This window comes from Arthrobacter sp. 35W, from assembly GCF_000482545.1.
Lineage (GTDB): Bacteria > Actinomycetota > Actinomycetes > Actinomycetales > Micrococcaceae > Specibacter.
The window spans coordinates 748,082-805,752 of the sequence record NZ_KI519454.1 but is presented as its reverse complement, the minus strand read 5'-3'; the positions used below and the strand labels follow the sequence as shown (position 1 = coordinate 805,752).

Below are 57,671 nucleotides of genomic sequence, written 5' to 3'. Positions count from 1 at the left end.
CACGGAATTTGGCGGGGAGGATGATTCGTCCCTTTTCATCAAGGCGCGGTGAATGAGTTCCAAGAAACATCCCCCACCATCCCTTGATTGAGAGGCTTGTAGAACCCCCGTCCACCATCTCCCTCTTATGCGCTCCACTTTACTCCACAATCCTCCACCGTCAACGACACGACGGGCGTGGTCCCGGCGTGTTGCCCCTGTATTTGCGGCCACAGCAGGCCTGTGCGGCGGTGGAGGGAAATGGTGGAACCGTGCGGCCAGGCGGCGCGGCGGCACGCTGTGGCGGACATATTGCTGGGAAATGGGTCCCGCCAACACAAAAAAGGACCCGCAATGCGGATCCTTTTTCTCAACAGGGGCGTCGCTCCACCTTTCAGTGGAGCTTTGTGGAGGGCTCGGGGCAGCGGTTGTGGCCGGACGTGGAACTGCCGGCCACACCATCCAGAGGCGGCCTAATGGTCCTTCCGGCGTTCCTCCCACCGTTCCTCAAGATTGCTCATGAAGGAGCTCTTCGATTTCTTGGCTCCCGGGCTCTTGCCCGAAGCGGCAAACCGGCGGCGCAGCGTGGCAAAGTAGACACCCGCCCCCATGACCAGGAATCCGGCCACACCGAGGGGGATCGACTGCAGTGCAACACCAAGCAGCAGGATGAGCATGCCGGCGATGGACGCCAGAACGCCCAGCACAATGTGCCGCGTGGAGAATGAACGCGCAGGATCGGCCCCCAGAGTGTTGGCAAACTTGGGATCTTCCTCATGCAGCTGCTGCTCGAGTGCGTCGAGCAGCCTCTGTTCGTGCTCCGAGAGGGGCATCACAACCTCCTTCTGGTCAGGCCTTGGGCGTCTCAATCTCCCAACGAGCGCCACCTGGCAATTGGTTCCCAACCGCCTTCCGTCTCCGCAGCCTATGGCCTGCGGACACTGGTGGAAAGCGGGCGAGGGTGCTGCCAGCTGGGGAGCTGTCGCAAGAAGAACTCCTTGCCTTAAGAATAGGCGTGATTTGGGATTACTGAAACCCGTTGTCCACACGGCGCGCCGGTGTTTTTGGCCCCATCCGGCCCGCACCGCGCCGGGATGTCACCGCTGGGGGATCTGGCGCCCCTTGGGACCTGGCAGCAGCCGCGCCGGACCGATCTTTGCCCCGCCGAACCGGGCTGCAACGGCGTCAGCCGCGGCATCGGCACCGCGCCAATTCTCATCCCGCCTGTCGAAGCTCAGCTGAAGGGCCGTCTCCTGCACCGGCTCAAGGCCCTCCACCCTCAGCCCGATCAGCCGCACACTCATCGGGCGCTCACCCAGGGCGCCGAGCAGGCCCACGGCTGCGGCATAGACCAGGGCGGCGCTGTCCACCGGCGTGCCGAGCGTCCGCGAGCGGTTGATCATGCTGAAATCCGCGTACCGCACCTTCAACGCCACAGTCCGGGCCACCAGCCCGCCCTCGCGAAGCCGTGCGGCCGTCCGGTGCGCCAGGCGCAGCAGTTCGCGGGTGAGGAGATCGTCGTCGTTGGTGTCCACGGCAAAGGTCTCCTCCGCCCCGATGCTCTTCTCGACGCGGACGGGGGTGACGGGCCGGTGGTCGATGCCCCACGCCAGCTGGTGGACGTGGGCGCCGGTTGCCCCCAGGGCGCGGCGCAGCACCGGCTGGGGCGTGGCCGCCACATCCGCCACGGTGTGGATGCCCAGCCGGGCCAGGGCTGCCACCGTCTTCTCCCCCACACCCCACAGCGCCTGGACGGGAAGGGTGTGCAGGTAGGCCACCGTCTCCTCGGGGCGGATCAGCAGCATGCCGTCCGGTTTGCAGCGTGTGGAGGCGATCTTCGCCACAAACTTGCTGGCCGCAATCCCCACCGAGGCCGTGATGCCCAGCTCGGACGCAACCCGGGAGCGGATCAAGGCGCCGATCTCCTCGGGCGCGCCCAGCCGCCGCACGGCACCGGCAACGTCAAGAAAGGCCTCGTCCACGCTGAGCGGCTCGACAAGATCGGTGATGGAGTTGAAGATTCCCATCAACTGGCCGGACACCTCGTAGTAGAGCCGGTGGCGCGGCTCGATGACGACGGCCCGCGGGCACAGCCGCATGGCGGTGGACATGGGCATCGCCGAGCGCACGCCCATCGCCCTGGCCTCGTAGGAGGCCGAGAGCACCACGGAGCGGCCGGCCGGGAATCCGACAATCACCGGCCTGCCCACCAGATGCCGGGCCTCGCGCAGCTCCACGGAGACAAAGAAGGCATCCATGTCCACATGCAGGATGTGGCTGCCTTGATCCCGTATGCGTTCCACCGTTCCATCCTAGTGAGGGGCACCGACAGCGGCCGCCGGATCCGGGCCCCGCGTCCCCGGTGGCCTGCCCGGTGGCCCGTTGTGCCCGGCTGGGTAAACTGGGAGGCAATGAGCACCCGCCCAGGAAGCAGAGGAAAAGCCATGCCGAGCGCAGCGCGCACCCACCATCGACCCTTCGCCGCCACAGCCGCGGCCGCCGGCACCGCCCTGGCCGCCGTCGTCCTTCTGGGAGGTTGCGGCACCGGCTCCCCCACGCCCGGGCCGGAAACCACCACCGCCTCCGCGCAGGCATCCGGCTCGCCGAGCGCCTCGGCCACCGCGACGTCCACCAGCACCGCCACCGGAACCGTCGGTGCACTCGTGGCCGGCTTCCCCACCACGCTGCTGCCCCTCATGCCCGGCGCCACGCTGAAGAGCACCATCTTCGACGCGACGGGCGCCAAGGCCACCGCCTCGATGGTGGCCGCCACCACGGCAACGCAGGAGGGGGTTCTGGCCTTCTACACCAAGGCCCTGGGCGACCAAGGGTTCACGCCGCTGCCCGGCGACGCCGTCGGCTCCATCGCCTCCAAGGACTTCACCCGGGCCAATGGCACCGAGCTGGTCAGCCTGTCGATGGTGCCCGAGAACGGCACCGTCACGTTCACGCTGAGCGCCAATGTGCTTCCGGCGTCGCTGAAGTGAGCGGCGGAACCCTGAGCCGGGAGAATACGCACGACGGCGCGCTGGCCACCGAGCAGCAGACGTACGTCCAGTCAGTGGCGGACGCCCTGAATGACTTCCTCGATTCGAAGTCGGCACTGCTCGCGGAGGTCTCCGCCGACACCCTGGTGCTGCTCGATTCGATCCGCGCACTGGTGACAGGCGGCAAGCGCCTGCGCGCCCTGATGTGCTACTGGGGCTGGCGTGCCGCCGGCGGCGCGGCCGGTGCCGAACAGATTGTCACGGCCGGCGTCGCCCTTGAGCTGTTCCAGGCCGCTGCGCTGATCCACGACGACATCATCGACCGCTCGGACACCCGCCGCGGCGGGCCGAGCGTGCACCGGACGTACTCGCTGCTGCACGAACGCCAGGGCTGGGCCCTCGACGGCGAGCGTTTTGGCCATGCCGCGGCCATCCTCACCGGCGATTTGTGCCTGTCCTTCAGCGAAGAGGTGTTCACCCGGGTGGGGGCCGCCACGGCGGCGGGCACCCGCGCCCGGCACGTGTTCGATCTGATGCGCACCGAGGTCATGGCCGGGCAGTACCTGGACATCCTGGAGGAGGTGGCCGGCCCCAGCAAGCCGCGCTCCCACGCCGTGGCCCGCGCGGAATCCATCATCCGCTACAAGAGCGCCAAGTATTCCGCCGAGCACCCGCTGGTGCTGGGCGGCGCCCTGGCCGGTGCCGCCGCCCCGCTGCTGGAGGGCTACAGTGCGTTCGCACTGCCGCTGGGCGAGGCCTTCCAGCTGCGCGACGACGTACTGGGCGTCTTCGGCGATCCCGCGACCACGGGAAAGCCGGCAGGCGATGACCTGCGCGAGGGCAAGCGCACGGTGCTTGTCGGGTTGACCCTGACCCGGGCCGACCCCGCCGAGGCCGGGCGGGTCGATGCCCTGCTGGGCAGCCAGGAGCTGACGGCGGCCCAGATCGAAGACATCCGCTCCATCATGGTGGGCTCCGGGGCGTTGGCCGCCACGGAGGCGATGATCGAGGAGCTGAGTACGACGGCGTTTGCCGCACTCGCCGCCCTTCAGATCCCCACCGGGCCGGGCGCCGCACTGCAGGCTCTGGCCACTGGAGCCGTCCAGCGCAAGGCCTGACCCCATAGGCAAAGGACAGGCCCCGTTCACCATGAACGGGGCCTGTCCTTGCTTAATGCCTGCTTGAGCCGCTGCTACCAGCCCAGGGCCTGGGCGCGGCGGCGGATTTCGGTCTTGCGTCCCTCGCGCAGTGCATCGACGGGGCGGCCCGGCAGGGATTCGTCCGGCGTGAAGAGCCAGACGATGGCCTCCTCGGCGTCGTACCCTGCATCGACCAGGACGGCCACCGTGCCCTTGAGGCTGTCCAGGATGGCTCCATCCATAAAGAACTCCGCCGGCACGCAGCGGATCTGGCGTTCGCCCACGCGGGCGGCCAGCAGGGTGCCATCGTTTATGTAGCCGTGGACGCGGGTAATGGAGACACCCAGCAATTCACTGACGTCCGGGAGGGGCAACCATTCACTAACCATGTTTTCAACGTTACTCACGGACTAAGGTTCCCACACCACTCTGCCCGCTGCACGCGCGAGGTCGGAAACGGCGCGCCATTCGGGCCGCCGGGCCGTCGACATGGGTCAAATCGCAGACAAAAGGTTGTTGTCTGCCCCACAAATTCGTGTAAATTTTCAATAGTCACACTCGCATCATCATCACCTCAGGCATCATCAGCCCCGGACTTTTGAGGACATCCATATGACTTCCGACAATACAAACCGTCCGCGCCCAAAAACCACCATGCATCTTGCCGCCGCGGCAACTGCCGCCATTCCCGTGGTAATGCTGTCGTCGATGGCTCTGGCCCAACCAGCTGCAGCAGCCACACCGGCCGCACCGGTGAAGGCCTCCCCCACCGTGGCCGGCGCCGGCGCCGGCGCCGTCCCTGCCGCCTCCACGGCAACGATCCCCGCAGCCCAGGTGGCCGGCACCATCCCGACGGGCGTCGCCCCGGTCCAGGCCTCCGTGCCCGCCAGCTACACCGTTGAGGCCGGCGACACCGTCAGCGCCATCGCAGCCCGCTTCGGCCTGGACACCCGCACCGTGCTGGCCCTCAACGGCCTCGGCGAGTCCACGTTGATCCACCCCGGCCAGACCCTGTCCCTCGCCGGCACACCGGACGCGGCCGCACCGGCCGCCGCTGCTCCGTCGGCGCCGGCTGCCGGCTACGTCGTGCGCACGGGCGACACCATCAGCGCCATCGCCGCCGCGCACGGCCTCAACGTCAAGGACGTCCTGGCAGCCAACGGCCTGAGCGCGAGCTCCGTCATCCACCCCGGCCAGGAGATCGCCCTCGGCGGCGAGGTGGCCCCCGCATCGAGTGCCATCACTCCCATCACCCCGGAGGCAACGGCCCCGGTAGAGGGTCTGGTCCCCAGCACCTTCCTGCACTACACGTACCCGCAGGCCGTCGTGGCCGAGGCCAATGTCAACAAGGCAGCCCTGCTGGCCGCCCCGGTCCCCTCGCGTTCACAGATGCAGCAGCTCGTGGCTTCCACGGCAGCGCAGATGGGTGTCGACCCGGCACTGGCCCAGGCCTTCGCCCAACAGGAGTCCGGCTTCAACCACGCCTCCGTCTCCCCCGCCAACGCCATCGGCACCATGCAGGTCATCCCGCAGGCCGGCGAATGGGCCTCGGATCTGGTGGGCCGCCAGCTGAACCTGCTGGACCCCAATGACAACGTCACCGCCGGTGTCGCCATCATCCGCCAGCTGGTCCGCAATGCCCCGTCCATGGACGAGGCCATCGCCGGCTACTACCAGGGCGCCTACTCGGTGTCGGTGCACGGAATGTACCCCGACACCGAGGGCTACGTCGCCTCCGTGAAGGCCACGGCGGACACCTTCCGCTAGCCACAATGAGCGATGCAAGGGACCGGATGAGTGTTGGATCCGGTCCCTTTTCGTTTCACCGCCTAATATCGAAGGGTGCATGAACACCCCTCCGATCCCCTCGTGGGCTCAACAGTAGACACCCGCTACCTTGTCCTGTCCAAGGTGGCGCGCGGTGGCATGTCCACCGTCTACCTCGCCAAGGATCTGCGGCTGAACCGGAATGTGGCCCTCAAGGTGCTCCATCCGCACCTGGCCCTGGACGAGAATTTCGTGGCCCGGCTCCAGCGCGAGGCCCAGGCCGCAGCCCAGCTGTCGCACCCGCATGTGGTGAGCATGTTCGACCAGGCGTACAACGGCCAGCTGGCCTATCTGGTGATGGAGTTCGTTCCCGGACACACCCTGCGGGACGAGCTTGAGGCCCGCGGAGCCTTCACGCCCCGCGAGGCCCTGCGCTACCTGGACGCAATCGTGGAGGGCCTCGGCGCCGCCCACGCCGCCGGGCTGGTGCACCGCGACGTCAAGCCGGAGAACGTGCTGCTCTCCAACGACGGCCGGATCAAGATCGGCGACTTCGGCCTGGCCCGCGCCGTCACGACGACGACGAGCACTGCCACATTGATCGGCACCGTCGCCTACCTGTCCCCCGAATTGATGAACGGCCAGTATGCCGACGCCCGCTCGGACATCTACTCCGTGGGCATCATGCTGTACGAGATGTTGACGGGGCAGCAGCCCTTCCGCGGCGAAATGCCCATCCAGGTGGCCATGCAGCATGTCACGGGCACCATGCCGGTCCCCTCCGATGCGCTGCCGGGCCTCTCGCCCGATCTGGACGAGCTGGTGCGCTGCTGCACGGAAAAGCTCCCGGAGGACCGCCCGGCCGATGGCCACGCCCTGCTGGAGGATCTGCGCCACATGCGCGCCACGCTGGACGACGCCGCACTGGACTTTGTGCCGGCCGGCGCCAAGAACCGCGGCGACGGCGGCGTGGCCACCCTTCCCGGCCAGCGCACCGAGGCGCTGGGGCAGCGGACCGAGGCCCTGGGGACGCGCACGGAGGCCCTGGGTCGGATCAACGAGGCGCTGTCCTCCCCCACCGAATTTGTGGACCGCAGGGCGAACCACACCACCGTGATGCCGGCTGCCTCCCAGCTGTACATCCCTGAAGACTCCGAAACGGAGCCCGAGGTGGCGCACCACGGCAGCAAGCGCGAGGCACGCCGCCTGACAAAGGCCCAGGACAAGGCCCGGGCCAAGGCCGCAGCCGTGCCCACCAAAACGCTGGGCAAGGGCCATCCCCGCCGCCGCGGCGCCATCTGGCTGGCCATTGTGCTGGCGCTGGCCATTCTGGGCGCCAGTGCCGGCTGGTTCTTCGGCATGGGCCCCGGCGCCCTCGCGGCCGTGCCCGACGTGGGCAACAAAACCGTCGCCGAGGCACAGGCGGCACTGAGTGCACAGGGCTTCAGCGCCAGCATCAAGGACGTCTTCGATGAGGAGACGGCGCAGGGCCTGGTGGTGACGACCGAGCCGGGGCCAGCGACGGAGCAGCGTAGGTTTCAACCCGTAACGCTGCTGGTCTCCAAGGGCCCGGTCCTCTACCCCGTACCGACCATCACGGGCCAAAAGCTCGACGCCGCCACGGCCGCCCTTGCCGCGGGAAACATGGCGCTGGGCACCGTCACCGAGCAATTCGACGAGGCCATCGCGGCAGGCATCGTACTGGTGCAGAGCCCCGCCCCAGCGGCCCAAACGCGCAGCGGCACCCCCGTCAACGTCATCGTGTCCAAGGGCCCGACGCCGATCGCCGTTCCCACAGTGGTGGGCCAGACGAAGGACGCCGCGGCCAAGGCCCTCGCCGACGCGGGGCTGGCGGCAGCGTACGCCCCGGATGTCTTCGACAAGACCGTTCCGGCCGGCGTCGTGCTGGCCCAGGACCCGGCCACCGGAACCCTCACCAAGGGCGGCAAGGTCACCCTCACCGTCTCCAAGGGCCCCCGCATGGTCGCCGTCCCCAGCTTCATCGGCAAGCAGGTGGGTGCCGCCGAAGCCGAGCTGAAGGCCCTCGGCTTCGTCGTCGAAAAGAAGGAAATCCTCGGCGGCTTCTTCGGCACCGTCCGAGACCAAAGCCCCGTCAACAAAGAAGTCCCCGAAGGCAGCACCATCACCCTCACCGTCGTCTAGGTCCAGATTCCAGACAAGTGAAGGCCCCTCAGCCGAGAATCGGCGAGGGGCCTTCACTTGTCTAGGCCACGCTGCAGCGGCGCAGAGGGTGCCGGGAGCACGGCTCCTGCCTACCCAAGCCTCGCAAGCTCGGCTCGGGGCCCTCGGCAGTACCCTTTCGGGCGTCTGCGAGGGGCCCACGGCTGCGAGGGACCCGGTGCGAGCTTGCGAGCACTGGGAGCAGCCGGGGACGGGCGGGCACCTCTGTGCCGCGAAAGCGGGGCGTAGAGGACTAGCGCTTGGCGAGCGAGCCCGCCACGAGGAACGCCATCTCCAGCGACTGCATGTGGTTCAGGCGCGGATCGCAGACCGACTCGTAGCGGGTCAGGAACGCTTCCTGGTCCACCGGGTCAGCACCGCCCAGGCACTCGGCAACGTCGTCGCCCGTCATCTCCACGTGCAGACCACCCGGGAAGGTCCCCAGGCCCTGGTGCACCTCGAAGAAGCCGCGGACCTCGTCGATCACGTCGTCGAAGTTGCGGGTCTTGTAGCCGTTCGGGGACGTCACGGTGTTGCCGTGCATCGGGTCAGTCACCCACAGAACCTGGGCGCCGGAGGCTGTGACCTTCTCCACCAGCGGCGGCAGCTTCTCGCGGATGTTCTTCGCGCCCATGCGGGTGATGAACGTCAGGCGGCCGGGCTCGCGCTCCGGGTCCAGCTTGTCGATCAGGCGCAGGGCGTCGTCTCCGCTGGTGCCCGGGCCAAGCTTCACACCGATCGGGTTGCGGACGCGGGAGAGGTAGTCCACGTGGGCGCCGTCCAGCTCGCGGGTGCGCTCACCGATCCACAGGAAGTGGCCGGAGGTGTCGTAGGGCAGGCCGGTGCGGGAGTCGATGCGGGTCAGCGCCCGCTCGTAGTCCAGCAGCAGCGCCTCGTGGCTGGCGAAGAACTCCACGCGCTTGAGCGCCTCAAAGTCCGCACCGCAGGATTCCATGAACTTGATGGCCCGGTCGATGTCCTTGGCGAGGGACTCGTAGCGGGCGTGTGCCGGGTTGGACGTGAAGCCCTTGTTCCACAGGTGCACGGCGCGCAGATCGGCAAATCCACCGGTGGTGAACGCGCGGATCAGGTTCAGCGTCGAGGCGGAGGTGTGGTAGGCCTTCAGCATGCGCGAGGCATCGTGGGCGCGGGATTCCGGGGTGAACTCGTAGCCGTTGACGATGTCGCCGCGGAAGGCGGGCAGGGTCACGCCGTCGCGCGTCTCATCGTTGGAGGAGCGCGGCTTGGCGAACTGGCCGGCCATGCGGCCCATCTTGATGACGGGCATGGAGGCACCGTACGTCAGCACCACTGCCATCTGCAGGATGGTCTTCACACGCGCAGAGATCCTGTCCGCGGTGGCACCCTCAAAGGTCTCGGCGCAGTCGCCGCCCTGCAGCAGGAAGGCCTTGCCCTGTGCGGCCTGGGCAAGCCGGCTGCGCAGAATGTCGACCTCGCCGGCAAAGACCAGCGGAGGCAGAATGGAGAGCTCCTTGACGGAGGCCTCGTACACCTTGGGGTCCGACCAGGTGGGCTGCTGCGCGATGGGCAGCTGGCGCCAGTCGTCGAGACCGGGGTAGTTGGCGGCTCCGGGGTTGGAGGGGAAGGCTCCACTGGCAGGAATTTGCTGGGCGGAAGTTGATAGATCAGTCACCCCTCCAGCCTAGTTCCTGCTGGCCAATGCGGTGACGGCCGGGCCGTAATGGATTCCCCGGCCGCCGTCACATTAGCTTTGGACGCCGTCACCCTCTACGGCGTCGTCCTTCACCCGCTGGGCCAGCTGGTCGCCCTCGAGCAGGATCGCCTCCGGGGCGGCGGCCGCAGCCGCCGGATCGGCGTCTCCACCGGTCTGAGCGGGTGACTGGCCGGCAGCCTGCTGGGCAGCGGCGCCGCCGGCATGGCCATCGGCAACGGCAGCAGCCGTCTTGGGGTGGCCAATGACCGTCACGGTGCCGGGCTTGACGGCGGTGGGGCCCGGATCGATGCGGACGCCGGCGGTGGACTCGGCCGCCGGGGCGGCCTTCTTCGCGGCCAGCTTTTCCTTGACGGTGCTGGCGTAGGCGTCCACGTATTCCTGGCCCGAGAGCCGCATGAGTTCATACATGATCTCATCCGTCACGGAGCGCTGGACAAACCTGTCATCCTCCAAGCCCTTGTACCGGCTGAAGTCCATCGGTTCGCCAAAGATGATGCCCAGGCGGCGGATGTTGGGGATGCGGCGGCCGATCGGCTGGACCTTGTCGGTGCCGATCATGGCCACCGGGATCACCGGCACATTGGCCTTGAGCACCAGCTTGGCCACACCCACCTTGCCCCGGTAGAGGCGTCCGTCGGGGCTGCGCGTGCCCTCGGGGTAGATCCCCAGCAGCCCGCCGTTGCGCAGCACATCCAGACCGGAATCCAGCGAATTGGCCGAGGCCGCTCCCCCGGAACGGTCCATCGGCAGCTGGTTGGTCAGCCGGAAGAACATCGCCACCGCGCGGCCCTTGAGCCCCTTGCCGGTGAAGTATTCGCTCTTGGCCAAAAAGACCACCGGGCGGGGCACCATCAGGGGCATGAATATGGAATCGGAGAAGGACAAGTGGTTGCTCGCCAGCACGGCCGGGCCGTCCACCGGAACATTGTCCAGACCCTTGATCCAGGGCCGGAAGAGCAGTTTGAGAATCGGACCCAGGAAGATCTTCTTCATCACCCAATAGAACACGTGGAGTTTCCCTTCTGCGACCCGGACCCGCGCACGCAGGCCCTGATCCACACCGGCGGATCGGTTCCAGATTACTCTAGTGAGAAACGGGTCCATGAGCGGCACGATGGGCCGCTCGATCCAATGAACCTCAACGGAGGACCAATGACTTCAGCGCAGCCGTTTACCAGTGCAGGACATGGGGATCTTGCCAGGGTGGGTGTGGCCATTTCGCACGGCTTCACCTCCTCCCCGCAGAGCATGCGCGGATGGGCGGAGTATCTGGCCGCGGAGGGCTTTGCCGTCAACCTTCCCCTGTTGGCCGGGCATGGCACCCACTGGCAGGAGATGGCCCGCACGCCGTGGCAGCGCTGGTACTCCGACTTTGAGGCCGCCTACCTGGAGCTCGCGGACCGCTGCGACGTTGTCTTCACGGCGGGGCTCTCCATGGGCGGGGCGCTGGCCCTGCGCGTGGCCGAGCACCACCCGGTGGCCGGCGTCGCCGTCGTCAATCCCGGGCTGACGTTCTCGGACAAGCGCGCCAAGATCTCCGGCCTGCTCAAGTACGTGGTCAAGAGCGTCCCGGCCATTGGCGATGACATCAAGGCCCCGGGGGTGACGGAGGGCGCCTACGACCGCACACCCGTCGCCTCCGTCCACCAGCTCTCCAAGCTCTTTGCGGACACGGTGGAGGGCCTGCCCAAGGTCACGGCCCCCACGGTGGTGTTCCGCTCCACGGTGGACCGCGTGGTCCCGGATTCCAGCGTGGACGCCATCAAGTCGCGCATCGGCACGAAGGATTTGACGGTCGTGCCACTGCCCAACAGCTACCACGTGGCCACCATGGACAATGACGCGCCGAAGATCTTCGCCGAGTCAGCCGCATTCTTCAGGAAGCACGCCGGTGGTCAATCAGCCTGAACCAAACCAGTCCGATCCCTCCGCGGAGGGCAACGACGACGCCGTCTGGCGCGATCTTGTGGCCCGCCTCGAGGCCACCGACAGCGGGCTGGGGCCGGCCGAGGACGATGTGCTGCCCAGCCCCGCCCAGCCCGGCACGGCCGCTCTGGACGGCCATGACGCCGACGACGTGCCGGAGGCCTCCGCGCCGATGGTCCATGTGGAGGGCCAGCTGCCGCTCTTTGGCCCGCGCGACTACGAAGCGCAGGAGGACGACGGCGAATTCGTCCCGCCCGAACCGCCGCCCCTGGGCAGCGGCGAGCCGGCCGTGGTGCTGGCCTGGATCGGCGCCGCCGGCGGACCCATCGCCCTGCTGCTGACGGCCCTGCTGTGGCGCAGCGCCCCGCTGGTCGTGGTGGTGGGCATCATCGTGGCCTTTGTGGCCTGCGCGGGCTACCTGGTGTACCGGCTGCCCAGCCACCGCGAGGACGACGGCGATGACGGGGCCGTGGTCTAGCCCGGAACCGCCGGCTAGCGGCGCAGCCTGGAGAGGTCCGCGGCGCCGACCAGTCCGGCGTCGGGCCCCAGCAGCGCACCGCTGATGGCGGCCAGCGGCCGAAAGCCGCGGCCGGTCAGATTGCGGGCGTAGGCCTCGCGGGCCGGTCCGAGCAGCAGCTCGCCGGCGGCACCCAGTCCTCCACCGACCACAAACATGCCGGGATCCAGGGCGGCGGCAAGGTTGGCCATGCCCAGCCCCAGCCAGTGGCCCACATCGTGCACCAGATCGGCGCTGGCCGGATCCCCGGCCAGCGCCAGCTCCGTCACCAGTGCCCCGGTGATCGCGCCCGGATCGCCTCCCACAGCGGCCAGAAGCGCCTGCGCCACGGGCGAACCGGCACGGGCCAGTCCGCGCGCCTCGCGGCCCAGGGCGTTGCCCGAGGCGTACTGCTCCCAGCAGCCGCGGTTGCCGCACTCGCAGCGGTGCCCGCCCGGCACCACCACCTGGTGGCCGAATTCCCCAGCCAGGCCGAAGCTCCCGCGCTCCAGCACGCCGTCGTTCACCATGGAGCCGCCGATGCCCGTGCCCAATGTGAGGCAGACGAGGCGCTCCTGGCCCCGGCCGGCGCCGAAGCGCCACTCGGCCCAGCCGGCGGCGTCGGCGTCATTGGCCAGCACCACACGGCGGCGGAGCACGCGCTGGAGGTTGTCGCGCAGCGGTTCATTGCGCCAGGCCAGATGCGGGGAAAAGATCACTGTGCTTGAGGCGCGGTCCATCCAGCCTGCGGCGCCAATGCCCACGCTGGCCACATGGAACTCCCCGGCCAGCTCGCGCACCAGGGCGGCGATGGTCTCCTCCACCGCGCGGGGGTCCCGGCCGGGGGTGGGGCGGCGCAGCTGGGCCAGCACCTTCCCCTGGGGATCGACGACGCCGGCGGCCACCTTGGTGCCGCCGATGTCGATGCCGATTGCCAGTGCCGCCCGGGCCGTCCGCGCATGCGACCCCCTCCCCGAGGGGCGGGCGATGGCGCGCAGCCGCGGGCGCAGCCGGGCCCCCTGGAGTGCGCGGGCGGAGGGATCGGTGCTGTGGCGGGGCATTGGGCCAGTCTAACGAGCCGCCACCCACCCCCTGGTGTGGCGTGGCTCACTTGGAGGATCGGCCCCTCTCCGCCTAATGTTACTGACGAGTAATATAGCGGTGACGCCACCGGGCCCGGGCTCCGCTATAGAGTTAGGGCCAAGTCCTTATCGCCCCAGGTATCGAAGGAGCTATCGTGCGAGAATTTTCCGTTCCGGCCGCCGTTTCCAGTCCCCGGACCATGAACACCACCGACCTGGTGCTGCGCCAGTCCCGGAACCCGGCGAACCCCGCCCTCTTCTCCCGCCGCAACGAGGACAACGTCTGGGTGGACATCTCGGCCAAGGAATTCCACCAGGATGTCGCCGCCCTGGCCAAGGGTCTCATCGCCTCCGGCGTTGGCGTGGGGGACCGCGTGGGCATCATGGCCCGCACACGCTACGAATGGTCCCTGGTGGACTTCGCTATCTGGTTTGCCGGCGCCGTCTCCGTGCCGATCTACGAGACCTCCTCCCCCAGCCAGGTGGCCTGGAACCTGGGTGACTCAGGCGCCGTCGCGGCCTTTGGCGAAACCGGCTCCCACGAAAACGTGATCCGCCAGGCCGCCCACACGGAGGGCCTCACAGCCCTCGCCCACGTTTGGCAGCTCGAGGGCTCCGGTCTGGACGTGCTGCGCGAGGCAGGGCTGGGCGTTCCGGATGAGGAGCTGGAGTCCCGCCGCAGCAGCGCCGGTCTGGACGACGTCGCCACCATCATCTACACCTCCGGCACCACCGGCCGCCCCAAGGGCTGCGAACTGACCCACAGCAACTTTGTGGAGCTCTCCGACAACGCCCTGGCGGTGCTGGGCGATGTGGTCCAGCAGGGTTCGCAGACCATCATGTTCCTGCCGCTGGCCCACGTCTTTGCCCGCTACATCTCCGTGCTGGCCGTTGCCGCCGGCGCCAAGGTGGGGCACACCCCGGACATCAAGCACCTGCTGGAGGACCTGCAGAGCTTCAAGCCGACGTTCATCCTGGCCGTGCCGCGCGTGTTCGAGAAGGTCTACAACTCCGCCGCGCTCAAGGCCGAAGGCGAGGGCAAGGGCAAGATCTTCGCCGCCGCCGCAAGCACCGCCATCGCCTACTCCAAGGCCAAGCAGAACGGCTCCGTGCCGCTGGTGCTGAAGGCCAAGCACTTCCTCTTCGACAAGCTGGTCTACGTCAAGCTGCGCAACGCCATGGGCGGGAACATCCGCCACGCCGTCTCCGGCGGCGGGCCGCTGGGCGAGCGCCTGGGCCACTTCTTCCAGGGCATCGGACTGCAGATCCTGGAGGGCTACGGCCTGACGGAGACCACGGCACCGATCTCGGTCAACAGGCCGGACAAGATCCGGATCGGCACCGTGGGCACACCGCTGCCGGGCAATGCCGTGCGGATTGCCGACGACGGTGAGATCCTTGCCAAGGGTGTCTGCGTGATGCGTGGCTACTTCGGCCGCCCCGATCTGACCGAGGACACCTTTGTCGACGGGTGGTTCCGCACCGGCGACATCGGCCAGCTCGACAGCGACGGCTTCCTGAAGATCACCGGCCGCAAGAAGGAAATCATCGTCACGGCCAGCGGCAAGAACGTCGTCCCGGCCCTGCTGGAGGACCAGATCCGCGCCGATGCCCTGGTCTCCCAGTGCCTGGTGCTGGGCGATGCCCGCCCATTCATCGCTGCCCTGATCACCCTGGACGAGGAGGCGCTGCCCAAGTGGGCCGAACACCACGGGCTGTCCGCCTCCATCACCGTCGCCGAGGCAGCTACGCATCCCACCATCACCACGGCGGTGCAGCGGGTCATCGACAAGGCAAACCAGTCTGTCTCCCAGGCCGAGGCCATCAAGTCCTTCCGCATTGTGCCGATCGACTTCACGGAGGGCTCGGGCCATCTGACCCCCTCGATGAAGATCAAGCGCGCCCAGGTCCTGAAGGACTTTGACACGGTGGTCGAGGAGATCTACTCGGCCCGCCGGCCCGTCTAGGACTGCCGCCGGTCGGAGCACCGGCGCAAAAAAGCCCGGTCCGTCCCCTGCACAGGGACGGACCGGGCTTTCGTGTTGATGCCTGCCGCGGTGTCGCGACGGATCAGTCCGCGGTGAGTTCGCCAACCACCAGGGCGGCCAGCTCGACGGCGGCCAACCGGGTGGCCGGGCGCAGCTGGTCGAGCACGATGCGCGAGCCCTCGGCCAGGTGCTTGTCGTAGGGGATGCGCAGCACGTGGTTCACGCGGGAGCGGAAGTGCTCCTCGATGGCATCGATGTCCACCTGGGTTTCACCGCCGGCCATGTTGATGACCACGATCGCCCGGGCCACCAGGTCGTGGCGGCCGTGGGCCTCCAGCCAGGACAGGGTCTCGGAGGCCAGGCGGGCCTCGTCCACGCTGCCGCCGGACACCAGCACCACTGTGTCAGCCTTTTCCAGCGTGCCCTTCATGACCGAGTGCACCATGCCGGTGCCAGAGTCGGTCAGCACGATGGAGTAGTAGCGGCCCAGAATGTCCGTCACGGCCCGGTAGTCCGAGTCATCAAAGGCCTGGGCGACGGCGGGGTCGGTGTCCGAGGCCAGCACATCCAGCCGCGAGCCATCGCGGGCGGTGTAGTTGGACAGCTGGGAGAAGGAACCCACGGAGAAGCGGTCCTTGACCAGGTGGCGGGCGGTGAAATCGGCCCGCCCCGGGGAACGGTCGCTCAGGGTGCCGCGGTCCGGGTTCGCGTCCATGGCGATCACCCGGTCTTCGCGCAGATCCGCCAGCACCATGCCCAGCAGTGTGGTGACGGTGGTCTTGCCCACGCCGCCCTTGCGGGAGAGGACCGGCACATAGCGGGTGCGCTCACCCAGCCGGGCAGCGATGCTGTGCTCGGTGGCGCGGCGAATGCGCACCTTGTCCGAATCACCGAGGTTGATGGTGCCGAAGGAGGCGGTGTAGAGCCACAGCCGCCAGCCACCCACGGGCGGGAGCGCGGACTTGGCCAGCAGGCGGTCGGCTGTCAAGGCGGCGGCCGGTTCGGGCCCTTCCGCCTGGCCGCGGCGTTCGCTGCGCCCGGCATCGGAGGTGGCAGCGGCCGGTGCAGTGTCCGCAGCGGCCTGGCGGGCGGACGCCTCGGACTCCACGGCAGCCGCGGCTGCTGCACCGGCCTCGCCGCCCATCGCGGTGGTGGCCGGGACGCTCGATCCCGACGGCTCCCACCCGGGCACTGAAGCAAAGACAGGTTCATCGGGCTGCGCGGGGCTGAAGACCTCGGCCACGGCGCCGATGGCACCGGTGGAGCCGGGATCGGCATTCGCGCCCAGGGTCGGCAGAACCACGGGATCGCCGTCGTCGGAGGCTGCGCCGTCGTCGGCCGTTTCAACCTCCACCACCACTGTGGCGGGGGCCTCGGGAGCCTCTGCGGGCTCATCAGGGGCGGAAGCGTTCTCTGACGCCAACTCGACGCCGTCGTCGCCGGCGGCCGGGGCCTTTTTCTCCACAGTCATATCTTCCGCTCACGTAATGGCAACCGCGGCCGGATTCCTCCGGCCGCGGTTGCTGGACAGCCCTAAGCGTAGCGCAGAGGGCATGCTGCGCAGCAGGGGTCAGGCCCCCACAACCACCAGCAGATCGCCGCCCTCCACCTGGGCCACGCCACTGACGGCCAGCCGCGAGATGGTGCCGGCCACTGGGGTGGTGATGGAGGCCTCCATCTTCATGGCCTCGATCGTGGCGATGGTGTCGCCGGCCTGCACCGCCGCACCGACGGCCACCTTGATGCTGACGGCGCCGGCAAACGGAGCCGCCACATGGCCCGTGTTCGACGCATCGGCCTTTTCCGCGGACTTCACGGAGCTGACAATGCTGGCATCGCGCACCACCACGGAGCGCGACTGGCCATTGAGCTTGCACATCACCGTGCGCATGCCCTTGTCATCGGCCTCGGAGATGGCCTCGATCGAGGCGATCAGGCGCACGCCCTTGCCCAGGGCAATGGTGTGCTCGGCACCGCGCTGGAGGCCGTAGAGGTAGTCGCGGGTGTCCAGGACGGAGACATCCCCGTACTGCTCCCGGACGCGCTCGAACTCCTTGGTCGGTGCCGCGAACAGCAGCCGGTTCAGCGTGGCGCGGCGCGTGGCGCTGTCCCCCGCCAGGGCGGCGCTCTCCTCGGGCGTGAGCTCGGCGTCGCGCACCTTGACGGCACGGCCCTGCAGGGCCTTGGTGCGGAAGGGCTCGGGCCAGCCTCCGGGCGGGTCGCCCAGTTCGCCGGAGAGGAAGCCGATCACCGAATCGGGGATGTCGTAGCTCTGCGGGTTGGCCTCGAAATCGGCCGGATCCGCCTTGAGCCCCACCAGGTGCAGGGCCAGATCGCCCACCACCTTGGAGGAGGGGGTGACCTTGACCAGGTGGCCCAGGATCCGGTCCGCCGCGGTGTACATGTCCTCGATCTCCTCGAAGCGCTCCCCCAGCCCCAGGGCAATGGCCTGCTGGCGCAGATTGGACAGCTGCCCGCCGGGGATCTCGTGCTGGTAGACGCGGCCCGTGGGACCGGCCAGACCGGATTCAAACGGCGCGTAGACGCGGCGCACGGCCTCCCAGTACGGCTCCAGCGAGCTCACGGCAGCCAGCGAGATGCCGGTGTCGCGCTCGGTGTGGGCCAGTGCGGCCACCAGGGCCGAGGCGGAGGGCTGGCTGGTGGTGCCGGCCAGGGCCGCGGAGGCGACGTCAACGGCGTCGACACCGGCATTGATGGCGGCCATCAGCGTGGCCAGCTGGCCGCCGGCCGTGTCATGGGTGTGCAGGTGCACGGGAAGGTCGAACTCTGCGCGCAGGGCCGTAACCAGCTTGGCGGCAGCGGCCGGGCGGAGCAGCCCGGCCATGTCCTTGATGGCCAGGATGTGCGCGCCGGCGTCGACGATCTTCCGGGCCAGGCCCAGGTAGTAGTCCAGCGTGTACAGCTTTTCCGCCGGGTCCAGCAGATCGCCGGTGTAGCACAGGGCCACCTCGGCCACGGCTGTGCCGGTGGCGCGTACGGCCTTGATCGCCGGCGCCATCTGGTTCACATCGTTCAGCGCGTCGAAGATGCGGAAGATGTCGATGCCGCTGGCGGCAGCCTCGGCGACGAACGCCTCGGTGACCTCCTCCGGGTACGGCGTGTAGCCCACGGTGTTGCGCCCACGCAGCAGCATCTGCAGGCAGACATTCGGCAGCGCCGCACGCAGTGTGGCGAGGCGCTCCCACGGGTCCTCGCCCAGGAAGCGGAGCGCGACATCGTACGTGGCGCCGCCCCAGGCCTCCACGGAGAGCAGCTGCGGGGTCAGCACGGACACGGCGGGGCCGGCCGCGGCCAGGTCCCGGGTGCGCACACGCGTGGCGAGCAGGGACTGGTGGGCATCGCGGAAGGTGGTGTCCGTGACGGCGACGGCTGTCTGCGCACGCAGTGCCGCGGCGAAGCCCTCCGGGCCCAGCTCGGCCAGGCGCTGGCGCGAGCCGGCCGGCGCGGTGGCCACATCAACGGTGGGCAGCTTGCTTGCCGGATCCGCGTGGACGGTAAGCTCGCCGTTCGGCTTGTTCACCGTGACCTCGGCCAGCCAAGTCAGCAGCTTGGTGCCGCGGTCCGCTGAGACGCGGGCCTTGAGCAGTTCCGGGCGCTCGTCGATGAAGGAGGTGGCGACGTCGCCGGCATTGAACGCAGGGTCCTCCAGGACTGCCTGCAGGAAGGAGATGTTGGTGGAGACGCCGCGGATGCGGAACTCGGCCAACGCGCGGCGGGCCCGGGCGACGGCGGTGGCGTAGTCGCGGCCGCGGCAGGTCAGCTTGACCAGCAGCGAATCGAAGTGCGGGCTGACTTCGGCTCCTGTATAGATGGTGCCGCCGTCCAGGCGGATGCCCGCGCCACCGGCGGAACGGTAGCTGGTGATGGTGCCGGCATCGGGGCGGAAACCGTTGGCCGGGTCCTCGGTGGTGATGCGGCACTGCAGGGCCGCACCCTTGATGGAGACGGTGTCCTGGCTCAGCCCCAGATCGGCCAGGGTCTCCCCGGCCGCAATGCGCAGCTGGGCCTGGACGAGGTCCACATCGGTGATCTCTTCCGTGACTGTGTGCTCCACCTGGATGCGCGGGTTCATCTCGATGAATACATGCTGACCGGCGCGCTCCCCCACGGTATCCACAAGGAATTCCACGGTGCCGGCGTTGACGTAGCCCAGCGCCTTGGCGAACTTCACGGCGTCTGCGTACAGGGCCTGGCGGATGTTTTCGTCCAGGTTCGGCGCGGGGGCGATCTCCACCACCTTCTGGTGGCGGCGCTGCAGCGAACAGTCGCGCTCGAAGAGGTGCATGACATTGCCCTCGGCGTCGGCCAGGATCTGCACCTCGATGTGGCGCGGGCGCAGCACGGCCTGCTCCAGGAACATCGTGGGATCGCCAAAGGCGGCGTCCGCCTCGCGCATCGCGGAGTTGAGGGCCTCCTCAAGGTCCTCGCGGCGGTCAACGCGGCGCATGCCGCGGCCACCGCCGCCGGCAACGGCCTTGGCGAAGATCGGGAAGCCGATCTCCTCCGCGGCGGCGAGCAGCGTGGCCAGGTCCGAGCTGGGCTCGGAGGACTTCAGCACCGGGATGCCGGCCTTGCGGGCCGCTTCCAGAGCGCGCACCTTGTGGCCGGCCAGTTCCAGCACCTCGGCGGGCGGGCCGACGAAGGTGATGCCTGCGGCCTTGGCGGCCTCGGCCAGGTGCGGGTTTTCGGACAGGAAGCCGTAGCCCGGGTAGATCGCGTCCGCCCCGGACTCCTTGGCCACCCGGATGATTTCCTCGACGTCGAGGTATGCCCGGACGGGATGCCCTTCCTCACCAATGAGGTAGGCCTCGTCCGCCTTCTGGCGGTGTATGGAGTTCCGGTCCTCATGGGGGAACACAGCAACGGTTTTGGCGCCTAGCTCGTAGCCGGCACGGAACGCACGGATGGCGATTTCACCGCGGTTTGCTACCAGAATTTTGGAAAACATGATTCTCCTCATGACTGCACGTGGGAGTCTGGTGATGCGTGGATAAAGTGGTGCAAGTCTTTAGGATCGGGACCCGCACCGGCAAACGGTGTGATGCGTCTCACCGCACCATCACGTAACAATTGTGCCAAAACAACTCCGGGGAGCCGGCGCACGCTGTGCCGGCTCCCCGGAGCTCATGTTAGAAGGTCTCGGCCAGTTCCTCGATCGAGGGGCACGAGCACACCAGGTGGCGGTCGCCATAGGCCTGGTCGATGCGGCGCACCGGCGGCCAGTACTTGGCACGCGGGTCCACACCGGCGGGGAAGACGGCTTCCTCACGGGTGTAGGGGTGCTCCCATTCGCCCACCAGCGACGCCGCGGTGTGCGGAGCGTTGGCCAGCGGATTGTCCGCCAACGGCCACAGACCGTCCTGGACGGCGGCGATCTCCTTGCGGATGGCGATCATCGCGGCGATGAACCTGTCCACTTCGCCCAGGTCCTCGGACTCGGTGGGTTCCACCATCAAGGTGCCGGCCACCGGGAAGGACATGGTCGGCGCGTGGAAGCCGTAGTCGATGAGGCGCTTGGCGACGTCATCCACCGACACGCCGGAGTCCGCACTGATGCCGCGCAGGTCCAGGATGCACTCGTGGGCCACCAGATCGTTGGCACCGGTGTATAGCACCGGATAGTGCTCGCCCAGGCGCCGGGCGATGTAGTTGGCCGAGAGGATGGCCGTCTGGGTGGCGCGGCGCAGCCCCGCCGGGCCCATCATGCGGATGTATGCCCAGGAGATCGGCAGGATCGAGGCGGAGCCGTAGGGTGCCGCCGAGACCAGGCCGACGCTGGCGTCGGTGTCCAGTTCGCGGGCCGGCAGGTGCGGAGCCAGGTGGGCGCCCACGGCCACCGGTCCGACGCCGGGGCCGCCGCCGCCGTGCGGGATGCAGAACGTCTTGTGCAGATTCAGGTGCGAGACGTCCGCGCCGAACTTGCCCGGCTGGGCCAAACCGACCAGGGCGTTCAGGTTGGCGCCGTCCACATAGACCTGGCCGCCGGCGTCGTGGATCATCGCGCAGATGGAGGTGATCTCAGTTTCGAACACGCCGTGCGTGGACGGGTAGGTGACCATGATGGCGGCCAGGTCATCCGCATGCAGGCTGACCTGGCGCTTGAGGTCGTCGATGTCCACATTGCCGAAGCCATCGGTGGCCACCGGGACCACCTTCAGGCCGGCCATCACGGCGGAGGCCGCGTTGGTGCCGTGGGCGGAGGTAGGGATGAGCACGATGTTGCGCTCCGGAGCGCCGTTCTCGCGGTGGTAGGCGCGGATCGCCAGCAGGCCGGCCAGTTCGCCCTGGGATCCGGCGTTGGGCTGGACGGAGACGGCGTCGTAGCCGGTGATCTCGGCCAGCCAGCCCTCCAGCTGCGTGGCCATCTCCACGATGCCCACCGTGTCCGAGGCCGGAGCGAAGGGGTGCAGATTGGCGAACTCGGGCCAGGTGACGGCGGCCATCTCGGCCGTCGCGTTCAGCTTCATGGTGCAGGAGCCCAGCGGGATCATGCCCCGGTCCAGCGCATAGTCGGCGTCCGAGAGGCGGCGCAGGTATCGCAGCATCTGGGTTTCGGAGTTGTGCGCGTGGAAGACGGGGTTCGTCATGTAGTCCGTGCTGCGCGCACGGACCACGGCGGCCTCTGCCGGGGCCGGCAGCCCGGCGGGTTCCGCCGCGCCCAGGACGCGGGCGACGACGGCCAGGTCCGCCTCGGAGGTGGTTTCATCCACGGCGATCTGGATGTGGTCGTGGTCCACCAGGCGCAGCAGGTAGCCGGCCCGGTGCGCAGCCGCCACCACCTCGGCGGCAGCGTGGCCGCTGATCGAAGCGATGCGGATCTTGACGGTGTCAAAGAAGTCCGCGTGGACCACCGTGTGGCCGGCGGCCGTTGCCGTGGCGGCGACGGCCGAGGCGGTGGCGTGCACGCGCGAGGCGATGGCGCGCAGGCCGGCGGGGCCGTGGTAGACGGCGTACATCCCAGCCATCACGGCCAGCAGCACCTGGGCGGTGCAGATGTTCGACGTCGCCTTTTCCCGGCGGATGTGCTGCTCACGGGTCTGCAGGGCCAAGCGGTAGGCGAGGTTGCCGTCGGCATCCTTCGACACGCCGACGAGGCGGCCGGGCAGGGCGCGTTCCAGGCCCTGGCGCACGGCCATGTAGCCGGCGTGCGGGCCGCCGTAGCCCATCGGGACGCCGAAGCGCTGGGAGCTGCCCACAGCCAGGTCCGCGCCGAGGGTGCCCGGCGCCTCCAGCAGGGTCAGGGCCAGCAGGTCCGCCGCCACGCCGACCAGGGCCTTGCGCTCGTGCGCTGCGGCAATGATCGGGGCGATGTCGCGCACCTTGCCGGAGTCCCCGGGGTATTGCAGCAGGATGGCGTAGTAGTCAACATCCGGCAGACCGGCGTCGAAATCGTGCACGTGGACGGGGATCCCCATGGCCTCGGCACGGGTGGTGATGACGGCCAGGGTCTGCGGGAAGACATCGGCGTCCACCACAAAGGCAGCGTCCTGCGCCGCGGCACGGTTGGAACGGCGCATCAGTGTCATCGCCTCGGCCGCTGCCGTGCCCTCGTCCAGCATCGAGGCATTGGCAGTGACCATGCCTGTCAGATCCGACACGACTGTCTGGAAATTCAGCAGCGCCTCCAGACGCCCCTGGGAGATTTCGGGCTGGTACGGCGTGTAGGCCGTGTACCAGGCCGGGCTTTCCAACACGTTGCGCTGGATGACCCCCGGGGTGAACGTGCCGTAGTAGCCTTGCCCGATCAGGGACTTGTTGACGGTGTTCTTGCCGGCGAGGGCCTTAAGCTCGGCCAGCATGTCCTCTTCGGAAACGGCCGCTGGCAGGTTCAGCGCGGCGTCCGAAAGGATGCTCGAGGGCAGCGCCGCGGTCGAAAGCTCCTCCAAAGAACCGAATCCCAAGGTGCTCAACATATGATGAAGGTGGGGTTGGGTCGATACCCCAATGTGCCGGTCGCTGAATGGGGCCGACACGAAGCTGCTGTGCAGCTGGTTGTTGGCCGGAATTTCTGGGGTGTTTGTCAATGGGGTCTCCAATTCGCGGACGTTCCACAGTCATTCTAAATGGCATCGGCAGTGGCCGCCGACACACCGGTTCAGCAGCAGATCAACGAGTACGCAACGATAGGTTTTGGTTCAGCCCGTGCAAGTAGTGAGCATCAGCAGTCTCAAAGGGGGCGTCGGCAAGACGTCCGTCACGCTCGGACTCGCCTCGGCGGCATTGGCCGCGGGCATCCCCACGCTCGTCATCGATCTGGACCCCCATGCTGATGCGACCACAGGCCTGGGCGTGCGCGCCTCGGGCCAGCAGGACATCGGCCGGATGATCAAGAACGCCCGCCGGGCCGATCTGGCGGCCAACGTCATCCCCAGCGGCTGGGTCGCCGGGCACGACGGCGGCCACGTCCCCGGCCGGCCCGAGCCCCTGCTGGATGTGGCCATCGGCTCCGCCTTCGCGGGCATCTACGACCGCCCCGATCTGGGCAAGCGCGATCTGCGCCGCCTCTCCACCGTGCTGGCCAACGCCTCCAAGGACGGCGGCAGTCCCTACAAGCTGGTGCTGATCGACTGCCCGCCCTCGCTCAACGGCCTCACCCGGATGGCCTGGACCGCCAGCAACCGCGTGCTGCTTGTCGCCGAGCCCGGATTGTTCTCCGTGGCCGGCACCCAGCGCACCCTGCGCGCCATTGAATTGTTCCGCAGCGAATTTGCCCCGAGCCTGGTCCCTGCCGGCATCGTCGCCAACCGCGTGCGCACCGGCTCCAACGAGCACACCTACCGGCTGGCGGAAATGAAGGGCATGTTCGGCGACCTGCTGCTCTCCCCCACCATTCCCGAGCAGGCCAACTGGCAGCAGATCCAAGGCGCCGCGCACCCGATCCACCAGTGGCCCGGCGAGTCCGCCAAGAACGCCTCCGGTCTCTTTGACCAGCTGCTCACCCGCATCACCACCCAGAGCTCCACCCGCAGCCGCATCCGCTCCTAGAGAGCGCCGAGTATACGCAAAACGCCCGTGTTCGCGATGAACACGGGCGTTTTGCGTACACTCGGCGGTGGGTGCGGCTAGGAAATCTTCTTGACCGCCCGGCGCTTGCTCAATTCGTCGTCGGGAAAGGACTGATCCAGCGCATGCTCACTGGGCAGCGCCGCAAGGCTCCCTTCGACCTCGCGCCAGACGCGGCCGACGGCGATGCCGAAGACCCCCTGGCCGCCCTGGACCAGGTCGATGACCTCGTCGGCGGACGTGCATTCATAGACGGACGCGCCGTCGCTCATGAGGGTGATCTGGGCCAGGTCCTCCACACCGCGCTCGCGCAGATGTTCGACGGCGCTGCGGATCTGCTGCAGCGACACGCCGGTGTCCAGCAGCCGCTTCACCACCTTCAGCACCAAAATGTCCCGGAAGCCGTACAGGCGCTGCGAGCCGGAGCCTGCGGCGCCGCGCACGGCGGGTTCCACCAGGCCGGTGCGGGCCCAGTAGTCCAATTGCCTGTAGGTGATGCCCGCAGCCTTGCAGGCGGTGGGGCCGCGGTAGCCGGCGTCCTCGTCCAGAACCGGCAAATCCTCGGTGAAAAGCAATCCCTGGGCGCCTGCGGATGCGGCAGGCCCGGGGACGGCGGCGTGCTTCAGCTCGCCAACGTCGCCTTTCGGACTCACGTGTTCCCTCCTTGTCGAAGTTCCCGTGGGGGGATCGCTCAGGCGGATACTTGCGGCACCACTAAAAGCCATGCGTGTAACTTGACTTCCAGTGTGGACGCAGAAGCCACCTAGCGCAATGGGAACTCTGTACCTTCGACGTTAGAACGGCCGCAGGCCAAGGTCAAAGACGTCGGGCAAAAACTTGGGCCGTGTCGAAACTTTCAGGTGCCACCTGAAGGTTGGGACCGAATTAAGTCCATTCGATGGCCGGATTCCCGGCACTTTCACCGCTACTTGTCGAAATCCTCGGGCTCAACATCGTTGAGGAATTCGCGGAAGCGGCGCAGCTCACGCTCCTCCGCCTCGGGGGTGTCGATGGCCTCCGGCTCGTCCTCATCGTGGTCGTTGACCTGGACGCCGGCCTCCTCCATCACCTCGACGGCGCAAAAGATGCCGCAGTCAACCCGCTGGGCAATGGCGAGGGCATCGGAGGCGCGCGAGCCCACCACGGTGCCGTCGTCGAACACCACCTGGGCGTAGAAGACGCCGTCCTCCACCGCCGTGATGTTCACCCTGACCACCGCGCGGCCCAGGGCGGCGACGATGTTGCACAACAGATCATGAGTGAGCGGCCGCGGCGGGACAACCCCCTGCTGGGCCAGCGCGATGGCCGTGGCCTCGGCCGTGCCGATCCAGATGGGCAGGTGGCGGACCCCGGCAACCTCCTTCAGGAGCACCAGCGGCTGGTTGGAGGGCATTTCGACGCGGACGCCGACAATCTCCAGCTCAATCATGCCCGCCTCCTTCCACGGCGAAGGTTCCCATCAACGTTCCATTTTCGAGATGCGGCCCTGCACCAGGGCGCTGTGCAGCCCCAGGCACAGCTCGGCAATCTCACGGGCGGCCTCGGCGGCACGGGCCTGGGAGGCGCCGTCGCGGCGGGAGGACAGCGGAGAGACGGCGCGTTCCACCAGGCCAAACTCGCGTTCGGCGGCGGATTGGAAGGGGCGCAGGTGGCGCGGTTCCAGACCGTGGGCGTTCAATGCCGTGCAGGCCTTGGCCACCCGCAGGGCATGGTCGTCGAAGAAGCCGTCGTGGGCCTCCACCAGGGAATAGCTCACCATCGCTTCAAGGAGTTCCGCGCTGGCGCCCGACTCGGCGCGCAGCTGCTCCCCCGTCAACCGCCGCGTGCGCCCCTTCAGCTCGGAGGCCAGGGCGTCCGAGACCATGCGCGGGGCAATGGACACTCCGGGCGGCAGATTCGCCGGCGTCTCGCCCCTGTCGATGGCGTCAAGGTAGTCCCGGATGACCTTCAACGGCAGGTAGTGGTCACGCTGCAGCGCCAGGACAAACCTGAGGCGCTCGACATCGGCGTCGCTGAACTGGCGGTACCCCGCGGGCGTGCGCTGCGGGGTGATCAGGCCCTTTTCCTCGTAGAAGCGGATCTTCGAGGCCGTGACGGAGGGAAAATCGGCGGTGAGCTGTGCCAGCACCTCGCCGATGTTGAACACCACCGGAACCCCATGGCGGCCTGCACCGGCACGCGAATCCACCCACTGGCTGCGGGCGCTGCTGTTCATGCTCGCCATCGCGGCCCTTAGGAGTTCGGGGCGGCAGCGGCGGCGGGGCTGTAGTAGTACGTGAGCCGGAACTTTCCGATCTGTACCTCGTTGCCCGTGCGCAGACGTACGGCGTCAACCCGGTCGCCGTTGACATAGGTGCCGTTGAGGCTCCCGGCGTCAATGACTTCAAAACCGTTGTCGACGCGGCGGAACTCGGCGTGGCGGCGCGAGACCGTGACGTCGTCCAGGAAGACATCCGCCTCGGGGTGGCGGCCGGCGCTCGTGTTGTCGGCATCCAGCAGGAAGCGGGCTCCCCGGTTGGGGCCGCTGTGGGCGATGAGCAGCGCAGAACCCGCGGGCAGCGCCTCGACGGCGGACCGCTCGTCAGGTCCCAGCTTCGGCTCTGCCGAGGGCTCAATGCTGATCGGCGGCAGCTGGATGGAGGTGGTCTCTGAGGCGCTGGGCTGATCCTGGAATTCCGCCTGCCCATTCACTCCGGCGTCGTTCCCCTGCTCAACCATCGGTGCTCCTCCTTGGAATGTATGCCACCACATGGTGTGGCATAAGTAGTCTGATGCGGCCCCGTCAAGAGAAGTCCCGGCGGGGCCGTTTCGACTAGCCTACCTTTTCTTCGTACTCCGCGGCGCTGAGCAGGGATGCGAAGGATCCGGCGTCGGCCAGTTTGATCTCCACGAGCCATCCATCACCGTAGGGAGCGGAGTTGATCAGGGCCGGATCGTTGTCCAGAGCCTCGTTGCGGCGGACCACTTCGCCACTCAGCGGGGCGTAGATGTCGCTGACGCTCTTGGTCGATTCCACCTCGCCGACGACGTCGTTCGCGGCCACGGCGCTGCCGGCCTCGGGCATCTGGACGTAGACGACGTCACCCAGGGCATCCTGGGCGAAATCGGTGATGCCAACGCGAACCACGTTGTCGGCGTCCGGAGCGGTGACCCACTCGTGCTCGGCCGTGTAGGACAGATCTGCGGGAATGTTGCTCATCGCTCAAGCCTTTCGTGGGTCCACCCAGGGGCGGACTGCAGGGAATTACGTTAAAGAGTCGGCAGAACAGCACCAGTAGCGCATGCGGCCGAAAGGCTGGGCCCCCGGCTTGCTACAGTCTTTCGGCTGCTGCCCATCGGTGGCAAGCCACCGCAAGAAAGTATAGGTCAGGGAGCACCGCTCAGATGTCCGGCAGCCGGACAACCGAGCGGCGGCGGTGGGCCCTGCCGTGGGAGGTGGTGGCTGGCGGCGTTGGCGCGCCGTGTCGTGCTCCCCAGTTGCTGCGCACGCCGTCCGGCTCTGCCATGATGATGCCATGACGCAGAACCCTGACACGCCGCAACCGGTGGGCAGCCGCCCACCCGCACCGTCCGGCCCGTCTACCGGCGGGAAGACACGGCTTCCACTGTGGCTTCGGCGCACCATTCTGGTGGCCGTGCTGGTGGCCATCGCGGCCGCCATCCTCTCCATCGGTGCCGTCGTGGCCCCGGTGTGGTGGGCCGACACCATCGGCAACCAGGTCCAGGGCAATCTGGGCGCCGGCATTCTGGTGGGCATGTTCTACGGCTTCGTCTTTTCCCTCCTGCCCGTGGTCGTTGGCTGGCAGGCGCACTACAAGGGCATGAACAAGTGGGTGCGCATTTCCATCCTGGTGGCGGCCGTGCTGCTGGCCACACCCAATCTGCTCACGCTGGCCGTGCTCAATGGCACCAGCAAGTCCGCCCACGATGCCCAACGGATCCTCAGCGTCGAGGCGAATTGGTTCGGCATCTGGAGCGTGTGGTTCATGGTGCTGGGCGTTCTGGCGGGCGTGGTGGCACTGCAGGCGGGACGGATCTGGCGCCGCCGCGGCGAGAAGGTCCGCGCCTACAAGGCCGTTGAGGCTGCCAAGCGCAAGGTCGAGGAGGCCGAGGCGCGGGAGGCCCGCGATGCCGAAAAGGCGGCGGCCAAGGCCGCCCGCGACGCCGCACGGAAGGAACGCGGCCAGTCGAACTCCTAGACCGCGCGGCCACTGGCAGTGCCCGTTGCATGCGTGCAGAGTGCTCGATAGTCTCCCGACCATGATGGAAAACGCATCCTCCAGACCCCGCCATCCCGTCGTCGTCGGCGTGGCCCCGGGACAGGCTGGGCACATTGTGCGCCAGGCGGCCGCCTTTGCGGCCCGTTTTGGCACCGAATTGGTCTGTGCCCACGTCAACCAGGGCAGGTATCCCGTCGCCGAGGCAGCCGACGGCTCGGTGTCCTCGGCCTCCATTGATCCCGACTTTGCCGACGACGAGGCCTTCGACGCCGATCTCGCCGCGGCGCTGGCCGAGTTGCTCCTCGACACGCAGGTGCCGTGGCGGACGGTGGCACTGGCCGGCGAGGTGTCCACAGCCCTGGCCAGGCTGGCCCATACACTCGATGCCGCCATGATTGTGGTGGGCACCCACCAGCACTCCGTGGGTGGAAGCGTCCAGGAGTTCTTCAACCGCTCGGTGGCCACGCATCTGGCCCACCGCCAGGAGCGGCCAGTCGTCGTCGTGCCCGCCCGCTCCCCCAGAGCCTCCCAGCTGCCCTTCGAGGCGCCCTAGTGGCCGCCGGAAACAGGCCCATCCACCTGCAGTGGCGGCCGCTCGCCCTCGTCGCCGCGGGCGGTGCCGTGGGTGCTGCCAGCCGCGAGGCCCTGTCCCTGGCCATCCCGGCCGTGGGCGGCATCCCCCTTGCCATCGCCATCATCAACATCGCCGGGGCATTCCTGCTGGGCCTGCTCTACGAGGCGGTGGCCCGACGGGACCCCGGCGAACCAGTGGCCAGAAACCTCAAGCTGCTGCTGGGCACGGGCTTCTGCGGCGGCTTCACCACGTACAGCACCCTGGCCGTCGACACGGCCCTGTTGAACCACCACGGGCAGGTGGGGACAGCCGTGCTCTACGCGGTCGGCACCGTGCTTCTGGGCGCCGTCGCCACCTGGCTGGGCATCGTGGCGGGCTCGCGCGGCAACAACCGCCGCACGGCCTCTGGTGCGCCCGCAACGGTGGCCGGGAGGAGCCGGTGACACCGCTCCTGTTCACGGCCCTTGCCGTGGCCGGCGGACTCGGCGCCGCCGCCCGCTTTGTGGTGGACGGCGTGGTCCGGTCCCGGCTCAAGACGGGCTACCCGTGGGCGACCACCATCATCAATGTGTCGGGCTCACTGGTGCTTGGCTTCCTGGCGGGGGCGACCCTGGCCCAGCTGCTGCCCAGTGACTGGAGCGTCATTCTTGGCACCGGCTTCCTGGGTGGCTTCACCACCTTCAGCACCGCCAGCTATGAAACCGTCCAGCTCATCAAGGCGCGCCGCTATGCGGCCTCGCTGGCCAGCGGGCTGGGCATGCTGGCCGCCGCCGTGGCGGCGGCCATGCTGGGGCTTTGGCTGGGCCTGGCGGTCTAGCGGGACTTTAGGGGGCCTCGGCCAGGGCCACAGTGGTGGAGGATTGCTTCCCGCCGCGGAAGTACTCGATCTCCACCTTGTCCCCGGCCTTTTGCGTCAGCGTGATCTTGGTCAGGACCTCCGGCGTTGCGGCGGGCGCTCCCCCCACTGTGGTGATGACGTCGCCGGGCTTCAGCCCCGCCTTGTCTGCCGGACCGCCCGCGACAACCGATTCAATGTACAGGCCGGCCTCGACGCCGTAGTCCTTGGCCACCGACGCGGGAATGGTGGTCACGGCAACCCCGAAGTAGGGGTAGACGGCCTTGCCGGTGGCGATCAGCTGGTCCACGATGGAGGACGCGCGGTCGATCGGGACGGCGAAGCCAATGCCCACGCTGCCGCCGCCTGCCTCGCCCGAGCTGTTGGGCACGGTGGCGATGGCCGTGTTGATGCCGATGAGCTTCCCCGAGCAGTCCACCAGCGCCCCACCGGAGTTGCCCGGATTGATCGAGGCGTCGGTCTGCACGGCACCGGTGAGGATGGTGGTTGACTTGCCGTCGCTGGGCACGGCGATGTCGCGCCCCAGGGCACTGACGATGCCGGACGTCACGGAGCCGGACAGACCCAGCGGCGCACCCAGGGCCACCACGGGCTGGCCAACGACGACGGCGCCCGAACTGCCGAGCGCGATGGCCGGCAGCGGCGTCGTACCTGCCACCTTCAGCACGGCCAGGTCGGCACGGGGATCACGTCCCACCAGCGTGGCCGGGACGCTCTCACCGCTGCTGTACAGGACCTCGATCCGCCCGCCGTCGGCGGCGGCAACAGCTATGACATGGTTGTTGGTGATGATGTAGCCGTCACTGCGGACGATCTCGCCGCTGCCCACCCCACCCGAAGACCCATTCGACGCCGAGATGGTCACGATGGAGGGCAGCACCGCCTTGGCGACGGCCGTGGCGTCGCAGGCGCCTGCCTGTGGCGGCAGCACCGCGGCGGTCTGGGCGGCCGCCTGCTCCGGAGCACCTCGCCCCAGCAGTCCGCCCAGGAAGCCTGCGGCCAATCCAAGCACAACGGCCGCGGCCAGGATCAGCCAGACATTGATGGAATTCTTCTGTGGTGTTGCAGCACTCTCGACGTGCATGTTCATGTGTCCCCCAAACGATGATGTACGCCAAGTCTAGGCGGGCCCATACCGGTGCAAGCGCGGCACGAAGTGCACCACGGCCAGCCCTGCCCAGAGGGTGAGAATGTACGGCCAGGTGTAGGTGGGTCCGGCGAGCCGGTGCATGACCAGTGTCACGACGGCGGTGACGCCGGTCCCGGCCACGGCCAGCAGCCAAGGCTCCCAGGTGCCCCGGTTGAAGACGACGGCAAAGGCAATGGCCGTCAGGACGCCGGAGTAGCCGGCCAGTCCGTTGCCGGTCTGCTGCAGATTGACGTTCATGGCCAGTGCACACAGGCTGCCGACGGCGCTGCCCAGCAGGGCTGCCAGACCCACCTTCCAGCCGGCCAGGAACAGCCCCGCAAGAATCAGCCCACCACCGAGGAAGCTGTCCACCAGCACCACTTGGGAGATGTTGGTCAGGAGCGATTGGACGAAGGCACCCAGATCGGTGGGCCTGGCGGGCAGCAGGTCCGTGGTGGTGTGCAGCGGACCGGTCGCCCACAGGATGCCCGTGGCCACGATGCAGAACGGCGCCGTGGTCGGCGGCAGCTCCAGCGCCTTAAGTGGACCACGGGAGAACACCCACACCATCGCCCAGGTCACCGGTGCGCACAGCAGGCCGCCCACGACGGCGATGGGATAGGCCTGCCAGACGCCGCCAATGCCGGCAAAGGCGGCCGCCCCGGCCAGCGCGCCGCAGAACCCCTGCAGCCCGTTGCGGATGCCAGCGGTGCTGAACCCGACAAGGCACCCGCCCATCGACGACGCTAGGCTGCCCAGCACTACAAGCACGGCCATCCGCCAGTCCTGGACCACACAGGCCGCAAGAATGAGCAGGCCGGTGGGGATTTTGGTGTGGAAGAAGATCTGGGACAGGCCGCGGCCCACGGTGGAGCCCCATTGCCGGACAAACGATAAAGGCTGCACCACGCTTTGGCCGGCCTTCCTCTAAAGCGGCCCTGTGGCGACTCAACGTCCATTCGGCCGGCCCACATTCCCGAAGGCAATTCCCAGTATCGCCCACCTGGAGGAATGCAAAAAGAGGGCCTCCCTTATCGGAAGACCCTCTTTTTGTTCGGTCGGGCTGACAGGATTTGAACCTGCGACCCCCTGACCCCCAGTCAGGTGCGCTACCAAGCTGCGCTACAGCCCGAAAGATTCATGCCTTCCGCGTTACCGCTTCCGGCCGAACCGCCTGAAAAAGTTTACCCCATAATTTCCGCGCCAATGACCAAAACGGCCATTGGCGCGGAATTAATTACTTCTTCCGGCTGCGCTTCTCGCGGACGCGCATGTTGACCTCAATGGGGGTTCCCTCGAAGCCAAAGGTTTCGCGCAGACGGCGCGTGATGAAGCGGCGGTAGCCCGGGTCCAGGAAGCCCGTGGTGAAGAGTACAAACTTCGGCGGGCGGCTGGAGGCCTGGGTGCCGAAGAGGATGCGGGGCTGCTTTCCACCGCGCACCGGGTGCGGGTGTGCTGCCACGAGCTCGCCCAGGAAGGCGTTCAGGCGGCCGGTGGGGATGCGGCGGTCCCAGTTCTCCAGGGCCAGGTCCAGGGCAGGGACCAGGCGGTCCTTGTGCCAGCCGGTCTTGGCGGAGATGTTCACGCGCGGCGCCCACTCCACGTGCGCCAGATCCTGTTCGATCTCGCGCTCGAGGTACTTGCGGCGCTCGTCGTCCAGCAGGTCCCACTTGTTGAAGGCCAGCACCAGCGCACGGCCGGATTCGATGGCCAGCTGCAGGATGCGCACATCCTGCTCGGAGAGGATCTCATCCACGGCGAGGAGGACAACTGCCACCTCGGCCTTTTCCAGGGCGGCCTGGGTGCGCAGCGAGGCGTAGAAGTCCGCACCCTGGGCCATGTGCTGGCGGCGGCGGATGCCGGCGGTGTCCACAAATCGCCAGGTGCGGTCGCCGAGTTCGATGAATTCGTCAACCGGGTCGCGGGTGGTGCCGGCCATGGGGTCGACAACCACGCGCTCGGTGCCGGCCAGCTTGTTCAGCAGCGAGGACTTGCCCACGTTCGGACGGCCGATCAGGGCCACGCGGCGGGGTCCACCGGTGCGCTCCACGCCTTCGACGGCGGAGAACTCCGGGAGCACCTCCATGACGCGGTCCAGCATGTCGGCCACACCGCGGCCGTGCACGGCGGAGACCGGCCACGGCTCGCCCAGGCCGAGGCCCCAGAGCGCAGCGGCGTCGGCTTCCTGGACGAGGTCGTCCACCTTGTTGCCCACTAGGATGACGGGCTTCTTGGCACGGCGCAGCATCTTGACCACTGCCTCGTCCGTGGCGGTGATGCCCACGGTGGCGTCAACCACCAGGAGCACGGCGTCGGCCATCTCCACGGCAACCTCGGCCTGGTCGGCAACGCGGGCGTGGATGCCGCGGGCATCGTGCTCCCAGCCACCGGTGTCCACCAGGGTGAACGGGCGGCCATTCCAGGTGGCGGCGTAGGTGACGCGGTCGCGGGTCACACCGGGAACGTCCTCGACCACTGCCTCGCGGCGGCCCAGGATGCGGTTCACCAGCGTGGACTTGCCCACGTTCGGGCGGCCGACGATTGCCAGGACGGGGTCCAGACGGAACTGGCCGTCACCCTCGCCGTCGTCGAACTCGCCGGACAGCAGCCGGGCGTCGTCCTCGTCGAGATCGTAGTCTTCCAGGCCGGCGCGCAGTGACGCGGCGCGGACCTCGGCATCGGCGTCGTCCAGGGCAGCAAGGTGCTCGGCAACCTGGTCCGTCCCGGTTGGCGTGTAGTCATCGTGGCCGAAGTCACCCTCATCGTACTGTCCGGCCGACGTGGAGTCGCTCATGGTTGCTTTCCTTCATGCTGATTATTTAGGTCGTCTGCCGCAGGCAATTGCTGGCCTGTGCGTTCGGTTGCGGCTGCAATATGGGCTTGCAGGCGCAGGCGGATCTGCTCGGCTGCTCTGTCCATTGAAACACGGCCGGACACGCCGGGCTCGCGGGTAATGGTCAGGGCCTCGCCGAAGTCCACATGGAACCGTCGGCCCGGGCGGGGAATGGTGTCGCGGTGTTCGCCGGTGGTGCGTGTGCCCAGGATGGCCACGGGAACGACGACGGCGCCGGAGTTCAGGGCCAGCCAGGCCACCCCGTTGTTCATGGTGGCGGCGTCCCCGCTCCCCCGGGTGCCTTCGGGCAGGATGCCGACGCAGCCGCCGCGGTCCAGGACAGCCTTGGCGTTTTGCAGCGCCGCCCTGTCGCCGCTGCGGTCCACGGGGATCTGGCCGGAGGCCCTGAGCACCCAGCCGAGGAACCCCTTGAACATGTCATGGCGGACCATCACGTGCATGTGGCGGGGCGCGGCCCCCACCATCACGGGACCGTCAAGGTAGCTGAGGTGGTTGGCCGCGAAGATGACCGGCCCGGCGGTGGGCACATGGGCGCGCCCGGCCACGGAGGTCCGGTAGATGGCGTGGTCCAGGAACCGCCCCAGGGGCCGGCTCCACAGCGTGCGCCAGTGTTTCGGGCCGCCCGCCTCAGGCATGGATGGGATGGGGCGAGATCGCGTCGAGCACCGCGGCCAGCACGGCGTCGACTGTCTGGTTGAAGTCCAGGTGCGAGGAGTCCACGGTGGCCACGCCGTCGGCCGCGCGCTGGAACTCCACCACTGTGGAATCCTTGGCGTCGCGGGCGAGCACCTGGGCGGCCAGCTGCTCGGCGGACTGCGTGCCGCCCAGCTGGAGCCCGCGGCGGGCCATCCGGGCCTCTTCGCTGGCGGTCAGCAGCAGGCGCGCCTCGGCGTCGGGCGCCACCACAGTGGTGATGTCCCGGCCCTCCACCACAATGCGGCGGTGGGCGGCGGCAATCAGGGCACGCTGGCGGCGCACCAGTTCGGCGCGGGCTCCCAGCGTGGTGGCCACGGCGCTGACGGCGGAGGAGATTTCCGGGCGGCGGATCTCCTCCGTGACGTCGTGGCCGAACACGCGGACAAATTCTGTTCCCGGGCGGGAGTTCTGCTCCAGCTCCAGGTTGCGGGCGGCCGCCTCGACGGCGACGGCGTCGGAGAGGTCCGTGCCGGCGTCCAGGCAGTGCCAGGTCAGGGCCCGGTACATGGCGCCGGTGTCCAGGTAGGACAGGCCCAGGCGTTCGGCCACCTTGCGGCTGACGCTGGACTTGCCGGAGCCCGAGGGGCCGTCAATGGCAATGACCAGCGGCTTGCCCTGGCGCAGGGTGATGATGTTGTTCTCCATTACAAAATGACCTTCCAGCCACGGTCCGTCAGTTCTTCCACCAGGGCCACGCGGCGGGAGGGCAGCACCGAGAGCTCCACCATTCCCACCTCGCGGCCGGCCGAGTGGTCCAACCGCAAATCTTCAACGTTGACGCCGATCTCACCGATCTCCGTCAACAGCAGCGCGATCTGGCCGGGCCTGTCATCCACCAGCACCGTCAACCAGGCGTAGGACTGGGCCGGGCCGCCGTGCTTGCCCGGAATCCGGGACTGGCCGGCGTTGCCCTCGGCCATCAGCTGGGCCAGGTCCAGGCGCGCACCGGGTGCGGTGGGCGCCTCAAGGGTGTTGATGAGGCGGTCCAGGTCCTCGCGGACGCCGTACATGATCTTGACCAGCTTGTCCGCATTGGCACCGAGGATCTGCACCCACAGGGAGGGATCGCTGGCGGCGATGCGGGTGACGTCGCGCAGGCCGTTGCCGGCCAGCGACAGGGCGTGTGCGGGCGTCTCCTGCAGCCGGCTGGCCACCAGGGAGGACATGACCTGCGGCAGGTGCGACACCAGCGCTACGGCCTCGTCGTGCTCTTCCGGCGTGAAGGTGAACACCACGGCGCCCAGATCGATGGCCAGCGAGTGGGCGGCCTTGATGGCCGCCGGGGTGGCGTCCAGCGAGGGGCACAGCACCCAGGGCATGGAGGAGAACAGCTCGCCGCGCGCTGCCACCGGGCCCGAACGCTCGCGCCCGGCCATCGGGTGGGTGCCCACATAGCGGCCCAGCAGCGGGCTGTCCGCACCCAGCAGGGCGCGCAGCTCCGCCAGGATCGACACCTTCACGCTGGCAATGTCCACCACGACGGCGTCGGGGTAGTCCGCCAGCGCGCCGGCAACGACGGCGGCGCTGACGTCCGGCGGTGCCGCCACCACAATGAGCTCGGGGGCCAGCGCCTCGGCGCCGTCAAGGGCGCGGCCGGCACCAATGTCCACGGCCACGGCCTGCGCCGACGGCGATGGATCGGAGAGGACAACGTCCACCCCGCGGCTGCGCAGGCCCATCCCGATGCTGGCGCCGAGCAGTCCACTGCCCAGCACCAGCACCGGTCCACTCACATGTGATGGATTCATGAAGCCTAGAGCCCCACGGATGCCAGCAGGTGGCCGACTTCCTGGCGTCCGAGCACGCGGATGCTGCCCTGGCGCTGGTCGCTGAGGGCGATCGGGCCGAACTTGACGCGCACCAGGCGCTCCACGGGGTAGCCAACGGCGTCGAACATGCGGCGCACAATGCGGTTCTTGCCCGAGTGCAGCACGACCTCGGCGAGGACGTGGCCGGGGGTGGAGTCCACCAGGCGGAAGGAGTCCAGGCGTGCCCAGCCGTCCTCCAGTTCGACGCCGTCCTTGAGCTGGGCGCCGATGCCGTGGGCCATCGGGCCGCGGACCTGCACCAGGTAGGTCTTGGGGACCTCGTACTTGGGGTGGCTGAGGCGGTTGGCCAGCTCACCGTCGTTGGTCAGCAGCAGCAGACCCTCGGTGGCGGCATCCAGACGGCCCACGTGGAAGAGGCGCTCGTTGCTCTGGCGCTTCTTGAGGAAGTCGCTGATGCAGGGGCGGCCGTCCGGGTCCTCCATGGTGGAGACAACGCCCTTGGGCTTGTTGAAGACCATGTAGACCTGGTTGTCGTTGAGCTGCAGACGCATGCCGTCAACGGTGATTTCGACAGTCTCCGGGTCCACGCGCAGGCCGAGCTGGTTGCAGATCTGGCCGTCAACTTCAACGCGGCCCTCAAGGATCAGATCCTCGCAGACGCGGCGCGACGCCACGCCGGCTGCGGCCATGAGCTTCTGCAGGCGCACGCCCTCGGCCACGTGCAGATCCACCTCGTCGCCGGTGGGGACGCGCTTGCGCAGCTGCTCGGTGGGGCGGTTCTTGACCGGGCCCAGGCTGCGGCCGAAACGCTCGCCGGCAAAGGCCTTGGCGCCCTTGTTGGCGCCGGCCTTGGGGCCGCCGCTCTTGGCGCCGGGCTTGCCGGCCTTGGTGCCGGGCTTGAAACCGGCCTTCGGGAAGCCCGAGCGGGAGCCCGGAGCCTTCGGGGCGCCGGAGCCGGAGCCGCCGAAGCTGGAGCCGGAGCGGGGTGCACCCGAGCCGGAGGCCTTGGGCCGCCCGCCGCGGGGCTGGTTCCGGTCCTGGCCGGAGGAGTTCCCTGAACGGGGAGACGGCGTCATATCAAAGTCCTTAAAGCTAGCTGTTCGGTGCCCGAGTGTTGGGTGCCGCATTGTCCAGCACCGAGGTGCCGGCACTGTAATTCATCATGCTGGGTCGTCGTACTCGTGCAGACGATCCAGCCCGGGCAGGTGGGGCGAGAGCAGAGGAAGATCCTCCACGCTGCCAATGCCCAGCCGTTCCAAAAAATGTCCTGTGGTCCGGTACAGGGTGGCTCCGGATTCCGGATCCACTCCGGCGTCCTCCACCAGCCCCCGTTGGGACAGTGTGCGCACCACCGAGTCCACGTTGACACCACGTATGGCCGAGACCCGTGCACGCGTCACGGGCTGCCGGTACGCAACCACCGCCAGAGTTTCCAGCGCTGCCTGCGTCAACCGTGCCGTTTGCCCGTCGATCACAAAACGCGACACGATCGGCGCAAACACGGCACGCGAATAGATGCGCCACCCTCCGGCTAGCTGCCTTAGTTCATAGCCTCTCGGCCGTGACGTGGGCAGTCCCAGTGTTTGTTGTTCCAACGCTGGGGATCCGGTTTGTGGCGCACCATTGACCTTTCCAGTATAACCGTCGTACTCGCGGGCCAGTTCCACCAGCAGGGAAGCGACCTCCGCAACGGGCAATCCGACGACGGCGGCCAGCTGGGTTTCGGTGACGGGCTCGTCCACCACCATGAGCACCGCCTCCAGGGCCGCGGCCGCTCCGCCGGGCAGCGAATCCAACTCAGTGGAGTCGGCGGCGGGGTGTTCCGAGGGGGTGTTCATGCGCTCAATTCCTGCTCGATGTCTTCCAGTTCGCTCTCCAGTCCGCCGGCCAGCACATAGCTGCCGTGGTGCACCGCCCCGGCGCTCCAGCGCACCGTCAATTCCCCCAGCGGCGCCGCCTGGTCAAAGGCGAGGACGCCGTCGCGGAACATTTCCAGCAGGGCCAGGAACCGGGCCACCACCACCAGCATGGACTCGGCGTCGGAGGTCAGTGCACCGAAGGTGCGGTGGCGCCCGCCGGCCAGCAGCGCGGCAAGGATCCCCGCCTGCTCGGACACGCTGACGGGGGCGGCGTGCAGATGCTCCAAGGCCACGGTGGGCGGTGCGTCCGGTGCGTCCGTGCGGGGTGCCAGGGCGGTGGCGGCGAGGGCGGCAAACGCCTCGGGTGTGTGTTTGAACACCAATTCCGGCAGCAGCGCGGCAAAGTGGGCTTCCAGACCCACCATCCGGGGGAATCGTTCGGCCTCGTCGGCCAGCTGCTCCCCCAGCAGGGCCGCGACATCTTTGAAGGCCTTGTACTGCAGCAGGCGGGCAAAGAGCAGGTCCCGGGCCTCCAGCACGGCCAGATCCGCCTCGTCCTCAACCTCGCCCTGCGGCAGCAGCCGTGCGGCTTTCAGGTCCAGCAGGGTGGCGGCCAGCACCAGGAATTCGCTGGCTTCATCCAGCGCCCACTCCTGGCCCTGGGCCGCGGCGGAACGGATGTAGGAAATGAAGTCATCCGTCACCTGCGCCAGGGCAATGTCCGTGATGTCCAGTTCGTGCTTGGCAATCAGACCCAGCAGCAGGTCGAACGGGCCGGTGAAATTCTCCAGCCGGAGTTCAAAACCGCCCGTGGCGCGTGGCTCAGGGAGCTCCGCCACGAGCAACCAGTTCCTTGGCCAGGCGGCGGTACGACTCGGCCGCTTGGTGGTTTCCGGCGTAGGTGGTGATGGGCTCGGCCGCCACCGTGGCATCGGCAAACTTGATGGTGCGCTTGATGACCGTCTCGAAGACCTTGTCGCCGAAGGCCTCCACCAGGCGCGAAATGACCTCGCGGCTGTGCAGGGTGCGGGCGTCGTACATGGTGGCCAGCACGCCGTCGACCTGCAGGCGCGGGTTCAGGCGGTCCTGGACCTTCTCGATGGTCTCCACCAACAGGGCCACGGCGCGAAGGGCGAAGAATTCGCAGATCAGCGGAATGATGACGCCGTGGGCGGCGGTGAGGGCATTGACGGTCAGCAGTCCCAGCGAGGGCTGGCAGTCGATGAGGACGACGTCGTAATCGTCTTCGACCTTCTTCAGTGCGCGGTCCAGAACCTGCTCGCGGGCCACCTCGTTCACCAGCTGCACCTCGGCGGCGGAGAGGTCGATGTTGGCCGGCAGGATGTCCAGGTTCTCGATGTCCGTGTGGCGGATGGCATCGCGGATGTCCACCTTGCGGTCCATCAGCACGTTGTACACGGTCACGTCGAGCTCATGCGGGTTGGTGCCCAGACCCGCGGACAGTGCGCCCTGCGGGTCGAAGTCCACCAGCAGCACCTTGCGGCCGGTCTCTGCCAGCGCGGCACCCAGGTTGATGGTGGAGGTGGTCTTGCCCACGCCACCCTTCTGGTTGACCATGGCAATCACGCGCGCGGGGCCGTGAGATGTCAGTACGGGAGGCTCGGGGAATTCCGTCAGCGGACGCCCGGTGGGGCCCATGACGACGTCGTCGAAGTCAACTTCGACCCCTGCCAGAGTTGTTGAACTCTGTTCGTTGCTCACGTATTGATCCACACTTTCGCCTCTGATGCCCGGATGTACAGGGCCCTGGCCGCCAGATACGGCCCTGCCCACTACGTTACCGCCCGTGGGCGCCAAGTTTTGAACATTGCCTCCTGTAGACTCGCGAGCCTTTACCTTCAGGTTAAGGGTGAACGTTGAGCCGAAGCGCCTAGACTTCTGCCCAATGGATACGCCGAACAGCCCCGCACCCGCCGAACCCGGCCACTCCCCCACGCCTGCGACCCCCATCGTGGTCGAGGCGCACCAGTTGAGCAGCGGATACGGCCGGAGCCCGGTCTGCGGCATCGTCGACTTCACCCTGTCCGGCGGCGGCGCGCTGGCCTTGGTGGGGCCCAATGGCGCGGGGAAGTCCACGGTGCTCAAAACCGTGGTCGGGCAGCTGGAGCCGGTCTCGGGCAGCGCCAGGATCCACGGCCAGGAGGTGGATGACCGTTCCCTGGCCTTCCGCCGCGAGGTTGCCCAGGTGTTCGACGAGGACGCGTTCTTCCCCTCGCTGACCGTCGCCGAACATCTGGCGATCGTCGCCGCCGGGCACGGTGCCACCGAGGTCGAGGAGCTGATCGACACCGAGTGTGAATTCTTCGGCCTCAGCGCCGAGCGCTCCTCGCTGCCACACAACCTTTCCTCCGGACAGCGCCGCCGGCTGCTGCTGGCCGCAGCGTTTGTCCGCCCGCGGTCGCTGCTGGTGCTCGATGAACCGGAGCAGCGGCTCGACACGGCCATGCGGAGCCGGCTCGCCACTCGGCTCCGCGGCGAGGTGGCCGGCGGGCTGGCCCTGCTGCTGGTCACCCACGATCCAGCCTTTGTCCGGACCATTGCCACCTCGGCCCTGTTCATCGGGGACGACATCCGCCACCTCACCCCCGCCGCGGCAGCAGCGGCCATTTCGGAGACCAATCCGCATGCGGGATAGGGCGGCCATGAACCGGAACTCCGGAGCTGAACCCGACGGGGCGCTCAGCGCGCGGGACATCCGCCGCTACACCTTCAAAGCTTCCCTGGCACGCACCGAGGGCGGCCTGATGGACATCGTCTCCGAGGTCTACACCTATGTCCTGGGCGCTCTGGTGCTCATTGCGATGTCCGGAGCCCTGGTGGCGGGCCTGCGTGCGCAGCTTGGCATCGCCGCCATTGCCGCGGCCCAGGCCGGCCCCGCACTGCTGGCTCCCGAATCGGCCGCGGCCGCCCTGCTGCTGGCGCTGGCCGCCGTCCTGCTCTCCACGGAACTGGCCCTCGGGCCCGTGTCCATGACGCTCCCCCAAATGTCCTGGTGGCTTCCCCTGCCCGTGCGCCGCCATGGCTTCATCGCTCCGGGCTTCTACCGCTCCCTGCTGTGGCCCGCGGCGGCGGCCGCCGCCGTCATGCTCCCGCTGTCCCTGGGGCTGGGCGGGAGCCCGGATCCGGGAAGGGCGGCACTGGCGACAGTGTGCGCCGTGTCCGTCTCCATGCTGCTCTACTCGCTGGCCGGCTGGGCCCAGGCCACCGGCCGGGGCGGCTGGCTCCGCCCGGCGGCGTCGCTGGTGGCAGCCGCCGCTCCGTTGCTGGTGATGGGTGCGGCGCTCTACAACTCCGCCGGCGGCGCGGCGGACCTCGGCTGGCTGCTGTGGCTCCCCACGGGCTGGCCGCTGCTGGTGGCGGAGGGCAATCTGTGGCCGCTGCTGCTGGTGGCCGCCGCCGGCGCAGCCCTGGCCTGGGTGCATGCCCGGCTTGAGCAGATCAGCACCGCCAGCCTGCGGGCCGGGGCCATGGTGGCGGGGCATGTGGGCGGTTCCATCCTCACCATGGACACGGGTGAACTGGCCAGAGCCCTGGGCCCGGCCAGAGAGTCGAAGGGCAGCCGGTGGATCACCGTGCCGATGTTCTTCCGGCATGGCCCGGCGGGCGGATCGGTGCGCGGATCCCTGGCAGCCCGGGCCCGGCGGACGCTGCTGGCCACACACGCGGTCCTGGCCCTGCGCCAGCCGGGCCGATTGCTGCGCGCACTGGTGCTCGCGACACTGCCCGGAACCCTGGCGGCAACACTGCCCGCCGTGGCGGGGGCCTCCGGAGAGCCCGGGGCCGCCACCGCAGTACTGGCGACGGCTCTCCTCTTCTGCGCCCATGCGGCGGTGGTGTCCTTCGGATCCACCGCACGGTTCGCCGCAGGCAACCCCAGTGTGGACGCGCTCCTGCCCCTGTCCGAACGCAGCGTGCGCCGGATCCATTGGCTGGTGCCCGCGGCCGGCATGGTGCTGTGGATGGGGATCGCCTTCACGCTGCTGGATCTGCTGGACACCGGATCGCCGGCCCTGACCCTGCTGGCGCTGCTGGCCGGCCCCGGATTGGGCGCGGCAACCGTCCGGGCCGCGTTCCGGCCCGCGCCCGACTGGACCATGCCCGCCGTCGCCACCGCCGCGGGGCCCGTCCCGGTGGGCGCTGCCCGCAGCTTTTTCGTTGGCCCCGACCTGACAGTCATCACCCTGCTGCCGGTGCTGCTCTGTCTGCTCTCCGGAGGCGTGCCGTGGCAGGCCTATCTGATCCAGCTGGGACTCAGCCTGCTGGCCGTTCTGTGGGGGACGCGGCTGCGGCGCCGAGTCCGTTCAACAGCACAGTAGGTCCAGCCGAACCTCGCCGGCTACATACTGTTTACGCTCTGGCTGCTGTGGTTCGCCTGGCACATCCTGCGCACAAGCCCGGCCGGGGACATTGCGCCCAGGCGCGTGATCCGCGTCATAAATCATCATTTTCAGTAATGCTAAGTCTATTTACATAAATAGCATTGACCGCTCATGTTGGCCCGCATACATTGGCTCTATGTCCAGTGCAGATACCTCAGTTCCACGCCGCGAGCGGACCGGGACTCCCCCGGCCGCCACTGCCACCACCCCCTCCACACCGGGGGCCGGCAGCACCAAGGCGCGCCAGCCGCGCCGGGAGAAGAAGCTCTCCAAATCCGCCATGCTGGCCATCAACTTCGGCTCGGTCGCCGCCGGCGTCGGCCTCTGGGCCCTGCTGGCCGGCATCGGCATCCAAGGCCTGCCCGGCCCCGCCGAGGTGGCCACCCGCGCCGGGGAAATGCTGGCGGACGGCACCCTGCTCGAAAGCATCGGCGCCTCCCTGGGCCGCGTGCTCACCGGCTTCCTGCTGGGCAGCCTGCTGGCCATCCCCGTCGGCTTCCTCATGGGGTGGTACACCGTGGCCCGCGGCATCATCGAGCCCTATGTGCAGTTCTTCCGCACGGTGCCGCCGCTGGCCATCATCCCGCTCGTCATGGTCACTCTGGGCATCGGCGAGGTGCCGCGGATCCTGGTCATCTTCCTGGCCGCCTTCCTCTGCTGCGTGGTCTCGACCTTCCAGGGCGTGGTTGGCGTGGACAAGACCCTCATCAATGCCGCCCGCGTGCTCGGCGCCAACAGCTTCACCGTGTTCCTGCGCGTCGTAGTGCCGGCCTCCTCACCGTTCATCCTGGTGGGCATGCGCATCGGCCTCGGCGCTGCCTGGGCCACGGTGGTGGCCGCCGAACTGCTGGCCGCCCAAAGCGGTCTGGGCTTTCTGATGCAGCAGGCCCAGTTGTTCTACGATCTGCCCACCATTTTCGTCTCCCTCATCTGCATCGGTGTCCTGGGCCTGCTCATGGACCGCATCCTGCTCGCCATCGAAGCCCGCCTGACCCGCTGGCAGGAACGCCGCTAGAGAAGCTAAGGACCCAAGAACCATGACCATCCACACCGACACAGCCATGATCCGCTTCCAGGACCTCCGCCAGGAGTTTGTCCTCGGCAATGAAACCTTCACGGCGCTCGACGGCGTCAACCTGGACATCGCCGACGGCGAGTTCGTCACCGTCGTGGGCCCCTCCGGCTGCGGCAAGTCCACCATGCTCAACGCCGCCGCCGGCCTGCTGGACCCCACCGGCGGCCAGGTGCTGGTGGACAACCGCCCCGTCACGGGCCCGAGCCCGCGCACCGGCGTCATCTTCCAGCAGTACGCCCTGTTCCCCTGGCTGACGGTGCGCAAGAACGTCGAGTTTGGCCTGGAACTAAAGAAGGTCCCCGCCGCCGAACGACGCGTCATCGTTGACCACTACCTGGAACTCGTGGGCCTGACCCGCTTTGCCGAGGCCCTGCCCAAGGAGCTTTCCGGCGGCATGAAGCAGCGCTGCGCCATTGCCCGCGCCTACGCCGTGAACCCGGAAATCCTGCTCATGGACGAGCCCTTCGGCGCCCTCGATGCCCTGACCCGCGTGCACATGCAGGAGCAGCTGCTCGAAACCTGGCTGAAGGAGCGCCGCACCGTCCTCTTCGTCACCCACGACGTCGACGAGGCCGTCTACCTGGCCTCCCGCGTCATCGTCATGGCCGCCCGGCCGGGCCGGATCCACAAGGTCATTCCCGTGGATCTGCCCTACCCGCGCACCGCGGACATCCGGCTGACCGACGAGTACGCCAAGCTCCGTGCCGAGGTCTGGGAGTCCGTCTACCACCAGCCGGCCGCCCACGGGGCCGACGACCAGCACTGAGTTCCACCCGCATTCAGCTCTCTCTTTCCTCCCGTTCGCACCCCCATGTCAGGAGACATCCATGTCCAACGCCCTCTCCCGCCGCAATTTTGTCCACCTGTCCGCGAGCGCTGCAGCCATCGCCATGCTGGCGGCCTGCTCCTCCGGCACGAAGGACGCCGCCAGCGGGGACGCCGCCGCGAAGCCCACCTCCCCCATCAAGGTTGGCTACATTGCCGACTACAACGGCGCGGCTCTGATGGCCGTGGCCGACCAGGAAGGCATCTGGGCCAAGAACGGTCTGAAGCCGGAGTACATCCCCTTCACCAACGGCCCGCTGGCCATCCAGGCCCTGGGCACCTCCAACGTTGACGTTGCCTACATTGGTTCCGGCGCCCTGTGGCTGCCGGCCTCGGGCAAGGCGGAGATCTGGGCGATCAACTCCATCTCCAATGCGGACCGCGTGCTGGCCCAGTCCGGGTTCAACTCGCTGGCCGATCTGAAGGGCAAGAAGGTGGGCGTCCCCGCCGGCACCTCCGGGGACCAGCTGCTGGATCTGGCGCTCAAGCGCGAGGGCCTCAAGCGTGAGGACTTCGAGATCGTCACCATGGACGCCCCCACCACCGTGGCGGCCTTTGCCGCGGGCCAGATCGACGGCGCAGCCCTCTGGTACCCGCTGATCGACACCCTGAAGAAGTCCAAGCCGGACCTGAAGGAGCTGGCCAGCAATGAGGACTTTGTCGATGAGCTGACCTTCCCGAGCTCGTTTGTGGCACAGGCCGGCCGCTCGGCCAAGGATGGCGCGCTGGCGAAGAACTTTGTCGCCGTCGTCAAGGCCGCCAACGACTACCGCCATGACAACCAGGACAAGACCATTGCCGCCACGGCCAAGTTCCTCAAACTCAAGGAAGCGGACATGAAGGCCCAGGCCTCGGTGGCGAAGCTCTTCACCTCTGCCGAACTGGTGGATCTGACCAACAAGGGCACCGTTGACACCTGGTTGAAGGGCCTGCAGGAGCAGTTTGTGGCCGCCGGCAAGATCACCGAGGTCGCCGACCCCAAGAAGTTCTACATGTCCACCGTCTACACCGGCTCCTAAGAGGCTCCCCACTCCATGTCTTCCACCATGTCTTCCGCTTCGCACCAGACCGGCGCCCGCCAGAACATTCTGTTCCTCATGACGGACCAGCAGCGCATCGACACCCTGGGGTGCTACGGCAATACGGCCGGGCATACCCCGCACCTTGATGCGCTGGCGGCCCGGGGCACCACCTTTGACCGGGCCTACACGCCCACGGCCATCTGCACCCCCGCGCGCGCCAGCCTGCTCACCGGCCTGCAGCCGTTTGAGCATGGCCTGCTGGCCAACTATGAATGGAACTCCGGGCATCGGGAGGAACTGCCCGACGGCGTCCCGACGTTCTCCGGCGCCCTCGCCGGCCAGGGCTACCGCCTGGGCCATGTGGGCAAGTGGCATGTGGGCAGGCACCGTGGACCGGATTTCTATGGTTTTGAGGGCGAGCACCTTGCCGGCGCCCTGAACGTCTTTGACCACCCGGACTACACCGCGTGGCTGGCGGAGAACGGCTTCCCGGAGTTCTCCATTTCCGAGCCGATCTACACCACGCGCGGCGACGGCAGCCAGGGCCACCTGATTGCCGGCGTCACCGACCAGCCCACCGAGGCCAGCTTTGAGGCCTATCTGGCGGATTCCACCATCGCCAAACTGCGCGAGTTCGCAGCCGATGGTGGCGGCACCGCGGATGGGCAGCCGTTCTTCCTCTCCTGCCACATCTTCGGACCCCACTTGCCCTACTTGATCCCTAGGAAGTGGTACGACCTGGTGGATCCGGCCGTGGTGGAACTGCCAGGCTCCTTCGCCGAGACGTTCAATGGCAAGCCGCTGGTGCAGCAGACCTATGCGGACTACTGGTCCACGGACTGTTTCAGCACCGAGGAGTGGAAGAAGCTCACGGCCGTGTACTGGGGCTATGTCTCGATGATCGACTTCCAGATCGGCCGCATCCTGGCGGTCCTTCAGGAGCTGGGCCTGACGGACTCGACGGCTGTCATGTTCACCGCGGACCACGGCGAGTTCACGGGCGCCCACCGGCTCAACGACAAGGGCCCGGCCATGTACGAGGACATCTACCGGATCCCGGCGATCCTGGCCGTCCCCGGGGCCACGGGCCGCCACGACGACCACTTTGTGTCGCTGCTGGACTTCACGGCCACCTTCTGCGAGATCGCCGGTGCCGATGCCTCTGGAATCCGCGGGCGCAGCCTGCTGCCACTGGCGGCCGGCGAAGCGGTTGAGGATTGGCGCGAGGACATCCTGTGCGAATTCCACGGGCACCACTTCCCCTATGCCCAGCGCATGCTGCGCAACAAGAGCGTGAAGTACATCGCCAACCCCGAGGGGATCGATGAGTTCTACGACCTTCTTGCCGACCCGCATGAACTGAACAATGTGGTGGACGTCCCCGCCTACCGCAATCACGTGGCCACCATGCGCCGCACCATGTACCGCCAGCTGGTGGCGCGTGGGGACAAGTTTGCCCAGTGGCTCGCCTTCGCCGGCGACATCCCCGAGGCCGAACGCGTCCGCCCTGTTACAGCCGTCGAGCGCTTCATCAGCTGACGGCCCATCCCACCCAAGGATGCCTCCAGTGGTCCACCTTTATCCAGAAAAGGCGTGATGCAGTGAAGAGATTCAAAACTCGGAGCCAGGCTGTGCTCGGTTCCCTGGCAAGCCTGGGGGTTGTGGCGGCGCTGCTGCCGGCCATGCTCGCCCCAGCGGCACCGGCGCAGGCCGCGGCCCCACCCAACCTGGCCCTGGGGGCCACGGCAACGGCGTCGAGCATTGAAACGGCGCTGCCGGGCAACACGGCGGCGATGGCCATCGACGGCCAGTCCGGCACCCGCTGGTCATCCACCTACGTCGATGCCACGTGGCTGCAGATTGAACTGCCGGCTGCCAGCCCCATCGACCATGTCAAACTGGTCTGGCCCAATGCCGCCGCGCGCAAATACGCCCTGCAGACGTCGCTGGATGGCACCAGCTGGACCACGGCCAGGGACATGACGTCCACGACCGGCCCGGGCAGGACCGACGCGCTCGACAATCTGGGGGTCGCCTCCGCGAAGTTCGTCCGCATGCTCGGGGCTACGCGGTGGTCCACCTTTGGCTATTCAATCTCGGAGTTTGAAATCTACGCTGTACCTGCCCCCGTCAAGCCCGCCGGCGTGAATCTGGTGCCCGCACCTGTGGACCTGATGGCTGGCACGGGCACCTTCACCCTGGCCGCCGACAGCCGCATCGTGGCCTCCGGCGCCGCCATGGCCCCGGCCTCGTATCTGGCCCAGATCGCCCGCCGCAGCACCGGATTTGCGCTGCCCATCGTGGACGGTCCGGCCACGTCCAAGGACGTCGAGATCGTCGCCGCCGCCGGCAGCGGCCCCGCTGTCAAGACCGGCGGCTACCTCCTGTCCACCGGTTCCAACGGCGCGAAGATCAGCGCCAACGACGCCGAGGGCGCCCTCAACGGTGTGCAGACCTTGCGCCAGCTGCTCCCGCAGTGGATCGAATCGACGTCGGTGGTTTCCACGGCGTGGACAGCGCCCGGAGTGCAGATCACCGACTACCCCCGCTACCAGCACCGCGGTGTGAGCGTGGATGTCGCCCGGTCGTTCTTCACTGTCGAGAACATCAAGGAGTACATCGACAACGCCGCGCAGTTCAAGATGAACCGCCTGCACCTGCACCTGACGGATGACCAGGGTTGGCGCATCGCCATCGACCAGCCGGCGTCGAACCCCTCCACCATCAACTACGGCGATCTCACCGCCATCGCCGGCGCGACGGCCATGACGTACAACGATGCCGGCGTCCTGATGGGCACCGAGCTGGGCAAGGCCGGCTTCTACACGAAGGACGACTACCGCGAGATTGTCCGCTATGCGGGCGTCAACGGCATGGTGGTGGTCCCCGAGATCGACCTGCCCGGCCACACCAATGCGGCACTGCACTCGATCCCGCAGCTGAACTCCGCCGGTTCCAAGCCCACCCTGGCCGCCGGCGCCACCACTGTTCCGCACAACGGCACGGGCAATGTGGGCTATTCCTCCCTGGATGCCAACAACGCCGCCACCTACGAGTTCACCAAGCATGTTCTGGCCGAAATCGCCGCGATGACGCCGGGCCCGTACGTCCACATGGGCGGCGACGAATCCCACTCCACCTCCCACGATGACTACGTCTCCATGGTCAACCAGATCAGCGGCCAGATCGCAACCACCGGCAAGACGGCCATCGCCTGGAACGAGGCCAGCTCCGCGTCGCTGCCTGCCGGCTCCGTGATCCAGTTCTGGAATGGCAACACGGCCTCCACCGCCGCCACCGTGCTCGCACGGGACCTGAAGGTGATCCTCTCCCCCGCGGCCAACACCTACATCCCGCAGAAACAGGACAACGCCCAGTCAGCGGGCGGAACCTGGGCCTGTGGCGGCCCCTGCACCCTGGCAACCCACTACAACTGGAACCCGGGAACCTACCTTCCCGGTGTGGGCGAGGACCGCGTGCTCGGCGTGGAAACCGTGCAGTGGGGCGAATGGCTCCGCGGCATGGACCAGGTGCAGGAGTACCAATTCCCGCGCCTGCTGGCCACGGCTGAAGTTGGCTGGACCCCGCAGGTCGAGCGCGACTACACCGATTTCAGCAAGCGCGCCGCAGCACTGGGCGGGCGGATGCAGCTGGAAGGCATCAACTACTTCCGCACCGCGGGCCTGGACTGGACGACGTCGGCTCCGGCCCCCGCACTGGACCCCGCTCCGGCGCCGGATTCCAGCCTCACGGGCACCTCGCCCGTGGACCTGCAGATCCCCACCGCTGGCTTCTTCGGCGGCGAGCGGCTCACGGCCCGCAACCTCCCGGCCAATGCCTGGGTGTTCCTATCGGTCCACTCGGACCCGGTGGACATCGGCTGGGTGCGCACCAATGCAGCCGGCGACGCACCGTTCACGGTGCCCGGCACGCTCACCAAGGGCACGCACACGCTGGCCGCCCAGGCCGCGGATGGTTCGGTGCTGGGCTTTGACGACCTGGAGTTTGCGGTCGTCGATGTGCCCACGCCTACTCCCACGGCCACGCCGACGGAAACGGCCACACCCACGGCGACGCCGACGGCCACCGCCACGGCAACAGCCACGGCCACTCCGAGCGCAACGGCCACTCCGTCCGCCACCGCCTCGGCGACGGCGACGGCAACATCCACGCCGTCCGCCACCACCCCGGGCACCGGTTCCTCCGCCGGCTCCCTGAGCACCGGCGCTGCAGCTCCGGGCGAGTCCATGTCGGCCAGCGGAAGCGGCTTCAAGCCGGGCAGCACCGTGGTGTTCACCCTGCACTCGGAGCCGATGGAGCTGGGCCAGGCCGTAGCCGATGCCAACGGCAATGCCTCCCTGGTGTTTGTGCTGCCGGCCGCCGCGGCCCACGGGGACCACCATGTAGTCCTTGAGGGTGTTGACACCAACGGCGCCCCCGCCAGCGTGGCCCTGCCTTTGACCGTCGGCCCGGCTGCCTCCGGCGCCACCACCGAAGGAACCTCCGCGGCCACCACCGGCGCAGCGGCGGACGCAGCCGGCGGACAGCTGTCCAGCACCGGTTTCAACAGCTCGCTGCTGGGAGGTGCACTCCTTCTGGCAGCAGCCGGCGCCGTGGCACTCGCTCTGAACCGCCGCAGCATCCGCAGCCACTAGGAATCTACTGAATTGGCGGGGCCCGGCCCGTGCTTCCCTTCCCTTGGTGGTCGTGGGCATCGAACGGCGGCCGTGGTGGACTGTTTCAGGTCTTCCCGCGGCCGCCCGGGAAGCTGTTCGTGGCGCGGCGGTGGGGCACCGGGCTGCGCCCAATGGCAGATCATGGGCCTGCGCCCCGGCAACGCCCCGGAGGCCGTGATGGACTCCGCCGTCGCCGCCATCGGGTCCATCCACGTGGTGGAGGCCAACCAGCTGGACCTGGTGGCCGGCATTCCGCGGATCACTGTTCGATTCATGGTGGAATCCACCGAGTACACGGCGGAGAATCTGCACGCACTCAATGCCGGGGCAGCGATGCGGCATGCCGTGGAAACGGTGGCCGTGGCGGGGCGGCTGGCCATGTTGCGCCGCAACCGCGGCAAATGGATGCCGCTGCGCTGACTTCGTCCGCCGCTTGAGGCAGGGGCCGCCGTGCTCCGCGCTGTGCCGCGATCGCTGGAACGGAGTGTCGCTGTAGGGGCTGCTTCGGAAGCTCTGGACGGCAGCTACCGCGGAATCCTTACTCAAACATCTGTTCTAATCAGCAAACATGGAATAGAATAAGATCATGAGCGTTCCGGTCGGCAGTTCCGGTGGCGCCGCCACCACGGCAGGGCCGACGATGGCGGAGCAATTGGCCGCGCTGAGGCTCCCCACCCTGCCACCGGCCGCCCCCGGCACCCGTGGCGAAGCCCTTGCCGGCACCCCCGGCGAAGCACGTGGCGCCCTTGGGGCGGTGCGGGCGGACTACGGCGCCTGCGTTGACGCCCTCGCCGAGGTCGCAGCCCTCGAATCCCGGGTAGCGGCCTGCAAGGCCGCCCTGATTGACAGGCTCGCCGCCGCCGGCACCACCGAAGCAGCGGCCCTGGGCTTCGACACCCGGCAGCAGGGCATCGGCGACGCCTCCACCACCGCGGAACTGGCCACCGTGTTGTGCATCCCGGAACGGAGCGCCGCCAACCTGCGGGCCCAGTGCGTGGCGCTCGTACGCGAGCACCCCCACACCCTTCACGCCCTGGGGGCGGGCAGGTTCTCCTGGCAGCACGCCCTCGCCATCCTGGACCAGGCCCTCTCCATCCAGAACGTGCCCGACATGCCCCGGGACGTGGTCGACGCCTTCGAACGCGACCTGGTCGAGGCCGCCTGCGGGGTGACGGTGACCCGGTTCACCGCCGCGGCCAACCGCCGCCGTGAACGCCTGCACCCCGAGAGCATCCAGACCCGGGCCGCGGCGGCGCGTGAGGGCAGGTGCCTGGACCTGCAGCCGGGCCGGGACGGCATGTCCTACCTGGGCCTGTACCTGCCCGCCGAAACGGCCCAGGCCGTGTGGAACCACGCCACCGCCGCCGCCCGCGCCCTGCAGGGCCCCGCGGAGCCGCGCACCCTGGCCCAGCTGCGCCTGGACGTCGCCGCGGCCCTGCTGCTGGGCCTGGAGACGGCCGACGCCAAGGCCGGGCACCCGGCACCCCGGGCCCAGATCCTTCTCACCGTGCCCATCCTGTCCCTGCTGGGCGTCTCCGACGGGCCGGCCGAGCTGGAGGGGTGCGGGCCCGTCCCGGCCTCGATCGCCCGCCGGCTGGCCGCGCAGGCCCCCTCGTTCCAACGCCTGCTCACGGACCCGCACAGCGGGGAGCCGGTGGCGCTCTCACCGGGCACCTACCGGGTCAGCGAGGCCATGCGGGCCTGGCTGCGGGCCAGGGACAGGACCTGCACGTTCCCCGGCTGCACCACCGTCACCGCGGACACCCAGCTGGACCACCTGCTGGCCTGGGAACACGGCGGAAAAACCCGCGAGGACAACCTGGCCAGCGAATGCCCCAAACACCACCTCGTCAAACACCATAAGGACGGGAAGACCCGCACCGGCCCCACAAAGACAAACCCCCAGAAAACAAAACAGGGAGGAAGCGGTCCCGCCGGGCCCGGGATCCGGGGCTGGACACCGCAGATGACCGAGACCGGGCGCCCGGGCTGGACCTCACCCGCCGGCCGCTACTACCCGCCCGAACCGTTGGACACCACCCCGCCCGAGTACCCGCACTGGCTTCAGGACAGCATCACCCGGTCGACGGGCGCCACCGACTACAGCATCCTCGAGCACGCCCTCACCGTACGCCTCACCGGATGACGTGCGGCGGGACGGGCGAGGGACAGGCCGCGGCCGAAGTGAAGTCCGGCGTGGGAGTACCCACCCATCTGGTGCCGGATCCTCCCAGCATCAGGCCAGGCGGCGGCACCAGAAAGGCCGCACTGCCCGACACATTCGTCGGGCAGTGCGGCCTTGGCTGTTTGCGGGAGTGCTACACCCCGGCCGGTTCCAGCTCCTTGCGGGGCGCGGCGCCGTCGTCGGCCACCGGAGCCTCCTCATGCTCCATCAGCGATGATTCGTCGAAGGGCTCCAGTTTGTCCAGCACCCGGGACACCTTCTCGGCGTCGATCTCCTTCACCCAGGTGCCCATCAGCAGCGTGGCCACGGCATTGCCGGTGAAGTTGGTCAGGGCGCGGGCCTCGGACATGAAGCGGTCGATCCCCACGATGAAGGACACTCCGCCCACCAGGTCCGGACGGTGCGCGGCCAGACCGCCGGCCAGCGTGGCCAGCCCGGCACCGGTGACGCCGGCGGCGCCCTTGGAGGCGATGACCATGAACACCAGCAGGCCGATCTGCGCGGCGATGTCCAGCGGCTTGCCCATGGCATTGGCGATGAACAGGGACGCCATGGTCAGGTAGATGGCTGTGCCGTCCAGGTTGAAGGAGTAGCCCATCGGGACGGTGATGCCCACCACCGGCTTGGACACACCAAGGTGCTCCATCTTGGCGATCAGCCGCGGCAGGGCGACGTCGGAGGAGGAGGTGGAGACGATCAGCAGGTACTCACGTCCCAGGTAGCGCATCAGCTTGAAGATGTTCACGCCGGTCACCAGCTTCAGGAGCCCGCCCAGGATCACGACGATGAACAGCGCGCAGGTCAGGTAGAAGGCGAACATCAACAGGGCCAGCGAGCCCACGGCCTTCCAGCCGGTCAGGGCGACGACGGCGGCGATGGCGCCGAACGCACCCACGGGGGCCAGCCACATGATCATCATCAGGATCCGGAACACTACGGCCTGCAGGTGGGCGATGCCGGTCAGCACGGCCTTGCCCGTCTTGCCCAGCCGCTGCAGCGCAAAACCCGTGAGCAGTGCGATCAGCAGCGTCTGCAGTATGTTGCCGGTGGTCAGCGCCGAGAACATCGTGGTGGGGATGATGCCCAGGACGAATTCCTGCGTGCTGCTGGCCTCGGCGGTGGTCTTGTAGACGGCGTCCTGCAGGTGCAGCCCGGCGCCGATCGGCACAAAGTTGCCCACCACCAGCCCGATCGCCAGGGCGAAGGTGGACATCGCGGCGAAGTAGACCAGCACCAATCCACCCACCTTGCCCACGGTGGCGGCCTTGGCGATGGAGCCGATGCCCAGCACGATGGTGCAGAAGATGATGGGGGTGATCATCATCTTGATCAGTGAGATGAACCCGTCACCCAGCGGCTTGAGCTGCGCGGCAAAGCCGTCCTTGCCGGGGAAGAGAAGGCCGACGGCGACGCCGAGCACGACGGCGGCGATGACCGCCAGGTACAGCCAATGGGTCCTGTCCAATCCGCGGCGGCGAACCGGGGCCTGCACTGCTGACTCTCCACGTTGAGAGCTCATGGTCACTCCTATTTTCTGGCTTGGTCCCGGCCCGCTGGGTTGGAACTAGGCTGGTGGGTGCGGTGGTGGTTCCGCTTCTGTTCAACAGTGGCCCCGATTGTGACAAACATCACCCTTGCGGTCATATTGGTCATGGGAAGCCGCGCTGGCACCCGGACAGCAGCAGGAAAGGGTACGACGATGTACTTTTCACGGTGGAGCCTCGCGCGCCGCCTCTTTATGGGCAATCTGCTCTTTGTCCTGGCCGTCACGGCGGTGGTCTCGACAGTGGTGCTGCTGGATGCCCGCGGCCGCACCTACAGCCAGGCGGCCGAGCGGATGCTCTCCATCGCCACCTCCATTGCCGACAGCCCGCTCGTTGAACAGGCGGCGCTCTCCCCCGACCCCTCCGCACTGCTGCAGCCCTACGCGCTGGAGGTGATGGCGGATGCCAGGGCCGATTTCATCACCATCATGGCCCCGGACCGCACCCGCTGGACCCACCCGGATCCGACCCAGCTGGGGAAGCCGTACATCGGCTCCGTGGATGAGGCCCTGGCCGGCCACAGCTACACCGAGACCACCCAGGGGACGCTGGGCCCCTCCGTGCGCGCCATCGTCCCGGTCAAGGATTCCGCCGGCACCGTCGTCGCGATGGTGGCCGCGGGCGTCACCGTCAGCACCCTGGATGTTGCGCTGAACGCCCGCCTGCCCGCCATTGCGGGCATGGCCCTGGCCCTGATGGCGGGCGGCTCCCTGCTCGCCTGGCTGCTGGGCCGGTACCTGCGCCGCGTCACGCTGGGCTGGGGTCCGGAACGGCTGGGCCAGCTCTTTGCCTACTACGAATCGGTGCTGCACAGCGTGCGGGACGGCCTGGTGCTGGTGGATCCGCGCGGGGAACTGGTGATGTACAACGACCAGGCGGCGGCACTGCTGGGCATCGAAGCGCCGACTGATGGGCGGCGGGCTCCCCAGCTGGACACACTGGAGCTGACGCCCAGCCTGGCGGAATTGCTGCGCAGCGGCCGCACCGCCGTCGACGAACTCCATCTGACGCCGACCCGGCTGCTGGTGGTGTCCCAGCACGAGGCCCGCCCACCCGGCGCACCGGCACGCCGGGGCCAGAACAAGGCCGCCGGCACCGTGGCAACGCTGCAGGACCACACGGCCCTGAAGGCACTCGACGACGAACTGCGCTCCTCCAAGACGCTCACCGATGCCCTGCGCGCCCAGACCCATGAGCACGCCAATCGGATCCACACGCTGGTCTCCCTGCTGGAACTGGGCCGCACCCAGGAAGCCCTGGACTTTGCCACGGCTGATCTGGCCCTGAGCCAGCGCCTGGCGGACAACGTGCTCAACGGCGTCGACGAGCCTGTGGCCAGCGCCCTGCTGATGGGCAAGATCTCCCAGGCCTCCGAGCGCGGCATCGACCTCCGCGTCAACGTCGACGCCGGCGTCCATGCACAGCCGCCCGGGGGCGCCCTGGGCGCCCACGACATGGTCACCATTTTGGGCAATCTCATCGACAATGCACTCGATGCGGCGGCGGCAGGCACCGCACCACGCTGGGTGGAGGTGTCCATCGGCCATCAAGCGCAGGCCCTGGTGCTGACCGTGGCGGACAGTGGCGGCGGGCTGGACTCCGACGCCGCCGGGCGGCTGCTCCGGCTGGGGTACACCACCAAGGGCGACGGCGGCTACGGCCACGGCATCGGTCTGGCACTCGTCCACCAAACGGTCCAGCATCTGGGCGGCACCCTGTCCATGGAAAGCAGCCCGGGCGCCGTCTTCACCGTGGTGCTGCCCGACCCATCCGCCGGTTCCACCGCAAGGCCCGGCCCTTCATCTGCACAGGAGCCCTTTGATGAGTACTGAACCCGCCGGCGATCCAGCCATCCGCGTCCTGGTGGTGGACGATGAGCCCATTGCCGCCGACGCCCACGCCGCCTACGTCCGGCGGATGGAGGGATTCGCCCTGGCCGCTGTGGCCCACGACGGCCAAGGCACGCTGCATGCGCTCAAGGATGCCGCAGCAGCAGGAGCCCCCATCCAGCTGATCCTGCTGGACATGAACCTGCCGGATCTGCACGGCCTGGACGTCAGCCGCCGCATCCGCAGTGCCGGCTACGGGGTGGACATCATTGCCATCACCGCTGTGCGCGAACTGGCCATTGTCCGCGGCGCCGTCAGCGCCGGGATCGTCCAATACCTGATCAAGCCCTTCACCTTTGCCGCCTTTGCCGAGAAGCTGGCCAACTACCGCCAGTTCCGCCGGCAATTGGAAAGCCAGGGGCAGCCGGCGTCCCAGAGCGACGTCGATTCGGCCTTTGCCAGCCTGCGCACCCCCGGCGAGACTCCCCTGCCGAAGGGGCTGTCCCAGGATTCACTGGACTCCGTCGCCGCCCTGCTGCGCAGCGGCGGGCGGCCGGTGTCGGCCACCGAGGCCATGGCGGAACTGGGCATGTCCCGGGTGACGGCACGCCGGTACCTCGAGTTCCTCGCCGAGTCCGGCAAGGCCCGAAGGGCCTCGCGCTACGGCACCGGAGGGCGCCCGGAAAGCGAGTACCACTGGATTGGCTGAGCCCTCCGGTGGTGCGTGTCGCGTCCCCTTGTAGGCCTCCTCCTCTGCCACGCTGGTTGAAATTGACAATTACGTCACACTGATTTGACGTAAAGGTAATCCTAAGTAAGGTTAGCCTGTGCTCTTTTCGAGCGCCACTACTACCGACAGCAAGGATTCCCCAGTGACACCGCTGCCCCCTGTACACGATCTGACAGACCCCACTTCCGAGTTCAGCACCGGCGTGGAACGCGCCCTTGCCGCCACGGGATATTTGTTCAACTCCGCCAACAGCGCCCGCTACGTTGCCGATGTCCTCCAAAGCGTGAATCTGGTGGCCACCACCGTGGCCCGCACCACCGCCCCCTTCACCGGCGCCACCCCGGCCGAGCTCCGGGCGCGCGTGGCCGCCGTCGATCTTGACACTCCTTTGGCGGACACCACTGCCGCCCTGGCGGAGCTTGAACCCATCTATCTGCGCGACGCCGTCTACTTCCATGACAGCCGCTACGCCGCACACCTGAACTGCCCCGTCGTCATCCCCGCCCTGGCGGGCGAGGCCGTGCTGTCAGCCATCAATTCCTCCCTCGACACCTGGGACCAGAGTGCCGGTGCCACGATGATCGAACGGCGCCTCATCGACTGGACCGCCGAACGGTTGGGCCTGGGTCCGGACAGCGACGGCGTCTTCACCAGCGGCGGCACGCAGTCGAACCTGCAGGCCATGCTCATCGCCCGAAACCACGCCGTGTCCCGGCTCCGGCTGGATCCGGACGCCGCGGGCAAGCGGTTGCCCGCCCTACTGGACACGCTGCGCATCTTCACCTCCGAGGCCAGCCATTTCAGCATCAGCAAGTCCGCCTCGATGCTGGGCCTGGGCTACGACGCCGTCGTCAGCATCCCCACCGACGCGGACCGCCGGATGGACACCACGGCGCTGGCCGCGGAACTGGCCATCTGCCAGGCCGAGGGTCTGGTGCCCATGGCCATTGTCGCTACGGCCGGTACCACCGATTTCGGCAGCATCGACCCGCTGCGCGAACTGGCGGCGCTAAGCCGCGCCTACGGCAGCTGGTTCCATGTCGACGCCGCCTATGGTGGCGGTCTGGCCGTGTCCAACCGCCACCGGCACCTGATCGACGGCGTCGAGCTGGCGGATTCCGTCACCATCGACTTCCACAAGACCTTCTTCCAGCCGGTCTCCT

Annotated in this window: 50 protein-coding genes, 1 tRNA gene and 1 pseudogene (2 of these 52 running past the window's edge); 24 read left to right on the top strand and 28 right to left on the bottom strand. The window is 68.1% G+C overall.

The annotated features are described in order from the left end of the window. The 3 genes from mraZ to dinB form a co-directional block, all read right to left on the bottom strand. Nucleotides 1-70, bottom strand: partial view of a division/cell wall cluster transcriptional repressor MraZ gene (gene mraZ / locus K254_RS0103435; protein WP_026554198.1) — the 5' portion only. It extends 362 nt beyond the left edge of the window; the window shows 70 of its 432 coding nt (coding positions 1-70); the start codon lies at nt 68-70; its stop codon lies beyond the left edge, outside the window. 382 nt (nt 71-452) lie between these two features. Continuing rightward, the gene (locus tag K254_RS0103430) at nt 453-812 is read right to left on the bottom strand and encodes a DUF3040 domain-containing protein (protein ID WP_026554197.1); all 360 of its coding nucleotides are present in this window, start codon (nt 810-812) and stop codon (nt 453-455) included. A gap of 264 nt (nt 813-1,076) precedes the next feature. Next, nucleotides 1,077-2,282, bottom strand: coding sequence for a DNA polymerase IV (dinB, locus tag K254_RS21555; RefSeq protein ID WP_269209000.1), 1,206 nt, complete (start codon nt 2,280-2,282; stop codon nt 1,077-1,079). A 141-nt stretch (nt 2,283-2,423) separates the two neighbouring features. Between dinB and K254_RS26090 the strand changes: the two genes are divergently transcribed. Together K254_RS26090 and K254_RS0103415 are read left to right on the top strand one after the other, a co-directional pair. Further along, nucleotides 2,424-2,966, top strand: coding sequence for a hypothetical protein (locus K254_RS26090; protein WP_231391733.1), 543 nt, complete (start codon nt 2,424-2,426; stop codon nt 2,964-2,966). Further along, the gene (locus K254_RS0103415) at nt 2,963-4,084 is read left to right on the top strand and encodes a polyprenyl synthetase family protein (protein WP_231391732.1); all 1,122 of its coding nucleotides are present in this window, start codon (nt 2,963-2,965) and stop codon (nt 4,082-4,084) included. Before K254_RS26090 ends, K254_RS0103415 begins: the two co-directional genes overlap by 4 nt. A gap of 74 nt (nt 4,085-4,158) precedes the next feature. Here K254_RS0103415 and K254_RS0103410 read toward each other — a convergent pair whose 3' ends face one another. Next, entirely contained in the window at nt 4,159-4,494 is a 336-nt protein-coding gene (locus tag K254_RS0103410; RefSeq protein ID WP_231391731.1) for an Rv2175c family DNA-binding protein, read from the bottom strand. 223 nt (nt 4,495-4,717) lie between these two features. On the opposite strand from K254_RS0103410, the gene K254_RS0103405 reads away from it, so the two are divergent. Together K254_RS0103405 and pknB are read left to right on the top strand one after the other, a co-directional pair. Next, nucleotides 4,718-5,872 (top strand): lytic transglycosylase, encoded by a 1,155-nt coding sequence (locus K254_RS0103405; RefSeq protein WP_026554194.1) that lies wholly within the window; start codon nt 4,718-4,720, stop codon nt 5,870-5,872. A 102-nt stretch (nt 5,873-5,974) separates the two neighbouring features. Then, a complete protein-coding gene (pknB, locus tag K254_RS0103400) occupies nt 5,975-8,035 on the top strand; it encodes a Stk1 family PASTA domain-containing Ser/Thr kinase (protein ID WP_269208999.1) in 2,061 nt (686 codons plus the stop codon). A 271-nt stretch (nt 8,036-8,306) separates the two neighbouring features. On the opposite strand, the gene K254_RS0103395 is transcribed toward pknB, so the two are convergent. Both K254_RS0103395 and K254_RS21540 read right to left on the bottom strand, forming a co-directional pair. After that, nucleotides 8,307-9,677 carry a class II 3-deoxy-7-phosphoheptulonate synthase gene (locus tag K254_RS0103395; RefSeq protein ID WP_155848533.1) on the bottom strand — a complete coding sequence of 457 codons (1,371 nt, stop codon included), beginning with the start codon at nt 9,675-9,677 and terminating at the stop codon, nt 8,307-8,309. 387 nt (nt 9,678-10,064) lie between these two features. Beyond that, nucleotides 10,065-10,757, bottom strand: a pseudogene (locus K254_RS21540) (lysophospholipid acyltransferase family protein); the annotation flags it as partial. Between the two features lie 144 nt (nt 10,758-10,901). Between K254_RS21540 and K254_RS0103385 the strand changes: the two are divergent. After that, nucleotides 10,902-11,657, top strand: coding sequence for an alpha/beta hydrolase (locus K254_RS0103385; RefSeq protein WP_026554191.1), 756 nt, complete (start codon nt 10,902-10,904; stop codon nt 11,655-11,657). Next, the gene (locus tag K254_RS0103380) at nt 11,641-12,153 is read left to right on the top strand and encodes a hypothetical protein (protein WP_026554190.1); all 513 of its coding nucleotides are present in this window, start codon (nt 11,641-11,643) and stop codon (nt 12,151-12,153) included. The genes K254_RS0103385 and K254_RS0103380 overlap by 17 nt, the downstream gene beginning before the upstream one ends. Before the next feature lie 14 nt (nt 12,154-12,167). Here K254_RS0103380 and K254_RS21535 read toward each other — a convergent pair whose 3' ends face one another. Beyond that, complete coding sequence (locus tag K254_RS21535) at nt 12,168-13,232, bottom strand: ROK family protein (protein ID WP_081709865.1); 1,065 nt, start codon at nt 13,230-13,232, stop codon at nt 12,168-12,170. Between the two features lie 176 nt (nt 13,233-13,408). On the opposite strand from K254_RS21535, the gene K254_RS0103370 reads away from it, so the two are divergent. Next, nucleotides 13,409-15,220 (top strand): AMP-dependent synthetase/ligase, encoded by a 1,812-nt coding sequence (locus K254_RS0103370; protein WP_026554189.1) that lies wholly within the window; start codon nt 13,409-13,411, stop codon nt 15,218-15,220. 103 nt (nt 15,221-15,323) lie between these two features. On the opposite strand, the gene K254_RS21530 is transcribed toward K254_RS0103370, so the two are convergent. From K254_RS21530 to gcvP, 3 genes are all read right to left on the bottom strand, one after another. Continuing rightward, a complete protein-coding gene (locus K254_RS21530) occupies nt 15,324-16,712 on the bottom strand; it encodes a MinD/ParA family ATP-binding protein (RefSeq protein WP_051388754.1) in 1,389 nt (462 codons plus the stop codon). Between the two features lie 99 nt (nt 16,713-16,811). Beyond that, on the bottom strand, nt 16,812-20,210 hold the full coding sequence (locus K254_RS0103360; protein ID WP_026554188.1) for a pyruvate carboxylase: 3,399 nt from the start codon (nt 20,208-20,210) through the stop codon (nt 16,812-16,814). 181 nt (nt 20,211-20,391) lie between these two features. Continuing rightward, a complete protein-coding gene (gene gcvP, locus K254_RS0103355) occupies nt 20,392-23,235 on the bottom strand; it encodes an aminomethyl-transferring glycine dehydrogenase (RefSeq protein WP_196810923.1) in 2,844 nt (947 codons plus the stop codon). A gap of 169 nt (nt 23,236-23,404) precedes the next feature. Here gcvP and K254_RS0103350 point away from each other — a divergent pair, with 169 nt between their 5' ends. After that, nucleotides 23,405-24,247: a ParA family protein gene (locus K254_RS0103350; RefSeq protein WP_026554186.1), complete on the top strand. Its 843-nt coding sequence runs from the start codon at nt 23,405-23,407 to the stop codon at nt 24,245-24,247. Between the two features lie 77 nt (nt 24,248-24,324). Here the strand turns inward: K254_RS0103350 and K254_RS0103340 are convergent, their stop codons facing one another. The 6 genes from K254_RS0103340 to K254_RS26295 form a co-directional block, all read right to left on the bottom strand. Then, the gene (locus K254_RS0103340) at nt 24,325-24,918 is read right to left on the bottom strand and encodes a MerR family transcriptional regulator (RefSeq protein ID WP_026554185.1); all 594 of its coding nucleotides are present in this window, start codon (nt 24,916-24,918) and stop codon (nt 24,325-24,327) included. A gap of 272 nt (nt 24,919-25,190) precedes the next feature. After that, nucleotides 25,191-25,694: a bifunctional nuclease family protein gene (locus tag K254_RS0103335; protein ID WP_026554184.1), complete on the bottom strand. Its 504-nt coding sequence runs from the start codon at nt 25,692-25,694 to the stop codon at nt 25,191-25,193. 30 nt (nt 25,695-25,724) lie between these two features. After that, a complete protein-coding gene (ftsR, locus tag K254_RS0103330) occupies nt 25,725-26,480 on the bottom strand; it encodes a transcriptional regulator FtsR (RefSeq protein WP_051388752.1) in 756 nt (251 codons plus the stop codon). A gap of 17 nt (nt 26,481-26,497) precedes the next feature. Continuing rightward, entirely contained in the window at nt 26,498-26,983 is a 486-nt protein-coding gene (locus K254_RS0103325; RefSeq protein WP_026554182.1) for an FHA domain-containing protein, read from the bottom strand. 94 nt (nt 26,984-27,077) lie between these two features. Then, on the bottom strand, nt 27,078-27,464 hold the full coding sequence (gene gcvH, locus K254_RS0103320) for a glycine cleavage system protein GcvH (RefSeq protein ID WP_026554181.1): 387 nt from the start codon (nt 27,462-27,464) through the stop codon (nt 27,078-27,080). A 181-nt stretch (nt 27,465-27,645) separates the two neighbouring features. Continuing rightward, nucleotides 27,646-27,771, bottom strand: coding sequence for a hypothetical protein (locus K254_RS26295; protein ID WP_269208998.1), 126 nt, complete (start codon nt 27,769-27,771; stop codon nt 27,646-27,648). Between the two features lie 9 nt (nt 27,772-27,780). Here K254_RS26295 and K254_RS25895 point away from each other — a divergent pair, with 9 nt between their 5' ends. From K254_RS25895 to crcB (K254_RS0103300), 4 genes are all read left to right on the top strand, one after another. Next, nucleotides 27,781-28,464, top strand: a complete 684-nt coding sequence (locus K254_RS25895) for a hypothetical protein (protein WP_051388750.1) — start codon at nt 27,781-27,783, stop codon at nt 28,462-28,464. A 61-nt stretch (nt 28,465-28,525) separates the two neighbouring features. Next, nucleotides 28,526-29,038, top strand: coding sequence for a universal stress protein (locus K254_RS25890; protein ID WP_026554180.1), 513 nt, complete (start codon nt 28,526-28,528; stop codon nt 29,036-29,038). Continuing rightward, complete coding sequence (crcB, locus tag K254_RS0103305) at nt 29,038-29,502, top strand: fluoride efflux transporter CrcB (RefSeq protein WP_231391730.1); 465 nt, start codon at nt 29,038-29,040, stop codon at nt 29,500-29,502. The genes K254_RS25890 and crcB (K254_RS0103305) overlap by 1 nt, the downstream gene beginning before the upstream one ends. Further along, nucleotides 29,499-29,876 carry a fluoride efflux transporter CrcB gene (gene crcB / locus K254_RS0103300; RefSeq protein ID WP_026554178.1) on the top strand — a complete coding sequence of 126 codons (378 nt, stop codon included), beginning with the start codon at nt 29,499-29,501 and terminating at the stop codon, nt 29,874-29,876. The genes crcB (K254_RS0103305) and crcB (K254_RS0103300) overlap by 4 nt, the downstream gene beginning before the upstream one ends. 7 nt (nt 29,877-29,883) lie before the next feature. On the opposite strand, the gene K254_RS21520 is transcribed toward crcB (K254_RS0103300), so the two are convergent. The 11 genes from K254_RS21520 to K254_RS0103245 all read right to left on the bottom strand — a co-directional run bounded on the left by K254_RS21520 (nt 29,884) and on the right by K254_RS0103245 (nt 39,944). Continuing rightward, the gene (locus K254_RS21520) at nt 29,884-31,005 is read right to left on the bottom strand and encodes a S1C family serine protease (RefSeq protein WP_196810860.1); all 1,122 of its coding nucleotides are present in this window, start codon (nt 31,003-31,005) and stop codon (nt 29,884-29,886) included. A gap of 30 nt (nt 31,006-31,035) precedes the next feature. Next, nucleotides 31,036-31,953 carry an urea transporter gene (locus K254_RS0103290; RefSeq protein WP_081709860.1) on the bottom strand — a complete coding sequence of 306 codons (918 nt, stop codon included), beginning with the start codon at nt 31,951-31,953 and terminating at the stop codon, nt 31,036-31,038. Between the two features lie 149 nt (nt 31,954-32,102). Further along, nucleotides 32,103-32,176: transfer RNA gene (locus tag K254_RS0103285), tRNA-Pro, on the bottom strand. A 105-nt stretch (nt 32,177-32,281) separates the two neighbouring features. Next, nucleotides 32,282-33,838 (bottom strand): ribosome biogenesis GTPase Der, encoded by a 1,557-nt coding sequence (der, locus tag K254_RS0103280; protein ID WP_026554176.1) that lies wholly within the window; start codon nt 33,836-33,838, stop codon nt 32,282-32,284. Continuing rightward, nucleotides 33,835-34,533, bottom strand: a complete 699-nt coding sequence (locus tag K254_RS0103275) for a lysophospholipid acyltransferase family protein (RefSeq protein ID WP_026554175.1) — start codon at nt 34,531-34,533, stop codon at nt 33,835-33,837. Before K254_RS0103275 ends, der begins: the two co-directional genes overlap by 4 nt. Next, entirely contained in the window at nt 34,526-35,239 is a 714-nt protein-coding gene (gene cmk, locus K254_RS0103270; protein ID WP_026554174.1) for a (d)CMP kinase, read from the bottom strand. Before cmk ends, K254_RS0103275 begins: the two co-directional genes overlap by 8 nt. Continuing rightward, nucleotides 35,239-36,342 (bottom strand): prephenate dehydrogenase, encoded by a 1,104-nt coding sequence (locus K254_RS0103265; protein WP_026554173.1) that lies wholly within the window; start codon nt 36,340-36,342, stop codon nt 35,239-35,241. Before K254_RS0103265 ends, cmk begins: the two co-directional genes overlap by 1 nt. Before the next feature lie 5 nt (nt 36,343-36,347). Then, complete coding sequence (locus tag K254_RS0103260; RefSeq protein WP_026554172.1) at nt 36,348-37,439, bottom strand: pseudouridine synthase; 1,092 nt, start codon at nt 37,437-37,439, stop codon at nt 36,348-36,350. A gap of 84 nt (nt 37,440-37,523) precedes the next feature. Beyond that, the gene (gene scpB, locus K254_RS0103255) at nt 37,524-38,201 is read right to left on the bottom strand and encodes an SMC-Scp complex subunit ScpB (RefSeq protein WP_026554171.1); all 678 of its coding nucleotides are present in this window, start codon (nt 38,199-38,201) and stop codon (nt 37,524-37,526) included. After that, nucleotides 38,198-39,061, bottom strand: a complete 864-nt coding sequence (locus K254_RS21515) for a segregation and condensation protein A (protein ID WP_231391729.1) — start codon at nt 39,059-39,061, stop codon at nt 38,198-38,200. The genes scpB and K254_RS21515 overlap by 4 nt, the downstream gene beginning before the upstream one ends. Then, a complete protein-coding gene (locus tag K254_RS0103245) occupies nt 39,045-39,944 on the bottom strand; it encodes a ParA family protein (RefSeq protein WP_026554170.1) in 900 nt (299 codons plus the stop codon). The genes K254_RS21515 and K254_RS0103245 overlap by 17 nt, the downstream gene beginning before the upstream one ends. Nucleotides 39,945-40,128: 184 nt before the next feature. On the opposite strand from K254_RS0103245, the gene K254_RS0103240 reads away from it, so the two are divergent. The 9 genes from K254_RS0103240 to K254_RS21505 all read left to right on the top strand — a co-directional run bounded on the left by K254_RS0103240 (nt 40,129) and on the right by K254_RS21505 (nt 52,366). Then, complete coding sequence (locus K254_RS0103240) at nt 40,129-40,878, top strand: ABC transporter ATP-binding protein (RefSeq protein WP_081709858.1); 750 nt, start codon at nt 40,129-40,131, stop codon at nt 40,876-40,878. Nucleotides 40,879-40,885: 7 nt separating this feature from the next. Beyond that, a complete protein-coding gene (locus tag K254_RS0103235; protein WP_026554168.1) occupies nt 40,886-42,559 on the top strand; it encodes a DUF6297 family protein in 1,674 nt (557 codons plus the stop codon). 199 nt (nt 42,560-42,758) lie between these two features. Further along, entirely contained in the window at nt 42,759-43,637 is an 879-nt protein-coding gene (locus tag K254_RS0103225) for an ABC transporter permease (protein ID WP_026554167.1), read from the top strand. Nucleotides 43,638-43,659: 22 nt separating this feature from the next. After that, nucleotides 43,660-44,463 carry an ABC transporter ATP-binding protein gene (locus K254_RS0103220; protein ID WP_026554166.1) on the top strand — a complete coding sequence of 268 codons (804 nt, stop codon included), beginning with the start codon at nt 43,660-43,662 and terminating at the stop codon, nt 44,461-44,463. A 61-nt stretch (nt 44,464-44,524) separates the two neighbouring features. Continuing rightward, nucleotides 44,525-45,541 carry an aliphatic sulfonate ABC transporter substrate-binding protein gene (locus K254_RS0103215; protein ID WP_026554165.1) on the top strand — a complete coding sequence of 339 codons (1,017 nt, stop codon included), beginning with the start codon at nt 44,525-44,527 and terminating at the stop codon, nt 45,539-45,541. Nucleotides 45,542-45,568: 27 nt separating this feature from the next. After that, on the top strand, nt 45,569-47,083 hold the full coding sequence (locus K254_RS0103210; RefSeq protein ID WP_051389125.1) for a sulfatase-like hydrolase/transferase: 1,515 nt from the start codon (nt 45,569-45,571) through the stop codon (nt 47,081-47,083). Nucleotides 47,084-47,145: 62 nt separating this feature from the next. After that, nucleotides 47,146-50,199, top strand: coding sequence for a family 20 glycosylhydrolase (locus K254_RS24705; protein WP_155848439.1), 3,054 nt, complete (start codon nt 47,146-47,148; stop codon nt 50,197-50,199). A gap of 162 nt (nt 50,200-50,361) precedes the next feature. After that, complete coding sequence (locus tag K254_RS0103200; protein ID WP_035748946.1) at nt 50,362-50,640, top strand: hypothetical protein; 279 nt, start codon at nt 50,362-50,364, stop codon at nt 50,638-50,640. A 166-nt stretch (nt 50,641-50,806) separates the two neighbouring features. After that, entirely contained in the window at nt 50,807-52,366 is a 1,560-nt protein-coding gene (locus K254_RS21505; RefSeq protein WP_051388745.1) for an HNH endonuclease signature motif containing protein, read from the top strand. 172 nt (nt 52,367-52,538) lie between these two features. On the opposite strand, the gene K254_RS0103190 is transcribed toward K254_RS21505, so the two are convergent. Beyond that, entirely contained in the window at nt 52,539-53,924 is a 1,386-nt protein-coding gene (locus K254_RS0103190) for a cation:dicarboxylate symporter family transporter (protein WP_026554162.1), read from the bottom strand. A gap of 180 nt (nt 53,925-54,104) precedes the next feature. Between K254_RS0103190 and K254_RS21500 the strand changes: the two genes are divergently transcribed. The 3 genes from K254_RS21500 to K254_RS21495 form a co-directional block, all read left to right on the top strand. Beyond that, nucleotides 54,105-55,781, top strand: a complete 1,677-nt coding sequence (locus tag K254_RS21500) for a sensor histidine kinase (RefSeq protein ID WP_051388743.1) — start codon at nt 54,105-54,107, stop codon at nt 55,779-55,781. Beyond that, entirely contained in the window at nt 55,771-56,487 is a 717-nt protein-coding gene (locus tag K254_RS0103180; RefSeq protein WP_035748944.1) for a response regulator, read from the top strand. The genes K254_RS21500 and K254_RS0103180 overlap by 11 nt, the downstream gene beginning before the upstream one ends. A 163-nt stretch (nt 56,488-56,650) precedes the next feature. Continuing rightward, nucleotides 56,651-57,671: the 5' portion of a pyridoxal phosphate-dependent decarboxylase family protein gene (locus K254_RS21495; protein WP_269208997.1), read on the top strand. Its footprint extends 575 nt past the window's final position; the window shows 1,021 of its 1,596 coding nt (coding positions 1-1,021); its start codon is at nt 56,651-56,653; the stop codon falls past the right edge of the window.

What these genes read in the sequence shown, in the direction of transcription:
- K254_RS0103325 (WP_026554182.1), bottom strand. Translation starts at nt 26,983, where the DNA reads ATGGTTGAGCAGGGGAACGACGCCGGAGTGAATGGGCAGGCGGAATTC.
- der (WP_026554176.1), bottom strand. Translation starts at nt 33,838, where the DNA reads ATGAGCGACTCCACGTCGGCCGGACAGTACGATGAGGGTGACTTCGGC.
- K254_RS0103210 (WP_051389125.1), top strand. Translation starts at nt 45,569, where the DNA reads ATGTCTTCCGCTTCGCACCAGACCGGCGCCCGCCAGAACATTCTGTTC.
- K254_RS21530 (WP_051388754.1), bottom strand. Translation starts at nt 16,712, where the DNA reads ATGACTGTGGAGAAAAAGGCCCCGGCCGCCGGCGACGACGGCGTCGAG.
- K254_RS0103405 (WP_026554194.1), top strand. Translation starts at nt 4,718, where the DNA reads ATGACTTCCGACAATACAAACCGTCCGCGCCCAAAAACCACCATGCAT.
- K254_RS0103260 (WP_026554172.1), bottom strand. Translation starts at nt 37,439, where the DNA reads ATGACGCCGTCTCCCCGTTCAGGGAACTCCTCCGGCCAGGACCGGAAC.
- K254_RS0103220 (WP_026554166.1), top strand. Translation starts at nt 43,660, where the DNA reads ATGACCATCCACACCGACACAGCCATGATCCGCTTCCAGGACCTCCGC.
- K254_RS0103335 (WP_026554184.1), bottom strand. Translation starts at nt 25,694, where the DNA reads ATGATTGAGCTGGAGATTGTCGGCGTCCGCGTCGAAATGCCCTCCAAC.
- K254_RS21500 (WP_051388743.1), top strand. Translation starts at nt 54,105, where the DNA reads ATGTACTTTTCACGGTGGAGCCTCGCGCGCCGCCTCTTTATGGGCAAT.
- K254_RS0103385 (WP_026554191.1), top strand. Translation starts at nt 10,902, where the DNA reads ATGACTTCAGCGCAGCCGTTTACCAGTGCAGGACATGGGGATCTTGCC.
- K254_RS0103275 (WP_026554175.1), bottom strand. Translation starts at nt 34,533, where the DNA reads ATGCCTGAGGCGGGCGGCCCGAAACACTGGCGCACGCTGTGGAGCCGG.
- K254_RS26090 (WP_231391733.1), top strand. Translation starts at nt 2,424, where the DNA reads ATGCCGAGCGCAGCGCGCACCCACCATCGACCCTTCGCCGCCACAGCC.
- K254_RS0103180 (WP_035748944.1), top strand. Translation starts at nt 55,771, where the DNA reads ATGAGTACTGAACCCGCCGGCGATCCAGCCATCCGCGTCCTGGTGGTG.
- K254_RS0103240 (WP_081709858.1), top strand. Translation starts at nt 40,129, where the DNA reads ATGGATACGCCGAACAGCCCCGCACCCGCCGAACCCGGCCACTCCCCC.
- K254_RS0103235 (WP_026554168.1), top strand. Translation starts at nt 40,886, where the DNA reads ATGAACCGGAACTCCGGAGCTGAACCCGACGGGGCGCTCAGCGCGCGG.
- K254_RS25895 (WP_051388750.1), top strand. Translation starts at nt 27,781, where the DNA reads ATGACGCAGAACCCTGACACGCCGCAACCGGTGGGCAGCCGCCCACCC.
- K254_RS0103215 (WP_026554165.1), top strand. Translation starts at nt 44,525, where the DNA reads ATGTCCAACGCCCTCTCCCGCCGCAATTTTGTCCACCTGTCCGCGAGC.
- gcvH (WP_026554181.1), bottom strand. Translation starts at nt 27,464, where the DNA reads ATGAGCAACATTCCCGCAGATCTGTCCTACACGGCCGAGCACGAGTGG.
- K254_RS0103265 (WP_026554173.1), bottom strand. Translation starts at nt 36,342, where the DNA reads ATGAATCCATCACATGTGAGTGGACCGGTGCTGGTGCTGGGCAGTGGA.
- K254_RS0103430 (WP_026554197.1), bottom strand. Translation starts at nt 812, where the DNA reads ATGCCCCTCTCGGAGCACGAACAGAGGCTGCTCGACGCACTCGAGCAG.
- K254_RS26295 (WP_269208998.1), bottom strand. Translation starts at nt 27,771, where the DNA reads ATGGCAGAGCCGGACGGCGTGCGCAGCAACTGGGGAGCACGACACGGC.
- K254_RS0103190 (WP_026554162.1), bottom strand. Translation starts at nt 53,924, where the DNA reads ATGAGCTCTCAACGTGGAGAGTCAGCAGTGCAGGCCCCGGTTCGCCGC.
- K254_RS0103225 (WP_026554167.1), top strand. Translation starts at nt 42,759, where the DNA reads ATGTCCAGTGCAGATACCTCAGTTCCACGCCGCGAGCGGACCGGGACT.
- K254_RS21505 (WP_051388745.1), top strand. Translation starts at nt 50,807, where the DNA reads ATGAGCGTTCCGGTCGGCAGTTCCGGTGGCGCCGCCACCACGGCAGGG.
- K254_RS25890 (WP_026554180.1), top strand. Translation starts at nt 28,526, where the DNA reads ATGATGGAAAACGCATCCTCCAGACCCCGCCATCCCGTCGTCGTCGGC.
- K254_RS0103200 (WP_035748946.1), top strand. Translation starts at nt 50,362, where the DNA reads ATGGGCCTGCGCCCCGGCAACGCCCCGGAGGCCGTGATGGACTCCGCC.
- K254_RS21535 (WP_081709865.1), bottom strand. Translation starts at nt 13,232, where the DNA reads ATGCCCCGCCACAGCACCGATCCCTCCGCCCGCGCACTCCAGGGGGCC.
- K254_RS0103360 (WP_026554188.1), bottom strand. Translation starts at nt 20,210, where the DNA reads ATGTTTTCCAAAATTCTGGTAGCAAACCGCGGTGAAATCGCCATCCGT.
- K254_RS21520 (WP_196810860.1), bottom strand. Translation starts at nt 31,005, where the DNA reads ATGAACATGCACGTCGAGAGTGCTGCAACACCACAGAAGAATTCCATC.
- scpB (WP_026554171.1), bottom strand. Translation starts at nt 38,201, where the DNA reads ATGAACACCCCCTCGGAACACCCCGCCGCCGACTCCACTGAGTTGGAT.
- K254_RS0103410 (WP_231391731.1), bottom strand. Translation starts at nt 4,494, where the DNA reads ATGGTTAGTGAATGGTTGCCCCTCCCGGACGTCAGTGAATTGCTGGGT.
- ftsR (WP_051388752.1), bottom strand. Translation starts at nt 26,480, where the DNA reads ATGAACAGCAGCGCCCGCAGCCAGTGGGTGGATTCGCGTGCCGGTGCA.
- cmk (WP_026554174.1), bottom strand. Translation starts at nt 35,239, where the DNA reads ATGGAGAACAACATCATCACCCTGCGCCAGGGCAAGCCGCTGGTCATT.